We start from the raw sequence: 55,696 nt of genomic DNA on the forward strand, positions 1-55,696 counted from the left end.
GCCGCGCCCTGGCCTACGGCACGGCGGTCGGCCTCGGCGCCGCCCTCAGCCACAGCGCCTGGTGGCGCTACACCCTCGCCCGCCACTACCTGGCGCTGCGCGGCCACACCCCCCGGGACCTGACCGCCTTCCTCGTGGACGCGCACGAGCGGCGCGGTGTGCTGCGCCAGGCGGGGGCCGTCCACCAGTTCCGCCACATCGAGCTGCAGCACCGTCTCGCCGCCGGGGCGGACGGTGCCGGGGCGGACGACGCGGGGGCGGACGGCACCTCCGGGGCCCGCTCGGGCGTTCCGGGACCGCGGGGCCGCGGCGGTTACGCCGCATGGCGGGCCCGCGTCTGCCGTACCACCTAATAAACCGACAAACCGACATTTCCGGCGGCGTTTTCGGCAACACCTACGGATCGGGCCTTTCCCCCACCGAAACCGAGGTGACACCTGATGCTCCACCGACACACCACAGCCGCGTGCACCGCCGTCCTCGTCGCGGCCGGCGCGCTTGTGCTGACCGGGCTGCCCGCCGCGGTCGCGACCGAAACGCCCCCGCCACCCGCCGGACCCTCCTCCACGGTGCAGTCGGCCGCCGCGACGCTCGGCGCCGACAGACCCTCACCCGAAGTGCTGCGCGCCCTCCAGCGCGACCTCGGTCTCACCAGGGACCAGGCCGCGAAGCGCCTCGTCAACGAGGCCGAGGCCGGCGCCATCGCGGGCCGTCTGCGCGCCGCGCTCGGGACCCGCTTCGCGGGCGCCTGGGTCCGCGGCACCACCTCCGCCATCGTCACGGTCGCCACCACCGACGCCGCCGACGTCCCCACCATCAAGGCCGGCGGTGCCGAGGCCGAGGTCGTACGGTACGGGCTCGCCGAGCTCGAAGCCGCCAAGGCCAAGCTGGACCAGGCCGCCACGACCACCAAGACGATCGACGCGCCCGTCTGGTACGTCGACGTACGGACCAACACCGTGACGCTGGAGGCCGCCGAACCGGCCGCGGCGGAGGCGCTCCTCACCGCCACCGGCCTGGACCGCGCCCTGGTGCGCGTACGGACGACGGCCGAGCGGCCGCAGCCGCTGGCGCACGACCTGCGCGGCGGCGACGCGTACTACATCGGCGCCGCCCGCTGTTCCATCGGCTTCTCCGTCATGTCCGGTACGCAGCCCGGCTTCGCCACCGCCGGGCACTGCGGCAAGGAGGGGAACGAGACCCTGGGGCACAACAAGGTGGCCCAGGGAGCCTTCAAGGCCTCCAAGTTCCCCGAGAGCGACATGGCCTGGGTGGCCACCAACGCCGAGTGGGCCGCGACCGCGTACGTCAAGGGCGAGGCCGAGAAGAACGTCGAGGTGACGGGCTCCACCGAGGCCCTCGTCGGCGCGTCGATCTGCCGCTCGGGCTCCACCACCGGCTGGCACTGCGGCACCGTCGAGCAGCACAACACCAGTGTCACCTACCCCCAGGGCACCGTCACCGGCATGACCCGCACCACCGTCTGCGCCGAGCCCGGCGACTCGGGCGGCGCGTACGTCTCCGGCAGCCAGGCCCAGGGCGTGACCTCCGGCGGCTCCGGGAACTGCACCTCGGGCGGCACCACCTACCACCAGCCCCTCAACCCCATCCTCCAGACGTACGGGCTGGCGCTGAAGACGACCGCCAGCCAGCCGGGCGAGGCCGGCAAGGCGGGCGGCACCTGGGCCGCCGGCAAGGTGTACGTGCCCGGCGACCAGGTCACGTACGACGGCCTCACCTACCGCTGCATCCAGTCCCACCAGGCGCAGCCGGGCTGGCACCCCGCGGCGGCCCCGGTGGTGTGGCAGCGCGCCTGACCACGGGAGCCTTCGGCGGCCCTCTTCAGTGGCCCTCCTCGGCGGTCCTCCTCACCGGTACCGGTCCTCCTTGAGGAGGTCCGCGCACTTCTCGCCGATCGCCATCGTCGTGACGCACGGGTTGACCGTCACCAGGTCCGGCATGACCGAGCCGTCCGCGACCCGCAGCCCCGCCACGCCCTTCACCCTCAACCGGGCGTCGAGCGGGGCCAGCGGGTCGTCCGCCGCGCCCATCCGCACGGTGCAGGCGGGGTGGTAGACGGTGTTGTGGGTGGTGCGGATGTAGTCGAGCAGCTCGTCGTCGCGGCGGACGTCCGGGCCCGGCGCCAGCTCGGCGCCCGCCCACCCCGCCAGCGCCGGCTGGGCGGCGATGCGGCGCGCGAGCCGCAGCCCGTACGTCATCACCCGTACGTCGTGCTCGTGCGTGAAGTAGCGGGGGTCGACCCGCGGCTTGTCCCGGAAGTCGCGGGTCCGCAGCCGCACGGTGCCCCGGGAGCGGGCCCGGGTCACATTGGGCGTGAGGCAGAAGGCGTTCTCGGAGGTCGGGTAGCCGTGCCGGACGGTGTGGAGGTCGAAGGGCACCGAACCGTAGTGGAACATCAGGTCCGGCCGGTCCAGACCCGGTTGCGTGTCGTAGAAGATTCCCGCCTCCCACCACTGCGTGGACGTGGCGGGCATCGGCTGCTTCGCCTCCCACATGATCACGCCCTCCGGGTGGTCCTGCAGGTTCGCCCCCACCCCCGGCGCGTCGACCAGCACGTCCACGCCCACCTCCCGCAGGTGCTCCGCCGGGCCGATGCCCGACAGCATCAGCAGCTTCGGCGAGTCGATGGCGCCGCACGAGACGACGACCTCGCGCCGGGCCCGCACGGTACGGGTATGGACCAGATCGGGGTCCAGGCAGGCGACGCCGACGCAGCGGTGGCCCTCGAACACCAGCTTCCTGGCCCGCACCCCGGTGCGTACCTCCAGGTTGGGCCGCTTGCCCATCACCGGGTGCAGATACGCCACCGACGACGACTGGCGGATGTTGTTCTCGTCGGCGTTGATCTGGAACCAGCCCGCGCCCCGCACCACCGTCCGCCCCGTGTTGAACGGCGTCGTCGGGATGCCCGCCTGCGCGCACGCCGCCAGCAGCGCCGTGCCGCACGGGTCGCCGCCCTTGAGGGTGCGCAGCCGCACCGGGCCCGTACGGCCGTGGTGGTCGCCGGGCGCGTCGTTGTTCTCCAGGCGCCGGTAGAGCGGGAACAGGTCGGCCGCGCCCCAGCCCCGGCAGCCCGCCGCCGCCCAGTCGTCCAGGTCCTCCGCCGGGGCCCAGAAGGCGATGCACGAGTTGTGCGAGGAGCAGCCGCCGAGCACCCGGGCGCGGGCGTGGCGCAGGAAGCCGTTGCCGCGCTCCTGCGGTTCGACGGGGTAGTCCCAGTCGTAGCCCGACTCCAGCAGGCCCATCCAGCGCTCCAGGCGCAGGACGTCGTCGTCGCCGACGTCGCTCGGGCCCGCCTCCAGGACGCACACCGTGACGGCCGGGTCCTCGCTGAGCCGGGCGGCGACGACGTTGCCCGCCGTACCGCCGCCGACGACGACGTAGTCGAACTCCTGGACGGTCATGAGCGGGTGACCTCCTTCGTGGCCGGGACGGGCGCGGGAGCCGCGGCGTGCTCCGCCAGGACGCCCGTACGGTGCCGCTGGACGAACCAGTAGTAGGCGATGCCGCCCGCCGCGATGGCCCCGACGAACAGCACGGCGCCCCACCGCAGGTACCAGTGGTACGGGGCCGTCGCGTTGTAGACGGCGGCGCGCGGCCAGATCAGGTTGAGGGTCATCGCCGCGCCCCACAGCACCGCCAGGACGTTCACCGGCAGGCCCCAGCGGCCGAGCGAGAACCTCCCCTCGGCCGGCTGCCACCGGCCGCGCAGCCGCGCCAACAGCATGGGCCCCGTCACCAGCAGATAGGCCACGTAGATCATGACGATGCCGATGCCGGTGACCACCGTGAAGATCTGCGGCTGGCGGATGTTGACGAGCAGGATCGCCAGCGCCAGCACCCCGATGAGCACGGTCGGCAGCACCGGCGTACCGAACCGCGGGCTCACCTTCGCCAGCCGCGCCGACGCCGGGAGGTTGGTGTCGCGGGCCATCGCGAAGGCGAGCCGGACCGCCGCCGTGTGCACGGCCAGCGCGCACACCGTGACGGCGACGAGCACGCACCACAGCATCGCCTTGCCGGCCGTCGGCCCGAGCACGTCCAGCACCACGTACTGCAGCCCCTCCGTCGACAGCCTGTCGCCCCGCAGGCTCCGGACGCTCATCAGCGCCAGCAGCAGCACCAGGCCGCCCAGCACGAAGGAGGCGACGATCGCCCGGACGACGGCCCGGGGCGCGTTGCGCGACGGGTCGAGCGACTCCTCGCCCAGCGACGCGGCCGTGTCGAAGCCGTACATGACGTACGCGGAGGCGAGCGAGGCGACGAGGAACGCGCCGAGGTAGCCGAAGGGCTGCCCCGCCCCGGTCCCCGCCGTCTCGGTCACGACCTGCGGGCCGCGGACGACGTTGACCGCGAGCAGCGCGATCAGCACCACCGTGGCGATCAGTTCGAGGAAGACGCCCGCCGTGTTGATCCGTGCCATCAGCTTCACGCCGAACGCGTTGACGAGGGTGGTGAAGAGGATGAGGACGGCGGCGAGCAGGACCGCGTTGGCCGCCACATCGTACGTCCCCGTCCCGTCGCCCACGAACTGGAACGCCGACGAGATGCGCGGCAGCGTCAGCTGGTAGGCGAGCGCCACGGCCGCGATCGACACGATGGAGGCGATCAGCATCATCCACCCGGCGAGCCAGCCGATGTGCGGATTGCCCAGCCGCTTGGCCCAGTTGTAGACGGAACCGGCCACCGGATGGCGGGCCGCGAGCTCCGCGAAGCACAGCGCCACCGTGAACTGGCCCGCGAACACCATCGGCCAGGACCACCAGTAGGCGGGCCCGCCGCTCGCGTAGCCGAAGTAGAAGAGCTGGAAGGTGCCGGTGAGGATGGAGATGTACGAGATGCCGGCGGCGAACGTGTGGAAGCCGCCGAGCGTGCGCTTGAGCTCCGGACGGTAGCCGAACTCGGCGAGTGCGGCGTCGTCGTCCGCCCCGCCGGTGAGGGCGTCAGGCATCGGATCCTCCCGTCCTGTCGAGCAGCCAGGTGTGGAAGAGGGAGATGTGGTGCTCGCTCGGCACGAGGACGCCGCCGGCCCGGTAGGCGCGCGATGCCATCGCCGGCTGGGTGCGCTCGCACGCCTCGAAGTCCTGGAGGTTCACCCGGTGGAACAGCTCCACCGACGTGGACACGTCCGCGCCGGAGGCCACGACCTCGGGCGCGTACAGCCAGTCGCACTCCACCACCGTGCGGTCCTCGGCCAGCGGGAACATCCGGTGCAGGATCACATGGTCCGGGACCAGGTTGACGAAGACCGTCGGCTTCACGGTGATGGCGTAGTACCGCCGGTCCTGGTCCGGGGCGACCCCGGACAGCTTGCCGAACCCCTCGCTGCCGTCGACCGTGAAGCCCTTGACGTGCTCGCCGAAGGCGGCGCCGTGGCCGACGTAGTACTGGGCCGCGTACCCCTCCGCGAACTCCGGGAGCACGTCGACGAGTTCCGGGTGGATCGTCGCGCAGTGGTAGCACTCCATGAAGTTCTCGACGAGCAGTTTCCAGTTCGCCTTCACGTCGTACGTGATGCGGCGGCCGAGCGCGAGCTCCTCGGTGCGGTAGCGCGCGAGGGAGGCGGCGTCGCCCAGCCGCTCCACCGCCGCCCCCATCACGGTCTCCTCGAAGGACGGCGCCTCGTCGGCCAGGCACACCCAGGCGTAGCCCAGCCACTCGCGCAGGTGCACGGCCACCAGGCCGTACGCGACCCGGTCGACGTCCGGCATCCTCGCCAGGTTCGGCGCGGCCACCAGCCGGCCGTCCAGGTCGTACGTCCAGGCGTGGTACGGGCACTGGAGGTTCCGGCGCACCTCGCCGGACTCCTCCAGGCAGAGGCGCGCGCCCCGGTGGCGGCAGATGTTCAGGAAGGCGCGCAGCCCGCCCGCCCGGTCGCGGAGGACGAGCACGCTCTCGCGGCCGACCTGGACGGTGCGGAAGGCACCCGGCTTGTCGAGGTCCGCGCCGCGCACCGCGCAGAACCACATGGCTTCGAAGATCCGCTCCTGCTCCCGGCGGAAGACGTCGGGGTCGGTGTAGGCGGCGCCGGGGAGCGTGGCGATCAGGCTCGGGGGCGGGGGTGTTGCCGTCACGGCGGCCTCCTAGGGGGTGGCGGTGAGACGCCGGGGGTCGAAGAGCTCGATCGGATGCGCGGTGGTGCCGGTCAGGGCCAGATCGGCCAGGATCTCGCCGACGACCGGCACGAACTTGAAGCCGTGCCCGGAGAACCCGCAGGCGACCGTCACCGACTCCGGGTGCCGGGGATGGCGCGCGATCACGAAGTGCTCGTCGGGCGTGTTGGAGTACATGCAGGTCGCGGCCTTCAGGAACCGGCCCGGCAGGTCGGGCAGGAGACGGCCCGCCTGCCGGGCCATGGCCGCCGTCTCGTCGTCGCGCACGGTCCGCTCGATGGTCTCCGGCGTGCAGACGGTGCCCTTGCGGAAGAACGCCACCTTGGCGCCGAGCTCCGGCCCGTCGATGGCCGGGAAGCCGTAGATCTGGACCCCGTCCGCGTCCTCCCAGATGTAGACCGGATGGTGCGCGGGGCGGAACCGTTCGGCCGGACCGCGCGGCCGGAACCAGTACATGACCTGCCGCTCGATGGTGAACGACACTCCGAGGTCCGCGAGCAGCCCCGGCGCCCACGCCCCCGGGCAGATCACCAACTGCCCGGCCGTGTAGGTGTTCTCGGCGGTGTGGACGCGTACGCCGTCGCGGTACGGCTCCCAGCGCAGCAGCGGCTCCTCGTAGTGGAGCTCCGCCCCGGCCGCGGTGGCGAGCTGCAGATGGGCGGCGACGGTGTTCTCGGGCCGCAGCAGCCCGGCCCGCGCCTCGTACAGCGCCACCTCGTCGTCGGCCGGCGTCAGCGTCGGGAAGCGGCGGCGGATCTCCTTGGCGTCGAGCATCTCGTGCGGCAGGCCCCACAGCTCGGCCGACAGCCGCGATCCGGCGACGGTACGCGACGCGGGGCGGCCCAGCATCAGCCCGCCGCACAGCGTGGCGATGTGACGTCCGGTGTCCCGCTCCAGCCGCTCGTAGAGCTCGTACGCGCGCAGCAGCAGCGGTACGTAGGCGGGGTCCTCGAAGTACGACTGGCGCGTGATGCGCGAACCGCCGTGGCTGGAGCCCCGGTTGTGGACCGGACCGAACTTCTCCAGGCCCAGGACGCGGGCGCCGCGCGCGGACAGGTGGTGCGCGGCGGCGCTGCCCATGCCGCCGAGGCCGACCACGATCACGTCATAGGTGGGTGACACGTTGCTCCGGCCTCCTCAGCGGCGGATACGGCTCATCTCCGGGTCGAACAGCGGCTCGTCCGCGACCGTCGCCGGCACCTTCTGGCCGAAGTACTCCACGTGCACGGCCGTACCCGTCGCGAGCGGCGGCAGCCAGGCGTACGCGACGCAGCGGCCGAGGGTGTAGCCGTACGCGGCGCTCGTCACGTATCCGGCCGGGGTCCCGTCGACGAACACCGGCTCCTTGCCGAGGACGACGGCCGCCGGGTCGTCGAGGAGCAGCGCGGTGAGCCGGCGGTGCGGCTCGCCCGCCCGTTCCAGGGCCTCGCGGCCGACGAAGCCGCCCTTGTCCATGCGGACGGCGAAACCCAGCCCCGCCTCGTACGGGGTGTGCTCGTCGGTCATGTCGACGCCCCAGGCCCGGTACCCCTTCTCCAGGCGCAGGCTGTTGAAGGCCGACCGCCCGGCGGCGACGACGCCGTGCTCCCGCCCGGCCTCCCACAGGGTGTCCCAGAGCCGCAGGCCCAGGTCGGCGCTGGTGTACAGCTCCCAGCCCAGCTCGCCGACGTAACTCAGCCGCATCGCCGTCACCGGTACGAGCCCGACGTACGTCCGCTTGACCCGGAAGTAGCCGAAACCCCGGTGCGAGAAGTCGTCGCGGGTCAGCGGCTGCACCAGCTCCCGGGCGAGCGGGCCCCACACGCCGATGCAGCAGGTGCCGGAGGTGACGTCGCGGACGTGGACGTCGCCGGGCGCGTGCCGCAGCAGCCAGTCCTCGTCGGCGGGGTTGTTGGCGCCGATCTGGAACCGGTCCTCCGCGAGCCGCGCCACGGTGAGGTCGGAGCGGATGCCGCCGGTCTCGTCCAGGAGCAGCGTGTACGTCACCGCGCCCGGCTTCCTGGCGAGGTTGTTGGTCGTCATGCGCTGGAGGAAGGCGAGCGCGCCGGGCCCGGAGACCTCCAGGCGCCGCAGCGGCGTCATGTCGTACAGCGCGACCCGCTCGCGCGTCGCCCGCGCCTCGGCGGCCGCGATCGGCGACCAGTACCGCGCGGACCAGGCGTCCCGCTCGGGTACGCGCACGCCTTCGGCGAGCGGGGCGTTGGCCTCGTACCAGTGCGGGCGCTCCCAGCCGCCGCCCTCCAGGAAGTACGCGCCCAGCTCGCGCTGCCGCGCGTGGAAGGGGCTGACCCGCAGCGGCCGCGGCTGCTCCACCGGCTGGAGCGGGTGGACGACGTCGTACACCTCGATGAACTGCCGGGCGCCGCGCTCCTCGACGTACGCGGGGGAGCGCTGGGCCTCCTCGAAGCGGCCGAGGTCGCACTCGTGCACGTCGGCCGCGGGCCGCCCGTCGACCATCCACTCGGCGACCGCCTTGGCGGCGCCCGCCGCGTGCGTGACCCACACCGCCTCGGCGAGCCAGAAGCCGCGCAGCGCGCGGGACTCGCCGAGGAGCGGCATGCCGTCGGGCGTGAAGGAGAAGACTCCGTTGAAGCCCTCCTCGATCGCGCTGTCCGCGAGGGCGGGCAGCAGCCACCGGCAGTCCGCCCAGCTGGGGGCGAAGTCGTCGGGGGTGAAGGGGGACGAGGAGGGCATGACCGGCGCCTCGTCGTACGCCGGGACGGCGAAGGGGTCGACGGGCATCGGCCGGTGCGCGTAGCTGCCGATGCCGAGCCGGTCCGCGTGCTCGCGTACGTACAGGTCGCGGTCCTGGAAGCGCAGGATCGGCCGGGTCGCCTCGGCGCGCGCGCCGGCCAGTGCGGGCAGGGGGCGGGTCCGCGCGTACTGGTGGGCGAGGGGCAGGAGCGGCACGTCGACGCCCGCCATCCGGCCGATGACCGGGCCCCAGAAGCCGGCCGCCGAGACGACGTGGTCGGCCGGGAAGACGCCCTGGTCGGTGACGACCGCGGTGACCCGGCCGTTCTCGCGCTCGATGCCGGTCACGGTGTGCCGGCCGAGGAAGCGGGCGCCGCGCCGCTCGGCGCGCGCGATCTGGGCGCGGCAGGCGGGGACCGCCCGGGCGAGCCCGTCGTCGGGGGTGTGGAACCCGCCGAGGACCTTGCTCTCGTCGAGCAGCGGCCACAGCTCCTTGCAGCGGGACGCCGGGACCACCTCGCCGCGCACGCCCCAGGAGGCGGCGAGACCGGCCCTGCGGTGCAGGTCGGCGAGGCGCTCTTCGGTGGTGGCCAGCTCCAGGCCGCCGACCCGGTCGAAGCAGGGGAGCCCGTCGGCCTCCAGGGCGCCGAACTTCTGGACGGTGTACGCGGCGAACTCGGTGAGGGTCTTGGACGGGTTGGTCTGGAAGACCAGACCGGGCGCGTGGGAGGTGGAGCCGCCGGGGGCGGGGAGCGGCCCCTGCTCCAGGACGGTGACGTCGGTCCAGCCGCGGGCGGTCAGTTCGTCGGCGAGGGAGCAGCCGACGATGCCGGCGCCGATGACGACGACGCGGGGGGCGGCGCGGGCCCGGGCCCGGGCGTGTGCGGGTCCGGGCTCCTGTGCGGGTGCGGGTGCGGGTGTGTGTGCGTGTGCGGGTGTGTGTGCGTGTGCGGACGAGCGGGACGAGCGGGACGTGCTGGACATGCCCCTCCTCGGTGTCGGGGGTGTCAGACGGCGGCCGGGACGTGCGGCCGCTCGGCGGCGATCGTGGTGTCGCGGCCGTGCCCCGTGTGCACGACGGTGGCGCCGGACAGGGGCAGCAGCCGCCCGCGCAGGGACGCCATGATCGTCGCCTGGTCGGAGTGTGAGCGGCCGGTCGCGCCGGGCCCGCCGTGGAACAGGGTGTCCCCGGTGAACACCGCGTCCAGGAACGGGACGTGGACCACGCAACTGCCCCAGGTGTGACCGGGGGTGTGCAGCACCCGTGCCGCGACCCCGGCGACCAGCAGCCGTTGCCCGTCGCACAGTTCACCGTCAGGCCGCCGTCCCGGGTGGACCGTGTCCCACAGCGCCCGGTCGGCGGCGTGCAGCAGGACGGGCGCGCCGGTGGCCTCCGCCAGGGCGGGCGCCGCGCCGATGTGACCGTCATGACCGTGGGTGCACACGATGGCGGTGACCCGGCGGCCCGCGACGGCGGCTGCGATCGCCCGGGCGTCGTGCGCGGCGTCGACGATGAGCACCTCCTCGTCGTCGCCGACGAGCCACACGTTGGTGCCGACGTCGAAGGTCTCGCCGTCGAGGCCGTCGAGGCCGTCGAGGCCGAAGGTGCCGGCGGTGACGAGCCGTTCGGCACGCACGCCGCTCACCGTACGGCCACCGAGGGCAGCACCTCGCCGCACCGGCCCGCGTCGTGGAGCTCGCGTGGCTCACATTGAGGGGGCTCTGAGGACTCAGGGGGCTCCGAGGGCACGACAGCACTCCTCTGCTGTTGCACAGTGCGCGATGGGTTGCGCGGCGAGGAACATACTGGGAACGGCGCCGACGGACCGTCAAGAGGCCGGGACGAACGGCGCGCAAAAGCATCGGGCGCCGTGAAGCGCCCGGACGCACGACGACGCGGGGCCGGGTTCCCCCGGCCCCGCGGAGGAACGGAGCGCCGTTCCCGGGCGTGTTCCTTGGCTCAGAAGCCGTACCCCATGCGCCGGGAGAGCTCGTCGGCCGCCGACACCGTGCGCCGCGCCAGCTCCGGCAGCCGGTCCCGCTCCAGCCGGTAGGCGGGCCCGGACACGCTCAGCGCGCCGACGACCTTGCCGTCGTGCGCCCGTACCGGCGCGGCCACCGCGTTCAGCCCGAGCTCCAGCTCCTCCGTGACGAGGGCGAACCCCTGTCGGCGCACCGCCTCCAGCTCGGCGCGCAGCATCCCGGCGCTGGTCACCGTGTACTCCGTGAACCGCGGCAGCGCCCGTGCCAGCAGCCCCTCGCGCAGCGTCGCCGGCAGGTGGGCGAGGAGCACCTTGCCGCTGGAGGTGGCGTGCAACGGGGTCCGTCTGCCCAGCCAGTTCTGGGCCGTGACGGACGCGGGGCCGCGCGCCTGCATGATGTTGACCGCCGCGTCGTCGTCCAGCACCGCGATGTTGACCGTCTCGCCCAGTTCGTCGGCGAGCTCCCGGCAGACCGGTGCGCCCTCCTGCGAGATGTCCAGCCGGACGGCCGCCGCCCCCGCCAGGCGCAGGACGCCGGCCCCCAGGAAGTACTTGCCGCGGTCCTGCGCCTGCGCGACCAGGCCGCGGTTCTCGAGCACGCCGAGCAGCCGGAACGCCGTCGACTTGTGCACGTCCAGCTCGTCGGCGATGTCGGTGACACCGGCCTCGCCGAGGCGCGCGAGGATCTCCAGCACGCTCACCGCGCGGTCCACCGACTGGATCGAGCCGGCCGCGCCCTTGGAGGCCCGCTCGCGCGCGTCCTCGCGCACGTCGTCGTGCGCGTCTTCGCGGGTGTCGTCGGGGAGCTGTTCGGCCACTGACTGGTCACGGGTCACAGCTCAACTCCCACCCTCTGGCAGCCGGTTCGGGCCGCATCTTCGGGAAGCCCTTGACGCGGCGGGCGACCCGACCGGATTCTGTTGCGCATCGCGCTCTCTCGTGTGCTATGCGAAACGTCATGCTACCCAGGGGTCCTGGATTCCCGGACCACGGAGGGGGACCCGTGATTCCCGTCTGCCGCCTCGAAGAACTCCCCGTCGGCGAGTCCGTGCGCGTCGGCACCAGCCCGCCGATCGCGGTGTTCCACACCGAGGACGGCGAGCTGTACGCCATCGACGACACGTGCACCCATCAGGACGCGTCCCTCTCGGACGGCTGGCTGGAGGGCTGCCTGGTCGAGTGCCCGCTCCACGCCGCCGCGTTCGACCTCCGTACGGGCCGGCCGACCTGCCTGCCCGCGCGCCGCCCGGTCCGCACCCACCGGGTGGTCGTCGCGGACGGCGTCGTCCATGTCGTCCCGTCCGCGCAGGAGGACAGCGCCGCATGAAGCGCCCTCCGCGCTCTCGCCCGCAGGGCCGTCCGGCGCCCGCGCCCTGACGGAGCGGGAACGGCCCGCTTCACGAGGGCCGCGCCGTGCACGCGGGGACGACCGCCCTACGAGGCAACCGTGGCCCCACGCGCCCACGCGAGGCTCAGCCAGGCTGTTTGATGCTCTCGATGATGCGGGCGAAGCCCTCCTTTCCGTGGCCCGCGTCGATCTGGCGTTGGATGAGCCGCTGGACCATCGCGATCACCTCGGTGCCGATGCCCTGGGCGGAACTGGCGGCCACGAGGTCACCGAGGTCGGAGAACTCCAGGCTCTGCTGCCCCTCGACGGTGTAGTCCCCGCCGTCGATCACCGCGGCGAACCCGTCGAAAGCCCCGGTCATGGCGGTCAGCCACGGCGCGGCCATGGCGGCGAACTCACCCGCCGTCACGCCGGCCGGCGCGACCATGGCGGCGCCGTGCAGGAATCCGGCGAACATCACGTACATGCCCGCGAGGAGGGCGAGGTCGTACAGGGACGCCAAGCCGGCGTCCTCACCGAAGTAGGTGGCGGTTCCCCACAGGTCGAGCAGCGGCTTGTACTGGTGGAAGACCTCAGCCGTTCCGCTGTACAGGATCGAGGCCTCGGGCCGGCCGATCATGCGGGGTACCGCCATGATGCCGCCGTCGAGATACGCGACCGCGGCGTGTTCGGCCCAGGCGGCCAGCTCCCGTGACTGGGCCGGTGACGTCGTGGTCAGGTTGATCAGGCTTCGCCCGGCCAGCTCGTCGGAGAGCGGATCGAGCACCTCCCGGACCGACGCGTCGTCCAGCAGGCACACGATCACGAGTCGGCCGGCCCGCACCGCGTCGCGGGCCGTGGCGGCGGCCTCGGCGCCCCGCGCGACGAGCTCGTCCGCCTTCCCCGGCGAGCGGTTCCAGACGGTGGTCGGGTATCCGGCCTCCACGAGGGCGCCTGCCAGTGCGCGCCCCATCGCCCCCAGCCCGAGAACGCTGACGTGGACGCTGTTGTTGGTTGTCATGGTGTGAGCCACCCCTCCGGTTCGTCCTTCGGTTGAATCCTCGGTACTGCCCGTAGAGTTGACCAGTACGGACTTATAAGTCGGGTACTCACCTGCGGGTAAGCAGGTCTTGGGGGGCGGATGGCAACGCGCGTACGACGTGGTCCCTACTTCTGCGGCATCGACGCCGCAATGGACGTAGTCACGGGTAAATGGAAGTCGCTGATCCTCTGGGAACTGCACCATCACGGGACGCGCCGGTTCGCCGAACTCCGACGCGGTCTGCCGGGCGTCAGCGAGAAGATGCTGATTCAGCACCTGCGGGAAATGGAGGAGGACGGGCTCGTCCATCGTGAGGTGTACCGACAGGTGCCACCAAAGGTCGAGTACTCCCTGACGGAGCACGGCGTCTCACTCAATGCCGCCCTGGCTCCCTTGGGAAAATGGGGCGCTGACCGGATGGAGCGGATCGGGGCCGAAAAAGTCCCGTACGACGATGCGGTCTGACGGTCACGGACGGCCTGATCAGCGGCATGGCGGCAACCTGCCCGTCGGGTCGACGTCCACCATCGCCCGGCCCGGCCCGGCGGAGGCGCCCCAGCTGCCGCACCGCCTCCTCGACCCTCGGGTCGCCTAGCCTGGAGCTATGACAAAAGCCGCTCATCGCCCGAAACTCCGCCGGGTCTACGAGCCGCCGGAGCCCGGCGACGGGACGCGGGTCCTCGTCGACCGGCTGTGGCCGCGCGGTCTGGCCAAGGCGGACGCCCACGTCGACGAGTGGCCCAAGTCCGTCACCCCCTCGACCGAGCTGCGGCGCTGGTACCACACCGGCGAGGGCACGTACGAGGAGTTCCGCGAGCGGTACGAGGCGGAGCTGGCCGCCCCGGAGGCGGCCGAGGCCCTCGACCGGCTGCGCGAGCTCGCCCGGAAGGGGCCGCTCACGCTGCTGACCGCCTCCAAGGAGCCCGCCGAGAGCCACGCGGCTGTGCTCGCGGAGCTCCTCAGGCGGTGACCGGAGCGGCCACGCGCTGACCGGACGTCAGCAGCAGCACACCGCGCGCCGCCAGCGCCGCCGACCCCGCGGCGACCAGCCACCCCACCGGGCCCGCCCGGAAGCCCTCGCCGAGCAGCGCGACGCCGATGACGGCCGCCGCCGCCGGGTTCGCCAGGTTCACCACCGCGAGCGGCGCGGCGAGCCCGCCCCGGTACGCGGCCTGCGACAGCAGCAGCCCACCCGTGGCGAACACCGCCACCAGCACGGCGAGCAGCGCCGTCTGCCAGGCCGCCAGGGGCCCGCCGGGCAGCTCGCGCGCGAGCGAGGCGGTCACCGTCTGCGTCAGCGCGGACGCCACGCCGGACGCGACGCCCGACGCGGTGGCGAACCCGAGCCCGTACCCCTGGCCGGTCCGGCGTACGAGCGCGGCGATCGCCAGCGCCGTCACCGCGGCGACCGCCAGCCCCTCCGGCAGGGACAGCGCATCGCCCGGCGCTGCCGGGCCCACCACCGCGACCAGGCCGACCAGCCCGCCCAGGGTCCACAGCGCCCCGCGCCACTCCGCCGCGCGCACCCGCCGCCGCTCGAAGCACGCCCCGACCGGCAGCGCGGCCACCAGGGTCAGCGCGCCGAGCGGCTGGACCAAGGTCAGCGGCCCGTAGTGCAGCGCCGCGACATGGGTGAGCGCGCCCGCCGCGTTGAGCCCGATCGCCCACCACCACAGGGGGCGTGCGGCCAGCGCCCGCAGGCCGCCCGCCGGGGCGAGCCGCGCCTGGACGACCGCGGCCAGCGCGTATCCGGCGGCCGAGGCCAGCGACAGCACCACCGCGAACAGCGTCGCCCTCATCGCGCCGCCACCCCGAGGAGCACCGGCTCGCGCCGCACGGCCCCCGGCGCCCGTACGGCGGCCAGGACGCCGCCCAGCAGTACGGCGGCCACCAGGGCGTCCAGCCAGTAGTGGTTGGCGGTGCCGACCACGACCAGCAACGTCAGCAGCGGGTGGAGCAGCCACAGCGGCCGCCACCGGCCCCGCGTGGCGGCCATCATCCCGATCGCGACCATCAGCGCCCAGCCGACGTGCAGCGACGGCATCGCCGCGAACTGGTTCGCCATCGTGTCCGTCTCGGGCGTCGCCCCGTACACCGACGGGCCGTAGACGCGCGCCGTGTCCACCAGGCCCGCCTCGGCGAGCATCCGCGGGGGCGCGAGCGGCACCAGCAGGTGGAGCGCGAGCGCGGCGCCGGTCAGGAGCGCGAGCGCCCGCCGGGACCACAGGTAGTGCCCCGGCCGGCGCCAGTACAGCCAGCCGAGGAAGGCCACGGTCGCCGGGAAGTGCACAACCGCGTAGTACGTGTTCGCCGCGTGGACGACCGTCCCGTCGTGCAGCAGCAGCCGCTGCACCCACCCCTCACCCGGCAGGTGGACGGCCCGCTCCAGCTCCCAGACATGGGCGGCGTTCCCGAAGGCGCGGCTCTCGTGGCCGTTGGCCGCCAGCCGGCCCAGTTTGTAGACGAGGAACAGCGCTGTCACCAGCGCCAGCTCCCGTACCAGGGGCGGCCGCGGGGTGGCGGTCGTCTCCGGTGGTATCCCGGCAGCCATGGTCCGGCCCCTCTGATGGTTCGCTTAGGCAACAAAACGGAAAGCTTAGGCCCCGTCTCATCGATACGCAAACGTCTCGATACGCGCCCGTCTCGATGGGGTAACCTCAAAGGCGCACCGAGGCATCCGTCAGCGGGGGAGAACCCGATGTCCACGCAGGCCGCCACCACCGCCGCGCGCCGCAGCAAGATCACTCCCGAGCGTGAGCAGGAGCTGTACGCGGCCGTCCTGGACCTGCTGCGGGAGGGCGGCTACGACGCCGTCACGATGGAGGGCGTCGCCGCCCGTACCAAGTGCGGCAAGGCCACCCTCTACCGGCAGTGGAAGACCAAGCGGCAGCTCGTCACCGCCGCGCTCGCCAAGAGCCGCCGCTCGCTCTTCACCGACATCGACACCGGCTCCCTCGCGGGCGACCTGCGCGCCGCCGCCGAGGCCGCCGCGACCCGCCGCGGCCGCGACACCGAACTGATCGAGGCCGTCGGCCAGGCCTACCTGCTCCACTCCGACCTGCGCCGCTCACTGCGCGAGACGGTCATCGACCCCGAGGTCGCCGCGCTCGACGCGATGCTCCAGCGCGGCATCGCCCGCGGCGAACTCGACCCCGCCAACCCGGCCATCGCGTTCGTCGCCCCCTGCTTCCTCGGCGTCCTGCGCGTGGAACGCCTCTTCGACGACCGCTTCACCGGCGAGGACGCCCTCCCGGCGCTCCTGGAGGCGGTCCTGCTCCCGGCGCTGGGCCTCGCGCCGCCGCGGGCGTAGACGGCCCCGGGGCCGTCGGCGCGCAAGCCCGCCTACCGGCGCAGCCGCGGCGCCTCCGCCGCCGGATCGATCGCCGGATCGATCGCCGGGTCGATCGCCGGGTCGGCCGCCAGTTCGGCCGCGCCCTCCAGCCGGCCCGCCAGCCCCCGGGCCCACCCCACCAGCCCCCCGACATCGATCCCGTACACGGGCGGGAAGGCGCGGATCCGCTCCGCGCCGCGCCGCAGCAACCGCGCCCCGCCCGCTCTGTTCCCGCGCGCCGCGTGCGTGAGGCCCACCGCCAGCTGCGCCAGGCCCCGCCACAGCTCGCGTTCCTCCTCCCGCTCCCCGGCGCACGCCTTCCACGCGTCCTCCAGGACCTCGTGCGCGTGGAACGGCAGCCCAGCGTCCAGCAACCGCTGGGCCTCGCGGAGGGTTTCCCCGGGCGTACGCACCACCCCCTCCGGCTGGCGCTCCACACCCGGCGCGCCGTACGGCAGCGGGCGCCCCAGCCCATCGCGGGGGCGTGCGTTGCGTGCGCGGCCCTCGGGGTCGCGGTCCCTTCGCGTCGTGTTCACGCCTCGATTGTCACCCTTCCGGCGGGAGCGTTCCCAACCATGTCCTCCGCCGCCGGGGCGCGGCTACCCTCGGGTCCGGAGACGCACACATGCCCGGGCACTTCGTGGGGGAGGGAAGGCGATGCTGCCGTCCCGGTCGGAACACCGGCTGTCCGTACCGCTCTTGGAGCGCGAACCGGAGCTCGCCGCGGCGGCCCGCGCCGTGGACACGCTGTGCGGCGCCGGCGCCTCCGGCGGGCTGCTGGTCTACCGGGGTGAATCCGGCATCGGCAAGACGGCGTTACTCGACGCCGTACGCCGGATGGCCGCCGACCGCTGCACCGTCCACGCCGCGCGCGGCGGCGAGACCGTCACGTCCGTCCCCTTCCACGTGGTGCGGCAACTGCTGCAACCCGCCCTCGCCGCGTACGACGGCGACGAGCTGCGGCGGCTGTTCGCCGACCGGTACGACATCACCGCCCCCGCCCTCGGCGTCACCGTCCCGAGCGCCCCGCTCGCCGACCCGCAGGGCGTACGGGACGGGCTGGACCGGCTCGTCGCGCGGCTCGCCGAACGCCACCGCCACCAGCACCACCGCCCGCTCGTCCTGATCATCGACGACGCGCACTGGGCGGACGCCGAATCGCTGGGCTGGCTCGCGTCCTTCGCCGTCGGCCTGCCCGCCCTGCCGGTGCTCGTCGTCCTCGCCCACCGCCCCAGAGCCGGGGCGGACCCGGCCACCGCCCTGCTCGATCGGCTCGGCGAGGCGGCCAGGCTCCGCGTCACCCTGCGTGCCCTCACGGCGGACGCCACCGCCGGGATGGTCCGGGCCGTCCTCGGCGACGAGACGGACGAGGCGTTCTGCCGGGAGGTGTGGACGCTGACCGGGGGCAACCCGTACGAGACGGTGGAGCTCCTCGCCAAGGCCCAGGACCGCATGCTGACCCCGGTCGAGGCGTCGGCGGCCCTCCTGCGCGACCTGGCCGCTTCCGCGCGCGGCAGCGGGCTCGTGGCCCGGCTGGAACGGCTCGGCACCGGCCCGACGCGCTTCGCCTGGGCGGCCGCCGTGCTCGGCACCGACATCTCGCAGTCCCTCGCCGCCAGCCTCGCCGGGATGACCGCGGCCGAGGCGGAGAACTGCACGCGGCGGCTGCGCGAGGCCCGCATCGTCACCGGCTCCGACCACCTGGAGTTCGTCCACCCGCTCATCGCCACCGCCATATACCGCTCCATCCCGCCCGCCCTCCGCACCGCCATGCACGGCCGGGCGGCCTGGGCCCTCACACGCGCGGGCCTCGGCGCCGCGGCCGCCTCCCGCCACCTGCTCGAGATCCACCCGGACGACGACGAGGAGGTCGTCGCCCAGCTGCGCGAGGCCGCCCGCGAGTACCTCGCCCTCGGCGCCCCCGCGGCGGCCCGCCGCTGCCTGGAACGCGCCCTCCAGGAGCCGCCGCCCCCGGAGGCGTACGCGCAGGTCCTGTACGAACTGGGCTGCGCCGCCCTGTTCACCTCGCCGTCCGCCGCCGTGCGCTACCTGCGCTCCGCCCTCGCCCTGCCGGGCCTCACCGGGCCCCGGCGCACCGACGCCACCTGCCGCCTCGCGCAAGCCCTCGCCCACACCGACGAGCCGCGCGAGGCGGCCCGCGCCGTCGCCGCGGAGGCCGCGCGGACGCCGCCGGGCCCGGCCCGGACGCGGCTGGAGGCGGCCCGGTTCATGTACGAGGGGTTCCAGGCCGCCGAGGAGGACGGGCCCGGCCGCTCCCGCCGCCTCGCGGACCTCGCCGGCCGCCTCCCCGGAGCCGACAACACCGAACGCGCCCTGCTGTCGCTGCGCGCCTTCGACGCGATGCTCCGCGGCGAGAACGCCGACCACGTCCTCGACCTGTGCGCGCGCGCCCTCCCCGACGGCCGCCCGGCGCGCGGCCTGGGCTGGACCGACACCGAGTGGGGCTGCGAGACACCGGCCATGGTCGGCGTCGCGTACGCCTTCACCGACCGGCCCGACCACGCCCGCGCCCTGTTCGAGGAGGCGGTGCGCGCCTTCGAGATCTCCGGCTGGAGCGGCGCCCACCTCGCCTTCGCCCACACCCTCCTCGGCCTGGCCCACCGCCGCCGCGGCGCGCTCGCGGAGGCCGAGAGCTTCCTGCGCGAGGCGCTGCGCCTCGCCGACCGCCTCGGCACCGGGCTGCCGGTCCAGTGGGACGCCGTCTGCCTGCTCATCGACACGCTGCTGGCGCGGGGCCGGACCGCGGAGGCCCGCGCCGTCGCGGACCACTACCGCTTCGGACCGCCCTGGCCGCACGCGATGGTCGTGCCCGACGGCCCCTGCGTCCACGGCCGGCTCCTGCTCGCCGAAGGCCGCACGCAGGAGGCCGTCACGGAACTGGAGTCGGCCGGCCGCGCCTTGGAGCGGCGCGGCCGCCTCAACCCCGTCTGGGCCCCCTGGGCCTGCGATCTGGCCCGCGCCCTCGCCCCGGCCGACCGGCCCCGCGCGGCCCGCTACGCCGAACAGGCCCGCGCCCACGCCGAACGCTTCGGCACGGCCACCGCCCTCGGGGAAGCCCTGCGCTGCGCGGCCCTGTTCGCCCGCCCCGACGAGGCCGTCCACCTCCTGAACCGGGCGGTCCGGCACCTGGAGACCTCCCCCTCCACGTACGAACACGCCCTGGCCCGGTACGACCTCGGGCTCGCCGCCGGCTCCCCGGCGGAACTGACCCGCGCCGCCACCCTGGCCACCACCTGCGGCGCCGACACCCTCGCGACCCGCGCACGCGAGGCCCGGGAGACGAACCCACGCCGAGAGTGAGGTAATCTTTTCCTGCGCGCTCACCACGGCGACCAGCCGGGGGACACGCGCATCGGGACGTGGCGCAGCTTGGTAGCGCACTTGACTGGGGGTCAAGGGGTCGCAGGTTCAAATCCTGTCGTCCCGACTCGAAAGAGTCGCAGGTCAGGGGCCGTTTCAGAGAAATCTGAAACGGCCCCTTGATCGTTTTGGGTCGTGGACTCCCGCAAGGACTGGCGCGTCATCCACGGCGTCCGCCCGGCATCCGTCGAGTCCACTGGAGCATCGCCGGACGCTGCCGCTGAACCCGATCCCGGGCAGCGATCTCACCATTTCCGTGCGAAGTGCTGCCGGGTCGCATGAGGACCGCCTGTTCCCCGCAGGGTATTCCGGCACCGGAACAGGTGGTATCCGGTCGCGGCAGCCGGGTCAGGCCAGGGCCAGCCCCACCAGGAGCAGCGTTCCGCCCGTCGAGAGGCCGAGACCCAGCCACCACACGGGACGCATGGCGGCCTTGGCGGTGGCGGCGGCGAGCGCCTCGGCGATCACAGCGACGGCAGTGGCGGCCGCGAGCAACTGTGCCCGGCGACCAGCGTGTTTAGCCAGATCTACCTGTCGCGCCTGCTCGGCCGCGGCGTCCGACAGCCGCTCCGGAGGCTTGTTCAGCGCCGCCACCGCTGCCGGGTCGACGCCGTCGCCCGTGGTGGGCGGTCGTCCCATGTGGTCGACGATCTTCCGGACCTGCCGGGCGATCCGTTCCTCGGCTGCGGCCACCACCCCCTCGTGCCGAGCTTCCTCGGGTGAGACGCCGGTCTCCAGGGAGGCGAATGCACGCGCAGTCGCCTGGAGCGAGGCGATCTCGGCGACTTGCAGGCCCTCCGCGATGAACGCGGAGCGCTCGGCATGGGCAGTGATGGACGTGTTCAACCGGACGGCCTTGCGCGCCGCCTCGGCCTGGGCCCGCTGTCCACCGGCCGTCGCGAGCATCTGGCCCAGGGGTAGCAGGAGCAGGAGCGCGAAGACGAACAGGTGGAGCCGTGAGGCACGCCGGTCCCGGTCGGTCACCGCCGGCTGCGGGATGACCTCGACCCCCCTGAGCACTCGCGGAGCCCCCAGTGCCGGTGTGGGGCGCAGTCGCCGTGGGCGTACCACTTGAGCTGTGACCACCGCCACCAGGACGGCGGCGGCCGCTGCACCGAGGCACGCCAGCCCCCAGGCCGCCTTACGGTCGCCCGCCCGGAGCGTGGCCTCGGGGTCGATGCCGTATGCGCCGGGGGAGCGCCGCTGCACATCGGCGAGGCGGCGGGGCAGGTTGTAGCCGAGACGCTCGTGGCGGTAGCCGGCGACGTCGAGGATGCTGCCCGGTTCCGCCGCCTGGCGCAGGCCGAACGCGGTCTGTGCGGCCAGGGCGTGTTCGGACGCCGCGACGCGCCCTTCGTCCTTCGCTCCCTCCAGACCGTCCGCGCGTGCCTGTGCCACCGCCTCCCGGAAGGCGAGCTGCGCCTCGTCCCCGTACACGTACCGGATGTCCTCCAGTACGGCGGCCTGCCGCTTGACGTCCTGCCGCACCGCGCTCTGGTAGGCGCCCGAAGCCTGGGCGTACAGCCACGTGGCCGCGACCGCCGCCAGGGCCACGATGCCGATCAGCGTGAGCTGCACCTTGAGACGGACGCCGAACCGCTTGACGTCCCGGCTCATGGCGCCTGCCGTTCGAAGGTCACCTGTTGCCCGGTGTCGTCGGTCAGCGTGAGGGTGTCTCCGTTCACCGTCCAGACGCGGGTCTCGGGGGTGAGCTCGCCGGGTTGATCGGTGTAGTTGCCCGCCGGGTTCGACGGATCCTGCCGTGTCCGCAGCACACGCGACGGTTGCAGAAGCAGCACATCCCCGTCGACGCTCACGGTGCCGTCCGCGAGGTGGCTGAACTCGACGAAGCCCGAGGGGCCGGGATACGAAAGCAGCCCCATGAACCGGTAGGTGCCGTCCGACAGGAATCGGTACGCCAAGGTGGCGTCGTCCCCCTCGGCGTCGCTCTCCCAGGCGCCCACGAGCGCTTCGGGAATGACAGCGGCCTCCTCCGCCGAACGTCCAGGCGTAGGCGGAGTGGGCGCCGGACTCGAGGTGGGCGTCAGGCTCGGAGTGGGTGTAGGGGGCTGTGTCGGAGTGGGCGTCGGAGTCGGAGTAGGGGTCCATGTCGGAGTCGGCTCGGTGGATGGGCTCGTCGGGCTGGGCCCCGGGGTCTCCTCGGCGCCGGAACAGGCTGTCGGAGCGGTAGCCAGCACCACGACGATGAGCGCGGCGCGTATGCCGGTGCGAGTCCGGCCCGGCCGTGTGCGCGGCGGGCGCGCCTTCGTACGGCGGACGTGGGTGATCACTGCTTGCCTCCCGTCGGGTTCGCCGGGTGGTCCCGGGCGACGCCCTGTCCGAAACCGTAGGGACGTTGGGCGGGTCGGCGCCTCGACAGGTGGCCTAGGGTCACCCCAGGGTCGGCTCGAAGCAACCCACGCAGCCCGCTCTCAACTCTCCGGCGTGAGCCTGCCCGCCAGCTCCGCCCGGGAGGTGATGCCGAGCTTCGCGTAGACGTTGCGCAGGTGGTACTCGATGGTCTTGACGCTCAGGACCAGTTCCGTGGCGATCTGACGGTTCGTCCTGCCCCGGATCGCCAGGGACGCCACGGCCAGCTCTTGCGGCGTCAGCACGGGATGCCGGACTTCCGCGGGACGGCCGGAGGCGAGACCGCAGGCGGCCAGCTCCGTGTCGCAACGCCGCAGATAGGGCGCCGCCCGCAGCCGGTGGAACACGCGCCGGGCGGCCTCCAGGTGAGCGGCCGCGTCGGTGCGCCGGCCCGCGCGGCGCAGGAACGACCCGTGGGCGAGGCGCAACAGCGCTGCCTCCCAGCACGGTTCCCCCTCGGCGCTGAGGGACAGGCCGGTACCGAAGGCGTGCTCGGCAGCCCGGGTGTCGCCACGGGCACTCTCCACGATGCCCCGGCACCGTGCCGCCGCCACCCCGTCCAGCCACCGGTCGCGCTCGACGGCGCGGAGCTCGTACGGCGCGAGGACGTCCTCCGCCTCGTCGGGCCGGCCGCAGCGGGCCAGCGCCTCCACCAGCAGCGGGCGCCACTGCACGACGCCGTCCTCGTCGAGGCCGCAACGGTGGAGGATCTCCTTGGACAGCAGCGGGCTGAGCGCCGTGACCACGCCGTCGTACTCGCCTCGGGCGGCGTGCACCAGGGCCAGCGCGGTGGACGCGAACGCCGTGTCGTTGACGTCGCCGAGCACGCGCGCGTGTCCGGCGGCGGCCACGGCGTGCGCCATGGCGGCCTCGAAGTCGCCCCGGCCGGCCAGCGGAAAGGCCGCACAGGCGTGCACCACGGCGAGGATCGACACCTGATCGGTGTCCTCCGCCAGCGACACGGCCTGCGTACCGTGCACGATCGCCTCGTCCCACAGCCCCGCGCGGTACTCCGCGTCCGTGAGGAAACCCAGCGACACGAGAGCCGCGTAAGGCAGCCCTCCCCGCCTGTGGGACGCGAAGGCGTCCTCGAGGTCACGCCGGGCCTGCCCCAGCTTGCCCTGCCACAGACGCAGCATGCCGCGCGCGAGCAGCCCGTCCAGATGCTCGGGGCTCCGGCGGGGTCCCGCGTCCGGCAGGTGCGCCAGGGATGCCATGCCCCCCTCGTGGTCGCCCGAGAGCGCCAGTCCGATCGCCAGGGAGTCGCGCAGGAAGGACGACCGTTCGGCGGGCGGCAGGTCCAGTCCGCGCCGAGCCCAGCCGACGATGCCGGCGGCGTCGCCCTGGATGAGGCTCAGCCACGCCATCTGCTCCGCCGCACAGCGCACCGTCTCGGTGTCGGTCGCCGGGCCGACGCTGTCCCAGCAGGCGCTGAGCTCGCGGCGGGCCTCGTCCAGCCGGCCGGCGGTCAGCGCGAAATGCCCCAGTACGTAGTGCTGTTCGGCCGACGGAGTCATCTCCAGCAGCGCCGGGACGAGTTCGCCGGCCTGACTGACGTCACCCGCGAGCAGCAGCCACTCCACCGCCCGCAGCATGCGCCGGCCGTGCTCCTCGCGATCGGTGGACAGGCGGGCGGCCGCCATCGACGCGGAGGCCGCGGCCGACCAGGCTCCCTCGCGGGACTGCCGCAGGGCGAAGGCGTCGAGCTCGCTCGCCAGTTCCGCGTCCGGCCCCACGGCGGCATGAACCCGGTGGTGCAGGGCGGTGCCCGGGTCGTCCGTGAGCGCAGCCGTCCGCGCGTGCAGCCGGGAACGCTCGGCCGGCTCCAGCCCGTGGTAGACGCCGGCCCGCAGCAGCGGATGAGGGAAGACGGCCTTCGGCGTGGCTCCGAGGGGGCCCTCGTCCAGCAGCTCCCGGTCCATCGCCTCCGTCAGCGCCTCCAGCGGCTCGGCCACACCGGCCACCCGCGCTGCCAGGTGCAGGGCGGCGGAGACCCCGATGACGCTGACCGCGCCGATGAGCCGGCGCGTGGCGGGAGCACAGGCGTCGAGTCGTTCGGCGATCAGCCGCTCGTAACCACGGGGTGCGGGCAGCGACATGGTGCCCGCGCCCAGTACGTCGGCGGGGAACTGCTGAAGCAACGCCCTGGTGTGCAGGGGATTGCCGTGCGTGTGACGCATCAGCCGCGCGAGTGCCGCGCGCGGCAGTGGCGCCGGGCCCAGAGCCGCGTTCAGCGCGGCCAGCTCCGGCATGCCCAGCCCCTCCAGCGTCAGCCGCAGGGTGGTGTCGTCGTCGAGCATGCGGCGCAGCCCGGGCGGCAGCCGCGGGTGAGCGGCGTCCCGGGTCACCAACACGGTCAGCACCGGGTCGACGCTCAGTCGGCGCAGCACGAAGGTGAGCGCGTGCAGGGAGGGGGTGTCCGCCCAGTGCGCGTCGTCGATCACCAGCAGGACCGGGGCCTCCTCCTGGAGCCCGCCGAGGGCGTCGATCAACGCGGCGCCCACCAGGACCGGGTCGGGCACGGCGGCGCCGGGAGTCGCGCAGCGGCCGAGGTCCCGTAACGGTGAGTCGGGGGCGGCCTCCCGCCCGTGCGCCGACAGCTGAGCCATCACGCCGTACGGTAGATCCGCCTCGCTCTCCTCGCCACCGGCCCGCAGCACCCGGCAGGCGGGCTCCAACCCTGCGAGGAAGCGTCGTACGAGCGCACTCTTGCCGATGCCGGCGGGGCCCGTGACAAGCGCCAGCTGCGGCTCGCTGCGCAGCGCGGCGACCCACCGCCCGCGCAACTGGTCCAACTCCTCCGCCCGCCCGAAGAACAAGGACTCCGTACCCCGCTGCCGCCGCGACATGCGGTTCCCTTCTCTCTGGGACGCCCTCACCGGCCCCTGGCGCCGCACCGTCGTCTCTGTGACCGACGTGGTCGCCATTCCGGCTGGTTCCGCATGACCCGCGCATCACCCGCACGAGCGAACGCCGCCGGGCCGCTGCACGGCGGGCGCCCCCGGCGGGATCGGCGCACAGCCCTGGCCGACGAGCAGCTGCTCGTCTCTCCCGCCGCTGCCGTACGAGGTGCACACCAAGGCCGTCGCCATCCGGTCCAAGGCCACCACAAAGTCCACCGCAGTCGGGGTGCTCTACCGCAGCCACAAGTTCACCGTGTACAAGAAGAGCGGTAACTGGCTCTACATCACGGATAGAACGACCGGCGTGAAGGGCTGGGTCTCCGGCACGTACGTCTACCGAGACGTCCGCATGGGCCTCAGCTGACACGCGCGCAGCAGTAACCGGCGTACCTCACAGCAGGGCTGTTCGAACAACCCGCCGCTTCCCCGCCCCTGACGCTCCAGGTGTCGTCTTCCGAAAAGGACGTCCCGTTGTCCGAGCCCCGATTCCCTCCGGTGGGCCCAGTGAAGCCTGGCGGATGAGCCGTTCCACCTGGGGGGATCTGCCGATCGCCCGGCAGATCTCCGCCCGCGCGGACACGAGCAGCCCACCCGCCCAGTGGTCGGCGTACTTCACCCCCGGCGTCCCCGGCGAGTCCGTGGCCGACTTCCTCGCCGCGCTCGATGCCCGCGTCAGCGCTGTCCGTGAGATGACGGAGTTCTTGTCTCGGCGAGATTGGAGTCGATCATTCGGCTGCGACCGGAGTACCCGGAGCAGACGCTGCAGGGGATCGGCGAGTTCTCTCACCTCCAGGTCACGTGGTTCTTCAACTTCGGCTATCCCGACGATGTCGCCCTCCACGCGCGCAGCCCGCGCGACAACCCGGCGTGGCCGGCCACGGGCACCTTCGTGCACCACAACCACCGGCGCCCGGCCCGGCCCGGCTCGCGACTTCGTTTCCCCGGCTGCTCCGTGTCGATGGGCGGGACCTGCACGTCACCGACCTCGACGCCGACGACGGCACCCTGGTGGTGGACCTGGTGGCGGTCTTCGAGGAGTTCCTGCCGCGCGGCACCCTCAGCCAGCCCGCATGGCCCAGCGAGATGCTGAGGGACTACTGGAGGGACACCGCCGAGCGCTGATTCGGGGCATCCTCCGGAACTGAGAGTGCGGCCGCCTCGGTGCGCGGGCGGCGCCACCGTTGCCGTTCTCGGGGGGTGCCCCTATGCCTTGGTCAAGGGAAACGGGGGTGCGTTGGGCCAGGGAGCCGGGCAGCATGGCGCCGTGGCCGATCTGCTGTGGGATGACGTGAGCTGTTTCTTCGACCCAGACTTGATGGGGTCGCTGCCGGACGTGCGTGTCCCGAACGCCTCGGTGGAGGACTGGCAGGCCGTCCTCGATCTTGTCTCGGAGAGGGGCTGGAGGTACCGGTACTCCGAAGGCGAGGCGGTGCTTCCGGTGCCCCGGGCGGAGGACGTGCTGTCCCGCCCGGCGGATGCCGAGTGCCCTGATTTGCGGGTCTGGCCGACTGCCGATGTGTTGGCCATCTTCCGGTTTCATGCAGACGACGAAATCGACTTCGACATCGACCTGCGGGAGTTGCAGGGCCAGGACCGGCTTGATGTGTTCTGCGGCTTCCTTCGGAAGATCGGGCGGCGGCTGGGCAAGCCGGTGCTGATGGACGCGGAGGGCGACTACGGCCATCCGGTGCTCGGCTTCGACGTTGAGGCCGATCGAGTCGTTCTCCTCGCAGACCCGCAGGTCAGGTGACCGCGGCCATTGGCTGCGGTTCGTGGAACGTCTCGTCGCGGAGCATCGCGAAAAGGACGTCGGCCCGGCGTCGGGCGAGGCAGAGCAGGGCCTGGGTGTGGTGCTTGCCCTGGGCGATTTTCTTGTCGTAGTAGGCCCGGGACGTCGGGTCACCCAGAGCGGCGAACGCGGAGAGGGAGAAGGCGCGTGCGAGCTGTCTGTTCCCTCTCCGGGAAGGCTGTTCGCCGCGGATCGATGAGCTCGAGCTCCGGGTCGCCGGAGCGAGACCCGCATAGGCGGCGAGATGGCCGGCGATCGGGAAAGTGCTGCCGTCACCGACCTCGATCAGGATCCTGGCTCCGGTCCTGACTCCGACTCCCGGCATCGAGGTCAAGACCTCGCGAAGGCTCCGTGGACCAGTACGAACGTCGGTATCTGTGCGCCATGAGCGAGCGCAACTCGGTGGCGTCTGGAGTGGAAATCAGGGAGGCTCGCGCGCATGGTCTCGGTAGTGCAGAACGTGGCGATTGACTGTGTGGATGCCTACGAGCTGGCCCGGTTCTGGAGCAGGGTGACCGGCCGTCCGCTGCATCCGGAGGACAAACCGGGTGATCCGGAGGTTCAGGTGCTGCTGGCGGAGGGCCCAGTGCTGTACTTCAACCAGGTGCCCGAGGCTAAGACGACCAAGAACCGGATCCATCTGTGTTTGCGCCCGGAGGCATCGCGTGAGCAGGAGGTTGACAGGCTGCTGGGCCTCGGCGCCACCCTTGTGGCTGATCTCCGGAATCCCGATGGCTCTGGCTGGGCGGTGCTTGCCGATCCCGAAGGCAACGAGTTCTGTGTTCTGCGCAGCGAGTCCGACCGGGCCGCCATGACTTCCTGATACACCTGCGGCCATCCTGGCCGGTTTCGGATGAATGCTGGTCACAGCCACTCGTTGATGGCTGTGACCAGCATGGTCGCCTCAAAGCGGACCGCGAGCTGGTCGTACCGCGTGGCGACGGCGCGGCTCCTCTTGAGGCGGTTGGTCCCGCACTCGACCGCGTGCCGCTCGCGACAGTCGATCGCGTCGAAACCCGGCGGACGGCCGCCACGGGAGCCGGGTTTCCGGCGGTTGCGCGCCTCGTCGGTCTTATCCGGGAGCGCGGCGCTACTCACGTACGCGGGCGCCGCCGAGTACGGCGATGTCGTCACCTGCGGCGGCTACGCGGTCCGACAGCGAGGAGTTCCTGCCGCGGGGCGCCGTCGGCCGGCCCGCATGGCCCCGCGAGATGCTGGAGGACTACCGGAGGGACGGTCGGCGAGCGGGAGCCACGTTCATCGGTGGTGGCTCGGCGCCGTCGCGCACGTCGTCTGGTCCAGAAAAGCGCAGTTCAGTGCCCGGTAAGCGGCGCTGGCGCTACGTGGCGGTGCGGGAGGCGATGCTCAAGCCGATGCCGAGGAGTTTGCGCAACGCGATCACCGCGGCCGCGAGGACGATGCCGTCCCAGGAGAGGTCGCCGGAGAGGCGGATGAGACCGGCGGCGGTCAGGAAGTCGAGCAGTACGGATAGGGCCGGACGGAGCGTGTGCGTTAGGCGGTAGGCGGAGACGGCCGAGACGAGCCCGGCCGCGGTGATCAGTACGGCCGCGGCCTCCAGCCAGGGCTTCACGTCGGCAGGCCCTTGGCGCTGTGCCGCTGGTGCGGTGCGTCATGCTGTTCGAGCTCTGCCCGCTCCTGGGCGATCTCCCGGCCGAGGAAGTAGTTCAGCGCGGTCCGGATCGCCGCGATGGCCGCCAGCTGCCCGATTTCGGTGAAACTGGGCGCGACCGCGGTGCGCAGAACGTCTCCCGCGAGCTGGAACTCCAGGCCGAGTACGAGGAAGCGGCCCAGACTCAGGCGGATGCGGTTGAAGCCGGCCACCCGGCCCCGTGCCCGGACTCCGGCCCGCACGAACTGGACGAAGGCCCAGACCGCACCGATGAAGATGATCAGAGCGCCGGCGGACTCGATCAGCCGCACGAGCAGGCCGATCACGTCGCGCAGTGTCGACTCGGGCAGCGGTTCCACCGACAAGACCATGGCTCAGCCGGTACCCCGCCACCCTTCCGGTGATGCCCGGCATACCCCGAGCGGCCCAGTCGGCGACGCGGTGCCCCGACGCGGCGCGGCGGGTACGCGGGTGAGCGGTCACCCTCGGCAGGCCTGGCGTGCGAGGTCCTCGAACGCCTCTCGGGTCATGGCGCCTTGGCCGGTCAGCACCTCTCCGGCCGGCAGCCCCGCGAGCTCCCGGGCGTCGAACGTCACCGAGGCGGTGTAGACGTAGGAGTCGTCGGGATCGGCGAACGCGAGCTCATACGAGTAACCCGGTTGCAGGCTCTGCGGACCACGGGTCTCGGCCGCCCATGACGAGGGCGGGGCGAACAGGGGGAAGTCGGCAGCCTTGTGCGGCCCAGGGGTGTCCCAACCGATCCAGGAGTCCTCCGCCAGGGGTTCCGCCGGTGCGCTGCCCCGCGCCTCGTCCGGTGCGGCCCCTTCCGTACCCCGCGCGAGGGTGCCGCGCAGCCCGGGCCCGCGCACCCGGCCGTCGTCGTCGCACGACCTCAGCAGCGCGTACGGGGCACCCCGCTGGTCCGCGTACACCGCCACCAGCGGACGCTGCTCCGGCGAGCACCCCGTCAGAGAAAGAAGGAGCGCCCCCGTGAGCACCGGAACCAGCCCCACCCGCATGCTCACGCTCTTCAACACACCCACCAGTCGCCCCCCCCCACGAGCACCCGCGTGGCGCGCAGTCTCGCACAGCGCGATTCCCCAGGGCCACGAGCGTGGCTCCCGACAGGCACATCACCTCTCGCCGACCGGTCGCCGACATGCCGTTGCGCTCCCTGCGTTCCGGCGCTTCGGACTCCAGCCGTTCTCCGTGGGCGTCGCCGATGCATCTGGGTATCCCGTGGGGAGAGATGGGGTCCTGATGCCGATGAACCCGCCTCGGCGCCACCGCAGACTGCTTGCATGCCCCACGAACGTGACAGAACCAGCCTACGGGTCCACTCGGGGGCCGCCCCGACCACAGGTGCCGATGTCCTGCCACGTATCGAAGGCGGCCTTCTTGCGGCGAGCAGCCGTCAACTGCTTGAAAAGCGTGTTCTTGACATTGCTCTGGCCCTGTCGGCGCTGATCCTGCTGTGGCCGGTCTTTCTGGCGGCGGCGTGCGCCATCAAGCTGTCTTCCGCGGGGCCGGTCTTTTACCTGCAAGAGCGTGTCGGCCGCGACGGGCGGCCTTTCATCATGTTCAAGTTCCGGTCGATGTGTGTGGATGCGGAGTCTCAGCGGTCGGAGTATCTGAACCTGAACGAATGCGCTGGGCCCCTCTTCAAGATTCGTCGCGATCCGAGGGTCACCCCGGTGGGACGCGTTCTTCGCAAGTGGAGCATCGACGAGCTGCCACAGCTGCTGAACGTCCTCCACGGCGAGATGAGTCTGGTCGGGCCGCGACCCCCTCTTCCGGAGGAGTGCGAGCGTTACGGTCCGCTGGAGCGGCAGCGATTGCTCGTGAAGCCCGGTATCACCTGCGTCTGGCAAGTCAGCGGCCGTTCCGACGTCGAGTTCGACGAGCAAGTGCGGATGGATCTGCACTACATCGCCCACTGGAGCTTCGCGATGGACATCCGGCTCCTGGTCAGGACGGTACCGGCCGTGCTCGAGCACCGAGGCGCCTACTAGTGGCCACCTCCTCGTAGCCATGCGCTTGCGCCGGTTGGCCTTTGCCGGTCCGTCAGTCGGCCGCTCACACCAGTCTGCCGCTCACACCAACAGCTGCGAGGCCATGGCGAACAAATGAGCCTGGTCGGCGCTGCGCGAGTAACCGCGAGCGCGGGAGTGCAGGAGCAGCGCTTGGTGGGCGAACATCGCACACCAGACGTTGGCGATGTCCTGGTCACCCGAGAAGAGCACGCCTCCGTCCGGCCGTACGAAGCCGAGCAGCGCCCGCGTCAGCGCCTCCAGACGTCCGGCCCAGTGGTCCTCCCGCAGGTATCCGCGGCCGCGCAGCAGGAGGCCGATGCGCAGGGCCTGGGCAAGCACGTCGGAGCGTACGATCCCGCCTCCCGTGGTCTCCGCAAGGGCTCCGTCGGCCTTTTGGAGCTCCATCAGGCGGGTGTAGATCCTTTCGGCGGCTCCCAGGGCCCCGGCTTCCGGGGACGCCCCGATGAGCAGGCCCTCGATCGCGTAGAGGAGCGGGTGCAGTTCACGGCACGGCCAGGTTTCCTGGAGCACCGCCTTCCAGTGCTCACAGGTCCGGTGGCCGATGCGCCGGAGAGGTGTCCCGAGGACGTCCTCGGGGATCCCGAGCAGCGCGGCTGCCGCCTTCAGGTGGTGCGGACCCGGCTGTGTCGACCAGCGGGAGGGAAGGGTCGCGCCGGCGACCGCGTCATGGGATCGCAGGACGTCGGCTCCCGCGCAGATGCCGTCGATGATGCCGCAGAGGCCGGCGGCCGGCTTCCGCCACGCGCCGTGCCGGGCGACGTCGCCGAAGCCGGCGGCTCCCCGCGCCGCCATCGCCAGGTCGAACGTGAACACCGCGTCGTTCCGCCAGTCGGAGCGACCGGTCGACAGGTACAGCCGCGTCGGCGGCACTCCCTGTTCCGTCCAGGAGCGGCTGATCCAGTCCAACGCCCGCCGGCCGTTCCGGAGTGCCTCGGCTGCCCGCTCCGGAGAGCTCGCGGCGCCCGAGGCCAACCAGGCCATCGCGGTCAGGTAATAGCCGGTGATCTCGAGGTAGACGAACTCCGCTCGTCCCTCCCGGTCCAGCCATCCGGCGACCGCTCCGCGCTCGTCGCCGTCCTCGATCTGCACGCCGCTGCGCAGCAGCCAGCGTTCGATGTCCCGGGCGGCCCCCGCCGTCTCGGCGGACAACCGCGTACCGGCGATCGCGTACGCCGCCGTCATCGCGGGAACTCCGTTCCCACCGAGGGCGCGATCACGTCAGCGAGGGTCTTTACGATCCGCTCGCCGGCGAGGCCGTCCCCATAGGGGTCGTGGCGCGTGGCCATGCGCGCGTAGTGGGCGGGGTCGTCGAGCAGGGTGGCCACCGCCGTGACGATGTCCTTCGGGTCGGTTCCGACGAGGTTGGACGTCCCGGCCCTGAGGGGCTCCTCGCGTGCCGTGCGGCGGTTGACCACGAGGAGCGGTTTGCCCAGGGCGGGCGCTTCCTCCTGGATGCCGCCCGAATCCGTCACGATCGCGTACGAGTCGGCGAGCATGTGCATGAACGGTACGTAACTGCAGGGCGCCAGCACCTCGACGTTCTCCGGACGGTTCCCGTCCATGCTCTGCTGGAGCATCCGTTTGACCGGCGGAGACGGATGGCTCACCCACTGGAAGCGCACGTCCGGGTAGAGGCCCGCCAGCTCGCGGACAGCGCTGAACACGGATCTGATCCCGTCGGGAATGCTCTCGCGCCGGTGCGCCGTGATGACGATGCGGCGCTGCCCTCCGGGGGGCGCAGCCGTCTTGCGCGGACGTGAGAGGGCCCAGTGGAGCGCGTCGATCCCGGTGTTCCCCGTGAGGAACACCCGGTCCGGATCCACGCCTTCGCGTACGAGGTTCGCCGCGGCCATCTCGCTGGGAGCGAAGTGCAGATCGGCGATCGCGCCGAGGATCCGCCGGTGGCCCTCCTCGGGCCACGGGGCGCTGTTGTCATAGGTTCGCAGTCCGGCTTCGATGTGGGCCACGCGTGTGGAGGAGTGAAAGGCCGCGACACCGGCGGCCATGGTGGTCGTGGTGTCCCCCTGCACCATGACGACGTCCGGATGGACGCGGTCACAGATGTCGGCGGCCCACTGCCCCACTCTCCACGCCACCTCGGCGGGTCGCTGGTTCTTCCGCATCACCGCCAACTCGTGGTCGACGCTCATCCCGAAGGTCGTGAGGGCGTCGGACAACAGCTCCGCGTGCTGCCCGCTGGAGCACACGGTCGTCTCGAAGACCGAATCCAGATCGCGTAGTACCCGTACGGGCGAATACATCTTGATGACCTCGGGCCGTGTGCCCAGGAACGTGACCACGCGGATGCGCCTCGCCATGTGACACTCTCCTACGTCCGGCGCCGCCAAGGGATGCCGCGGACTTGTTCCGCCTTCCCCGCGCGCCCGAGGCGGTCCGGGCCTCCGGGCTCACGGTGGGACCAGTCTGCGGTGGCCCGGGAGCGGGTTCATCGGTCGCCGGAGCCGATTTCTTCACGGCGGGATACCCAGATTCGGCGGGTGGCCGCGACGGCACGGCGGGTGTTCGCCGCTCACCTCGACGCGTCGTCGTCGAGTGCGATGGCGGCCTGCTCGCGAGTGTGGACGCCGAGTTTCGCGAGCACGGCGGCCACGTGGTGTCCGGCGGTCTTGGGGGAGATGTAGAGCCGGGCGGCGATCTCCCGGTTGGTGAGTCCCTCGCACAGCAGGCGCTGGACCTCCCGCTCCCGCTCGGTCAGGCCGTACGGGTTGGCGGACGTGGAGGCGCGCTTGCCGTACGGGGAGCGCCGCACCCCGGCCGCCCGCAGGCGTTCCCGGGCGCGGTCCGCTGCGGGGCGGGCCCCCAGGGAGCGGAACGTCTCCAGCGCCTGCCGCATGGCGGGCACATCACCGTCGAGGCCGGCCAGCGCCGCGTCGTACGGGCAGCCGAGCCCGTCCCACACGCGCACCGCGTCGCGCCACCGCCCGGCCAGCTCCAGGGCGTACGGCTCCGCCACGCGCGTCTGCGGGGGGTCGCCGCCCGCCAGCCGGGACCAGCGCAGCATTCCGCCGACGAGCCAGGGGTCACTGTCCATGGTGACCGCCTTCAGGCCGTGCTCGGCCTCCGCCACGGCGAGGCCGTCGTCCCCTTCGAGCCAGGCCGCCTCGGCGCGGGCCGCCCACACCGGGCCCGCCAGGAAGAGGTCCCCCTCCTCGCCGTACGAAAGTGCCTCGTCCAGCAGCGGCCACACCCCCGGTTCACCCCGGCGCGCCCTGACCAGGGCCGACGTCACCAAGGGCAGCAGCCGGTGCAGCGGTTGCGGGTTCCGGCCCAGCACGTCGCCCGCCTTCTGGGCGGCCCGCGTCCAGTGGCCCCGGTGCAGCATGCCCAGACCGGCCGCTCCGAGGGCCAGCACGAGGAACGTCGGGAGTTCCCGTTCGCGGCAGTACGCGCAGGTGCGGACGGTGAGCCGGTCGAGGCGCGGCAGGTCGTGGTGGAGCGCCGCGGTCCAGCAGGCCACCGCCCCCATCTCGCAGGCGTCCTCCGCCATGCCGTCCTCGGCCATGGCCGCCTGCCAGGCGTCCTCGAACATCTCCCAGCCCTCCCCGCGGCAGGCCACGCGCACCAGGGCCTCGCAGAGGCGCGCGTGCGTCGTCAGAGCGGGCTCGTCCAGGCCCAGCCCCACTTCGGCGGCGCTGCCCGCGTAGTCGGCCGTCGTCGCGGGGTCGTAGCCGAGGCAGGCCAGCTGGGCGAGGTTGGCGTAGGCCCAGGCGAGTTCCCGGGTCGGGCCCTCCCCCTCCAGCACGCGAACGGCGTCCAGGCCCACCCGCCGGGCGTCCGTCGCGTGGACCGCGAGCCAGTGCAGGTGGGAGAGCCTGCGCAGGTCCTCCGCCTCGCGGCGCCGGTCGCCCTGCTCGTGGCGCAGCCGGACCGCTTCCCGCCAGGCGTCGATCGCCTCCGGCAGGCTCCCGGTCACGTAGTTCTCGTACGCCTGGGCTTCGAGCAGACCGACGCGCCGCGCGGGGGGCCCGGCGGCCGGGTTGCGCACGGCCCGCCCGTACAGTTCGGCGGCCTCCCGGTGGGCGCCGAGCGCCGCGGCGTACGCGGCCGCCCTCGGGGCGTACTCGGCCACGGCCGCCTCGTCACCGGCCTGCTCGGCGTGGAAGGCGAGTTGGGCGAGGTCGCCCGGGTCGACCGGCCGCGAGCGCAGGGCCGCCAGGGCGCGGCCGTGCAGCCTGGCGCGCCGGTAGACCGGGAGCGACTCCCAGACGGCCCGGCGTGCCAGCTCGTTGCGGAAGTACAGCACCGGACCGTCCGGGCGCAGCACTCCGGACGCCAGGCAGTCCTCGAGGGCCGGGGCCGCGTCCGGTGACACGGCGGCGATCAGCGGCTCGGTGGCACGGGGCCCGATGACGGCCACCGTCTCCACCACCTCCCGCGCCCGCCCGGGGAGCCGCGCCATGCGGCCCAGCACCGCTTCGCGGACCGTGGTGGGGACGCCGGAGGTGCGGGCCGCCAGGACCTCCGTGACGTAGAACGGGTTTCCGTGCGTGTTGCTGTACAGCTCGTGGGCGTCGACCGGGTCCCCGGCCGCGGCCGTCAGATCGGCGACCGCCCGGCGGCTCAGCGGCTCCAGCGTGCGGCGCCGCACCGCGGTGAACGCGGCGAGGTCGCCCAGGACCACCGCCAGGGGGTGGGCGGGTCCGATCTCGTCGTCGCGATAGGTGGCCAGCAGCAGGAGGGGGATCCGGTCGATCCGCCGGGCCAGGTAGCGCACCAGGTCCAGGGTGGCCTGATCGGCCCAGTTGAGGTCCTCGATCACCAGCAGGCTCGGCTGCCCCCCGGTCCGGCCGCCGAGCGCGGCGAGCACGCCGCCGAAGATCCCGCCCGGGTCGCTGCGCCGCCGCAACCCCGCCTCCAGGGCCTGGGACGCCGGCGGACCGAGCATTCCGGCGACGTCCATCAGGGGGCCGAGGGGGCGCGGCGCGGAGAGCGGGTCGCAGGCCCCGACCAGAACCCGGGCACGGCCCGCACCGCCCGTCTCCTCCGCGAAGCGCCGCACGACCGCGGTCTTGCCGATGCCGGCCTCACCGCGCACCAGCACCAGCTGTCCATGGCCGTGTGCGGCCCGCTCCAGGCAGTCCGCGAGGTCCCGCAGTACGGCGCCGCGTTCCAGCAGATCGGTCACGGCCGTCCCCAGCGTGGTGAGTCTCGGCAGCGTGTGCACCTCCAGTCTAGGAATCCTCGGGCGCGACCGCCGCACGCCGGAGCCACGGCCGGGCCCGGGTGCCACGGCCACCCCGGTCCGGCAGGGGCTCCGCGTGACGGCCCCGTCGCTCGCCGTATCTGGGTATCCCACGGCGAAAACCTCGGGTTCGGCGGCCGATGAACGCGCCACGGCGCCACCGCAGACTTCTTGCATGCGTCCCGAACGCCACACCTCGTCCGCGCATCCCGAGATCCACCTGTTCGAACCATCGGGATACGCCGGGGTCTTCCAGCACGCCTGCCGCCTCGGCCAGCTCCTCGGCCGGTCCGGTCGGCGCGTGGTGCTCCACACCGGGCACGAGCACGAGGAGGTGCGCCTCGAGGGCGTCGAGCTGTGCCCGTGCTCCTGGTGGCCACGCCACGGTCAGGCCGGCGCTCGCCGCTCCGGTGCCATCGCCGGCAGGTTCGTCAGCCGTACGCTGCCGCACCTGCACGCCGCGGTGCCACCCGGCGCGGTCCTGCACGTGCAGGGGATCGCCGCCGCCGGGGCACTGACCTTTCTCGCACTGGGCGTCGCGCGGTTCAGGGATCGCCTGGTGATCTACTCACCACACGACACGTTCTCGCGACGAGGCCGTGTGGACGGCGCGTTGCTGCGGCTCGCCCTTCGGGTCCCGCACGCGATCATCGTCTACTCCGACGCGGACGTCGACGTTCTGCGCCGCCGCGGTCTCACCGCGCACCGTTCTCCGCTCGTCCAGCTCGTGCCCGAGGCACCGGACGAGGAGCGGCGCAGGTGGCGCGAGACGTGGCGGGCCGGTACGGACGTGTCCGTGGTCCTCTTCGCGGGCTGCATCCGGCCCGAGAAGCGGCTCGACGTGCTCATCGAGGGCGCCCGCCACTGGCCCGCGAACCGGCGGTTGGCCGTCGTGGGCGAGGACCGTGGCGACTGGCCCCGGTGCGCGGAACTCGCGAGGGCCTACGGCGTCGACGTCGCCGCACGCGTGGAGTTCCTGGAGCTGGAGGAGTTCGCGGCGGCGATCGCGGCGGCCGATCTCGTCGTCCTGCCGTACGACAAGGCGAGCCAGAGCGGGGTGCTCGCGGTCGCCCGTCAACTGGGCACGCCGACCGCCGCGGCGAACGTGGGCGGCCTCGGAGAACTCGCCTCACAGACCTTCCGGGCAGGGGATCCGCACGATCTCAACCGTGCCATCGACGCGCAACTGGGCCGTCCGGTGGCACCCGATCCGTCCCTCGACGAGAACCTGGCGGTCGACGTGCACCTTCTCGCGTATGGGCAGCAGACATGACAAGGGACCCGAACCGACACGTCCCCGGGGCCGCCACGGCGACGGACGGCACGCGGCCCGCGCCGCACCGCAGGAACGGCGGTGCGGGTGCCGACGCGGCCCGCGGCGTCGTGCGGTGGTGGCCACTGGTGGTGCTCACCACGATCGCCGCCCTGGTGGCGAGCATGGTGGCCGTGGGCCCACGGGCCCCTTCCTACACCGCGACCACGAGGATGCCGGTGACGCCGCTCGCGCAATCGGACGAGACGTTCGTCGGAACCAGCCTCGTCCGGGACGCGGGCGATGCCACCCGTACCTCCGCCATGGTCGCGCAACTGGTGGACACCCACCGCGTCGCGGTCGAGACCGCCCGGTCCGTCGGAGGCCGTTGGACGCCCGGCTCGGTCCGCGCCGCCGTCGACGTCAAACCGGTCGGGGAAACGAACCTGATCGGGGTCACCGCCCGAGCGGCCGACCCGGGCGAGGCGGTCCGCCTGGCGCAGACGTTCGCCGAAACCGCTCTCGAGGACCGCTGGCAGACGATCTCCGCCGAACTGGAGCGCCGCATCGACTTCTCGGCCAGGAACACCGCCGACGACCCGAACACCGGGGAAGAGTCCCGGAGGCTGCAACTTCTCAGGTTCGTCCGCGATTCCGGTGTGGACCCCACCCTGGGGATCGAGTCGACCAGCCCCCCGGCGCGCGTCAAGGAGATGCCCGCGGCCGTGACGCACGGCATGGCGGCGGTCGGTGGGCTCTTCGTCGGCGTTCTCGCGGCCGTCGCGATCGAGCGGCTCAGGCGCCGCGCGCCGCGGAGCGACGACGTCGCGGCCGACGGACGCGAGCTCCCGGTGGCCCCACCGGAAATCCTGCGGAGGTGAGCCCCATGCTGCCGCCTGCTCCCGGATCGTCCCCGCCGCGGAGAATCCGCCGCCTCATGGGCATGCCCCTCCACGCGGTGACGCTGGACGAGGCCGTCGGTCAGGTCTTCGACAGCCTGGCGGACGGTCGGGGCGGACAGGTGCTGACGCCGAACATCGACATCCTGCGGCAGTACCGGCGCTCACCGAAGCTGCGGCGGACGCTCGAGCACACCGAGCTCGTCGTCACCGACGGAATGCCGCTGGTGGTCGCGCTGCGGATCCAGAAAACTCCGGTGCCCCAGCAGATCACGGGCACGGACATGCTCCGGGCACTGGCCGCCGGAGCGGCCGTGCGGGGGCGCTCCGTCCTGCTCGCGGGGGGCCGTCCCGGCGAGGCACAGCGGGCCGCCGACCGCCTCACCCGGGCGAACCCGGGGCTGCGCGCCGAAACCCGCCCCTGCTACGTCCGGCCCGAGACCATGGCCACGGAGCTGGCGGCCCTCTCGCGCACCCTGATCGCCGCGTCCCCGGACATCGTGTTCCTCGGCCTGCCCTTCGCGACCCAGACATCGGTCATGACCGCACTGCGCTCCGCCCTGCCGGGCACCTGGTTCGTGGGCGTGGGATCGAGCTTCGATTTCATCAACGGCGATCGCACCCGCCCCCCGGACCTCGTACAGCGGCTCTGCCTCGAATGGGCCTGGCGGCTCACCAGGCAGCCCTGGCTCTGGCGCCGCTACCTGGTGCAGGGGCTTCCCACCGCCGCCCACCTGGCCGTCGGCGCCCTGCGCGTACGGTGGCGGCGCGGCGGGTCATCGGCGACGTCGGCGCGCAGCCCGGCAGTCCCGTGAGCGTCCGCACCAAGACGGCCACGAGGCCGCGCGAGCTGACCGGGCGCGGCCTGATCGCCTCCGCTTCGTGGATGACCGGCAGCCACCTGGTCGCCCAGGCCTTCGCCTACGGATCGCTCATCTTCCTCGCACGACGCCTGCCGCCCGCGAGCTTCGGGACCGTGGCGGTCGGAACAGCCGTCGTCTACATCGCCACCCTGCTGGTGGAACGCGGCACCTACGGCGCCATCATGGTGCACCCGTCGCTCACCCGCGGCTATCTCGTACGCGCCTTCTGGTGCTGCTTCCTCATCGGCGCGGTGCTCGCCGCGGCGATGGCGGCGGTCGCGGGCCCCCTGGTCGGCACCTTCGCGGGCGGTGGCGACGCGGCCGCCGTCGCGCTGCTCGCGGTCTGCCTGCCCCTGCACGCGATCTCCGTCATCCCCACGGCGCTGCTGCACAAGTCGATGCGGTTCCGGCGGCTCGCCGGGGCGACGGCCGCCGCCAACATCGCGTCGGCGGCGGTCGCCGTGGCCGCGGTCCTGGCCGGCGCGGGCGTCTGGTCGCTGGTGATGCGCCAAGTGGTGCTCTTCGGTCTGCTGGCGGTGCTCACCTCCGCGCTGTGTCTGCCCGGTCTTCGCCATCACCCGGCGGCGCTGTACGCCTCCGGTGCCCGGGAACACGGGCGCACCGGCGATCGGTGGTTCTTCCTGTTCGGCGTCACCATGATGCTGGCCGCCAACATCGACTACCTGATCGTCGGCCTCTCCAGCGACGCGCATCTCGTCGGCCTCTACGCCCTGGCCTTCACCATCGCCATGGCGCCATCGACGCAGTTCTCCGAGCAGGTCGGAAAGGTGCTCTTCGCCGCCGCCGCCTCCAGCCCGGAAACCAGCGGGGAGCGGACGGTGCAGTCCGTCCGCCTGATGTCGGCGCTCCTGCTGCCGCTGCTGCCGGCCGGCATCCTGCTGGCCCCCGTGGTGCTGCCGGCAGTGCTGGGGCCCGAATGGGCGGGCATGGTGACGGCCTTCCAGGTGCTGTGGGTGGCAGGCATCGGTTACGCCATCGACAACTGCATCGGCGAGGCGCTCTCCGGGATCGGGCACATCGCCTTCCGCGCCAAAGTCATGGCCGTCCGCTGCGTCGCCACGGCCTTCGCCCTGTGGATCCTCGTGTCGGTCGACGGCATCCGCGGGGCCGCACTCGCGCACCTCGTGGTCTTCATCCCGTACGTGGCGGTGTACGCCACCGTCGGCGCGCGGCTCGCCGGGACCACACCCCGGGACCTCTGGCACGCCGTGCGCCCCATCGTGGCCGCGGTGGCGGGGCAGGTCGCGGTCACCTTCGCCGTGCTCGCGTCCCTCAGGGCATCGGGGGCGTCCGAGGGCGTCGCCGTCTGCGCCGCGGGCGCCGCCGGGCTGGCGGCCTCCGGGGCCGTGCTGCTGCGGCCCCTCGTCCGGAGGCGATCGCCGTGACCTGGGCGGCCGCCGGACGGAACCGGGCGTCATCACCGCCGCCGCTCGTGGCCCGACCGGACCGTCGCGCCCTGGGCACGGCGTGTGTCGCCGTGCTGTCGGCCTTCGCGTTCGGGATCCTCCTGCCCGGTGACCCGCTCGCGGCCGTCGCCGCGCTCGTGGTGATCCCGCTCGCGTTCGCGGCTCCGGCCGCCGCCCTCGCCACGCTCGTCGCCCTCACGGTGCTCGTGCCCTTCCAGGTACAGGACCGGTTCTCCGTCGTCGGCGGATCCGGCCGGCCCGGGCTGCTGCTCGTCGACGTCCTCCTCGTCCTCGGGCTGTGCCGGGTCGGCTGGCTGGTCCTGACCCGCCGGCAGCGGATCGACGCGCCGCTCCTCGCCGCGGTCGCCGTCGCCGTGGTACTCGCCGGGGCCCTGGCCTGGGGAATCGCCCACGGAGCCGCCGTGAGCGAGGCGGGCCATGAAGCCCGGCGTGTGCTGCTCGGCGTGGGTGCGTTCGTGCTGGCGTGGCCGGTGATCCGCGACAAGGCGGCCCGCCGACGTCTCCAGGACGCGCTGATCGCCATCGGGTTGGCTCTGGGCGCCTGGGGCCTGATCCAGTGGGGCTTCTCCATCAGCTACACGACCTCGGCCGATATCGGGGTACGCCGCGGTGTGGACCTCACGTCATCGGGCCGCGGCTCACTGCAGGGCGGGCTGTACACCTACCCGGTCGCCGTGACCCTGGCCTGGGCCGCGCTGGTGTCCGGCCGCGTACGGTCGGCCCCGACGCGGTGGCTGCTGGCGGCGATCGTGTGCCTGAACGCGCTCTGCGCCTGGCTGACGTACGAGCGGACCTTCTGGGTCGCCACGGCGGTGGCCTGCGCCGTCGTGCTGATGATGTCGGGTGCCCAGGCACGCCGGATCGCGGCGAGGTGGGCACCGCTCGGCGGCGTGTCGCTGCTGGTGTGCCTCTTCGTGCTCGCACCCGGCGAGGTCCGTACGGCCGTGGAACGCCTTGTCTCTGTCACCCGGCTCGAGGTCGACAGGTCCTACGAGTACCGGGTGATCGAATCGAAGATCGTCCTGGGGGAGATCAGCGGCCGGCCCCTGACCGGCTCGGGCTTCGGCGCCACCATCACCTGGGGCAAGGACGACACGTTCGACACCCTCACCACCCCCTTCGCCCACAACGGGTACCTCTGGCTGGCATGGAAGATCGGGATACCGGCGGCCGCCTTCCTCGTGCTGGTGATCGTGGCGGCGGTCGTACGGCGGGGCCCGCCCGCGGAGGAGTGGCGGCCGCACACCCTGCGGATCGGCAGCCGGGCGGCGCTGCTCGCCCTTCTCCTCATCAGCGTGACCTTCCCGGCCTTCGACGCCCTCGGCGTCACCGCGGTGATGGGGTTGCTCGTCGCCGTCTGCTTCTACCGCGGCGACAGGGCCACTCCGGGGGGATCGCCGTCGCCGCCCGGCACCGGCGCGTCCGCGCGGGCCCGGCCGCGCGCGCGGCGAGGGTGAGGAGGCGATGCCTTCATGCCGGCCATCAGGCGTTCTCCCGGCAAGGGCGTTGGCCCGCATGGTGCGTTGAGGCGCCACGCCCGGTGCCTCGCCGCCGCCGTGCTGAGCATCCTGCTCGTCGCCATGGCGACGTCCGCGTCCGCCGGTCCCCCAGGGCCCGGTCCGGCGCGGGAACGGCAGCACGGTTTCGCCCTGCCCGCGTACTCCCGCGACGGCTACGACGATGCGCGGGGACTCGATAACGATCTCCGCCACATCGCCGACGTCGGCGCGGGATGGGTCCAGATCGTACCCGTGTGGTACCAGGCCGGTCCGGACGCCGACGAGATCACCCGGGCGCCCGCAGGCGCGGCATGGCAGACACCCGACGACGCCGGAGTGCGCAAGGTGATCGCCCTGGCCCATCAGCGCGGACTGAAGGTCCTGCTCAAACCGCACGTCGATCTGCCGGGCGCCGAGAACCGGGGCCACATCCGGCCACCCATCCCCGAGGTGTGGTTCGCCTCCTACACCGCCTTCATCACCCACTACGCGGACCTCGCCGCGCGGGCCGGGGTGGAGCAGTTCGCCGTGGGGACCGAACTCAAGGGGGTCTCGGGGGACAGGGACAACTGGCTGGCGGTCATCCGGGCGGTGCGCGACCGCTATCCGGGGCAGTTGGTGTACGCGGCCAACTACGACGAATACGACCGGGTCGCGTTCTGGGACGCCGTGGACCTGATCGGCGTCGACGCCTACTGGCCCCTGAGCACGCGGCCCACCCGCGATGTCCGGGCGCTGACGCGCACCTGGAAACCCATCCGGGAGAAGCTGGCGGCGTTCGCGGCCGAACGCGGTCGCCGGATCCTGTTCACCGAAGCCGGCTATGCCAGCCAGAGCGGGTCCACCACCGCCCCGTACTCCTGGACGACCAGCAAGACGCCGGACGAGGCGGAGCAGGCGGCCGCCTACGAGGCGCTGCTCGCGAGCTTCCGCGGCCGGCCCTGGTGGGCCGGTGTCTTCTGGTGGGTCTGGGACGTGACGCCGCACGGCAGCCTGGACGACGCACTCGACTTCACGCCGCGCGGCAAGGACGCGGAGGAGGTGGTACGCCGCTGGTGGACGTGACCGCGCCGCGAGCGGCCGCGGCGGCCGCGCGACCGGCCTCCTGCGTCCCCCAACGGCCCTCGCGGAGCTTTCGACCCGGGTTTCGACATGAACGACAGGGCAGGCCGACGCCGCCCGCGCGCATCCGCCCCCGCAGCGGACCCGCCGCCGGCGCGCTGCCCGGGAGGTGCGTGATGGGACAGGACGCGACGAGCGCCGAGACCGGCGTGGTCGAGGCGGTGCGGAGAGCCCTGGGACCACGGGGCCGCCGAGCGGCGCGGTACGCCGTCGACGCGGTCGCCGGCCCTTGGCTCGGCTCGGTCCGGTGTGTGCGGACGAACCTCCCCTACGTCGCCGTGACGTTCGACGACGGACCCGACCGCACGTGGACCCCCCGGGTGCTCGACGTCCTCACCGGCACCGCGAGCCACGCCACGTTCTTCATGCTGCTGAACAACGCCCGCCCGCACCCCGAACTCGTCCGCCGGGTGGTCGCCGAGGGCCATGAGGTCGCCCTGCACGGACCCGATCACCAGAGCCTCGTCCACTTCTCACGCCGGGCGGTACGGGCGCGCCTCGCGTCGGCGGCAGCGGAACTCGCGGCGATCGCCGGAGCCCCGGTCGAGCTGTTCCGGCCCCCGTACGGAGCCCAGACGCTGCGGAGCCGTCTCGGCGTACGGGACGCCGGCCTCGACTGCGTCGTCTGGGACCTGGACAGCCTCGACTGGCGCGGCGGCGACGAGCACGAAGTCGCGGACGGCGTCACCGCCCAGGTCACCGAGGGCGCCATCGTCCTCGCGCACGACGGCCGCGCGGGCCTCGACGAGCCGGGCAGCGGCTCCACCCCTCCGCAACCTCCGTTCGACCGCGCCAGGATGACCGGACTCCTCATCGGCGGACTGGCGCAGCGCGGGCTGCGCGCCATCACCGTGTCGGACCTGCTCGCCCTCGGGGACGCGCACCGCACGGTCTGGATCTCCCATTACGCACCCCCCGGGGACACACCGGGGAGGCGGACATGAAGGCGGACATGAAGGCGGACAGGATGGCGGACACACAGGGACGAGGACGAGACACCGAGCTGGACGTCGTCATCGCGACCCGCGACCGCCCGGCCCACAAGCTGGCGGCCTGTCTCGACGCCCTCTGGCACCAGGGTTTCGCGCTTTTCGGCGTGATCCTGGTCGATGACGGCGGCCGGGACCCGGTGGCGCGCCACGTCGAGGCGTCCCACCCCACCCGCCCGGTCCGGGTCATCCGCAACGAGCGGTCCATGGGGCCCGCCGCGAGCCGCAACCGGGGCGTGGCCCTGTCGGACGCGCCCTACGTGCTGTTCATCGACGACGACTGCATCTCCCACCCGGAGCTGGTCGCCCGCCACCACGCCGCACTGAGCCGCGCCGCCGGACCCGTGGTGTCCCTCGGCCCGATCCTCTCCCCGCCCGGGCGGCGCCTGCCGCCCTGGACGCACTGGGACGCCGACCGTCTCGGACGGGAATACGCCCGGCTGAGCCGCGGCGAGACCACCCCGGCGTGGACCCACTGCTACACCGGCAACCTCGCGGTCCGCCGCGCGGACTTCCGCGCCATCGGCGGGTTCGACGAACGCCTGGCCCGACAGGAGGACGTCGAACTCGGCTTCCGGCTCTCCCGCCTGGGCTGCCGGTTCGCGTTCGACCCCGGCGCCCTCGTCTGGCACGACAGCGACCGCACCCTTCGGACCTGGACCCGCATCCCGGCCCGCAGCGCCCACTTCGACGTCCTCATCGACCAACTCGTCCCCGACTCCCAGCGCCTGTCGTCGGTGCGCGAGAGCCTGCACCACCGGCACTGGCTCCTGCGCCTCGCCCGCCGCCTCTGCCGGCCACCGGCGGCCCGCCGCTGCGCCGTCGCCGGTGCGATCGGAGCGGGATGCCTGCTGCACGCCCTCCACGCCGACCGCCTCTCGCTGGCGGCCTTCAGCCTGGTCTGGGACCTCGAATACACCCGCGCCCTGGCGGAGGCGACATCCGCCGAGGCGGAGCGCCGTCGGCGGCAGCCGGCGTAGTGGAGCCGGGGGCCCGCCCAGGTCAGACCGGAGCGCCCCACGCGGTCGTGAGGCCGTCCAGCCACGCCGGCGGCAGTTCGGCGGCGTCCCACTCCTCCCGCAGTTCCGACGGCGCCGTGGCGAGCCGTTCCAGCACGGCGATGCTGGTGGGGGAGTGGACGAGGGAGTAGCGGCCGTGGATGGCGATGGTGCTGCCGGGGCCGTACTGGGCGTACAGCTGTTCCAGGCGTACGCGGTGGACGGAGGCGAACTCGGCCAGCCGCCCCGCGTACCCGGCCCGCTCGCGGGAGTTCATGGTGCCGAGGACGGCCGTGAGCACCTGTTCGGAGACCTCGGGGTCGAGGTCGGAGACGTCGGTGAAGGAGAGGTAGAGAGGCATGACCGCCACCTTCGCCCGCTCCACCTGCATCTTCCTGACGGGAGGCCGGTCGTCCGGAGGGGAGGCGGACGGCCCCGGGGCGACGGCCTGCCGCAGCGCCCGGTCGGCGAGGTCGCCGAGTCCGTCGGTGACCGCCTGGGCGCCGTCGAGCCAGCCCGTCTCGTACAGCTCTCCCTTCCCGCCCGGAGCGCTCCGCCCGATCTCGCCGATGTTCCGGTACGCGACGGCGAGGGCTCCAGCCTCGACGAGCCCGATCAACTCCTCGGCATCGCCCGAGAAGACCCCCGCCCGGGCGAGCAGCTGGAGCAGCGTCTGCTTCGCGTTCAGTACGCTCGCGGCGTCCAACTGCTGCCGTCCTTCGTCGGCGGTGTCCATGAAGTCCTCCTCATCCTCCTCATCGCGTGAGTGGTGCGGCACTCCGCACCATCTTCTCAGCACCACCCCGGTCAGCCCCGACACCTGCTCAGGTGTTCCCGGAACGCCCGCCGTCCGCTGTTACCGATGCTTATGGTGTGATCATGAAAGCGATGGCACTGCAGCAGTACGGCGGCCCGGAGCGGCTCGCCCTCGTCGAGCTGCCCGAGCCCAAGGTGGCGCCCGGCGAAGTCCTGGTCCGGGTGAAGGCGGCGGGGGTCAATCCGGTCGACTGGAAGATCGCCGAGGGACTCCTCGACGGACTCATGGAGGCCCACTTCCCCATGATCCCCGGCTGGGACGTGGCGGGCGTCGTGGAGCGCGTGGGCCTGGACGCCGGGGAGTTCTCCGTCGGTGACGAGGTGTACGGGTACGTCCGCAAGGACGAGGTCCAGCACGGCGCGTACGCGCAACTGGTGTCCGCGAACGTCCGCATGCTCGCGCGCAAGCCGGCCGCGCTGAGCTGGGAGGAGGCCGCCGGGGTGCCACTCGCGGGCCTGACGGCGTACCAGTCGCTCAAGCGCGTCGGCGTACGCGAGGGCGACACGGTCCTCGTCCACGCTGCGGCCGGCGGGGTGGGGTCCCTCTGCACCCAGATCGCGGTGGCCCTGGGCGCCCGCGTCATCGGTACCGCCAGCCCCCGCAACCACGACTTCCTGCGCTCCCTCGGGGCCGAGCCGGTCGCCTACGGCGAAGGGCTCGCCGACCGGGTCAGGGAGCTCGCGCCCGAGGGCGTGGACGCGGCGCTCGATTTCGTCGGGGAGGGCGCGGTGGACGTCTCCCGGGAGCTGCTGAAGAGCCCCGAGCGCCTGGCGTCCATCGTGGACGCGGACGCCTTGGCGAAGGGCGGCCACTACGTGTGGGTACGCCCCGACAGCGACGGCCTCGCGGCCCTCGCCGCCTTCGCCGACGAAGGGCGCCTCACGGTCCACGTGGAGCGCGTCCTGCCGCTCGACCAGGCCGCGGAGGCGTGGAACCTCAGCCGCTCGGGCCGTACCCGCGGAAAGCTGGTGCTCAGCGTCGATGGAATGGAGGACTCGAACTGACCTATACGGTTCCTACGGTCAGTCCATGACCACTTCATCGCAGAGCCCCGCCTCCCCTCTCCCGGGCGAGCGCGGCAAGTTGCTGCGCGCCCTCGCCGAGCAGCGGGAGCTGCTGCTCATCACCGTCCGCGGCATCACCGACGCGCAGGCCGCGCGGCGCACGACCGTCAGTGAGCTCACGCTGGGCGGGATCGTCAAGCACATGGCCAGTGGCGAGCGGGTGTGGGCGCGGATCATGGCCAAGGGGGACGGGGAGGTCCCGGACGGCATGCTCGACACCGGGCAGTACCGCATGAGCGAGGAGGACACGCTCCCCGCGCTGCTGGAGACCTACGAGACCGCGTCGCGCACGCTCGAAGAAGCTGTGATCGCCCTGCCGGACCTGGACCGGAGCGTCCCCCTTCCCAGGACTCCCTGGTCCCCGCCGGAGACCGTCTACTGGTCGGCGCGGCGGATCCTGCTCCACCTGATCCGGGAGACGGCCCATCACTCCGGCCACGCCGACATCATCCGGGAAGCGTTGGACGGGGCCAGCACCACCGCTCAGCGGTAAGCGTTGTCACCGGCCCCGTGCGGCGGGGCCGGCCGCCGCCTCACGGCCGCACGGGGTGCAGCGACCGCACCTCGAAGCCGCCGTGGCCGTCGAACCGCACTTCCCGTACGTCGTCGAACCCGTCCGACCGCGACGGCCTGCGCAGCCGCTTGAGCGTGGCCAGGACGCCGACGTCCGGGACGCGGTCGCCGGCCTCGCGGGCGGCGTTGCGGCGGAGCGAGCCCGCCACGTCCGGTGGGAACCAGTACGCCGTCACCGTCGCCCCCTCGGCGTGGGCCAGCTCCACCAGCGGCTCCCACTCCTGCGGCGACGGATTGGTGTTGTCCACCGCCACCGGCCGCCCGGCGGCCAGGTGCTCCCGCACCAGCCGCATCTGCCGCGCCTGCTTGTGGCGGGCCTTCCGCGGCATCAGGTCCTTGCTCACGAGCGCGTACCGGTCCGACAGGCAGCGTGCGTAGAAGGTGGACTTCCCGGACGCCTGCAACCCGACCAGTACGGCGACGTCCTTGCCCGTCGGCGATCCCATACGACCACGATGGCACGCCCGGGCCCGCCGTGAACATGACGCCCGCGCACTGCGTACTACCGGCTACCTGCGCCCTGCCAGGTGCGGCGACACGTCTCTGCCTCGACGACAGGCTCGACGACAGGAGCGATATGACCGATCGCAGTGAACCGATGATGCAAGGGCTCCCGGGCGGCGGCGCCGAGCTCTCCGTGGTGCTCAGCCTCGGCTGGGACGACGTGGCGGCCCTCGGCCGCGAGGCCAGCCGGCTGGCCGAGCAGCGCGGCGGGCCCGTCACCCTCGACGAGGCCGCCAGCCACCGCCTGCGCACCTGGTCCTCGGTGGCGAACGGACCCGACGAGCGGCACAGGGCCGCACCGCCCCCGCCCCTCCCCGACACCGCGGCAGCCGACCGGGCCCGGCCGCAGGTGACCCGGCTGAGCGAGACGGCGCAGGTCGCCACGCTCCCGCCGCACACCCCCACCCCCCAGCACGCCCAGGTCCGCCGCACCGGCTGACGGACGACACCCGAAAGGTAACGAACGCATCGTGATAGCCCAGCGCACCGGCCGTCGTACGACCCGCCGTACCGCACGTCTCACCACGCTCATCGCCCTGCCCGCCGCCCTCGCGCTCGCGGCGGCCGCCTCGCCCTCCGCCACGGCCGACGACCACGGCGGCGGACGGACCGGCGGTCAGGCCGGCGGTCAGACCGCCGAAGGGTCGGCGTTCCAGATCGACCTGGACCCGCTGAACGACTCCGGCGCGAACGGCACGGTGATGCTCAGCCTCGACGGCACCCGGCTGACCGTGAAGATCGAGTCCGAGGGGCTCACACCGGGACAGCCCCACGCGCAGCACATCCACGGCTCCACCGACGGCCACGACTTCCGCTGCCCGGACGCGAGCGCCGACAAGGACGGCGACGGGATCGTCACCACCAGCGAGGGCGTGCCCATCTACGGCGACATCAACATCTCCCTCACCACGGAGGGCGACACCACACCCGACAGCGGGCTCGCCGTCGACCGCATGCCGGTCGCCGACAAGGACGGCAAGCTGTCCTACGAACGGACCATCGACGTCTCCCAGGACGTCGCCGACCACATCAAGGACCTGCACGTCGTCCAGCACGGCATCGACCCGAACGGCAACGAGGAGTACGACTTCGGCGTCGGCAAGAGCGACCTCGACCCCAAGCTCCCGCAGGAGGCCACCGCTCCCGCCACCTGCGGCCTGGTGGAAGGCGCGGCCGTCGGCTCCATCCCGGTCGGCGGCGTCGAGACCGGCGGCGGCACCGCCGCGACGGCGCAGACCAGCGCCGCACTGCTCGGCGCCGGAGCCGCGGGCGTGGCGGCGGTGGCCGGCGCGTTCGTACGGGTCCGGGGGCGCGCACGCGCCGGGTACGGCAGGAGCGCCGCGTGAGGGGCCGCGCCGCGGCGGCGGGCGTCATGACGGCGGGCCTCCTGCTCGCCGGGTGCGGGGGCGGGGAGCAGGCACCGCAGTCGGCCTCCGTACAGCAGCCCCCGCAGCAGCAGCCGGGACAGCAACCGCCGGGACAGCAGCAGCCGGGACAGCAGGCACAGCAGCAGCCCGCGGCGAACGGGAAGCCCACCCCCCGGAGCCTGTCCATCCCCTCCATCGGCGTCACCTCCACCCTGGAGCGGCTCGGGCAGAACAAGGACGGGGCCATGGAGACCCCCAAGGACCCCGCCAAGGCGGGGTGGTACGTCCCCGGCCCCACCCCCGGTGACAAGGGCCCGGCCGTGATCGCGGGCCACGTCACCTGGAACGGCGCGCCCTCCGTCTTCCACCGGCTCACCTCGCTCAAGGCCGGTGACCCCATCGAGGTCGAGCGCGAGGACGGCAAGAAGGCCACGTTCGAGGTCGAGCGCGTCGCGCAGTACCCGAAGAACCGCTTCCCCACGGTCGAGGTCTACAAGAACATCGACCACGCGGGCCTGCGCCTGATCACCTGCGGCGGCCAGTACGACGAGTCGCAGCGCTACTACTCCGACAACGTGGTGGTCTTCGCCCGGCTCAGCGGAACCGGCAGCTGACCCGCACCGCGTACGCGAAGAGGCCGGCGCCCGGGAGCGGACGCCGGCCTCTTCGCCGTACCCTCGCCGCCTACTGGATCGTGGTCGTGTACGACGACCACACCTCCAGGGGCAGTTCCTCACCACCCGTCAGCGGCAGCAGACCGTCCTTGCCGGGCTCCGCGCGGAACACGGTCACGGCGGTCGACATCTCCTCCGTCGCGCCCACGAACCAGGCGGCGGGCAGCCGGTCCCCGGCGTCGGTGCGGCCCGCGGCGACCGGGCCGACCGTGCGCAGGGTACCGGGGTCCAGCGCGTTCACGGCCACGTCCCGCATCTCCTCCACGACCTCCTCCGCCACGCCCCCGTCCAGCACCTGCCGCCCGCCCGGCCGCCCCAGGCCGTCCAGGGGATCGCCCTGGTAGGTGATCGCGGTGACGGCGTACAGGTCGGCGTGCCGGCCGCCGTTGGCGAAGGTGGCGTACGCGTCCGCCATCCGCACGGCACTGGGGGTCGACGTGCCGGAGGTGAAGGACCGGTCCAAGGGGGCCATGCTCTGCGGCAGCAGCCCCGCGCCGACCGCCACGTCCCGCGCGGTACCCGGTTCCACGTCCCGCGGGTCCACGTCCTCCACGCCGTCCGGGCCGCCGCCGTCGCGCACCGCGGCCGCCAGGACGAACGGCCGGAACGCGGACCCCACCGGCACGCCCGAGGTGTCGGCGTTGTTGGCGAAGTGCTCGGTCGCGTCGGGCCCGCCGTACACGGCCAGTACGGCCCCGTCGTCCGGGCGTACGGACGCGGCGCCGACCTGGAGGCCCCGGACGCCCCCGCCGGCTCCGGCCGACCGGGCGGTGACGTCCTCCACGGTCCGTTCGAGCTGCTCCACCAGGGCCCGGTCGAAGGTCGTACGGATGCGGTAGCCGCCGCGGCCCAGGTCCTCGGCGGTCAGTCCGGTCCGCCGCTCGATGTACTTGTTCGCCACGTCCACCAGGTAACCGGTCTGGCCGGACAGGCTGGTGGGCAGGGACGCCGACCGCGGGCGCGGCTCGGGGAAGACGGTGTACCTCGCCCGTTCCTCCTTCGACATGAACCCCAGCTCCACCTGCCGGTCCAGCACGTACCGCCAGCGTGCCTCCGCACGCCGGTGGTGGGCCTCGCTCAGGGAGGGGTCGTACAGATCCCCGCCCTTGAGCAGCGCGGCCAGCAGGGCCCCGCGGGCCGGATCGAGCTCCTTGGCGTCGACGCCGTAGTACGCCACCGACGCCGCCTGCACCCCGTAGGCGTTGCGCCCGAACCAGCTGGTGTTGAAGTAGCCCTGGAGGATGTCCTGCTTCGACAGGTTCCTGGACAGCTTCACCGCCAGGCACAGCTCCCGCAGCTTGCGGTCCAGGGTCTGCTCCTGCGTCAGGTACGTGTTCTTCACGTACTGCTGCGTGATGGTGGAGCCGCCCTGGATCTCCTCCCCCTGCGCCATGTTGGACACCGCCCGGGCGAGGCCGCGGACCGAGAAGCCGGGGTCGGTGTAGAAGCCGGCGTTCTCGGTCGCGATCACGGCGTTCTGGAGGGAGACCGGGATGTCGGACAGGGGCACGTTCTGCCGGTTGACCGCCCCGACGCTGACCATCTGGGTGCCGTCCGCCCAGTAGTAGACGGTGGCCTCCGTGCGGGCCGAGGCGTTCACGTCCACGATCCGCACCGTGGAGTAGACGTAACCGACCAGCGCGGCCAGCGCGCCGCAGCAGAGCAGCGCCAGGCCCAGCACCTGGCGCCAGGACGGCAGGAACCGCCGCAGCCCGCTGCGGCCCCGGCGCGGGTAGTCGACGCGGAGCCGCACCCTCGCCCTCACCCCCGCCCGATGGATGCGAGGAATCACGGATGATCGCCCCCTTTTCGTACGGTCGCTTCGTCCCGTACTACGCGGGGTGCCGGTGGGGCGTTCAGGCGGCGGTGTGCCGCGCGTGCACCACCTCCCCGCCGACCACGACCGTCTCCGCCACGGTCCCGGGGATGTCCGCGGGGTCGCAGCGCAGGATGTCACGCGAGAGCACGACGAAGTCGGCGAGCTTGCCCACGGTCAGCGAACCGAGGTCGTCCTCCAGGAAGTTGGCGTACGCGGAGCCCATCGTGTAGCCGTGCACGGCGGTCTCGACGTCCACCGTCTCCTGCGGCATCCACGGCTCGCCGCCACCGCCGAGCGGGCGGCGGGTGACCGCCGTGTACAGGCCCACCATGGGGTCCATCTCGGCGACGTTCCAGTCGCTGGAGAAGGCCAGGACCGCGCCGGCGTCCCGCAGGCTGCGCATCGGCCACGCCTTGTGCCAGCGGCCGGCCCCGACGTTCTCCGCCCAGTCCTGCCCCGGGCCGGCGATCTCCGGCGCGCAGTGGCGCGGCTGCATGCACGCCACCACGCCGAGCTCCGCGAAGCGCGGCACGTCCGCCGGGTCCAGGCACTCCACGTGCACCACCTGGTGGCGGGCGTCGCGCGGGCCGTTGACGGCGCGGGCGTGCGCGACCGCGTCGAGGACCGTGCGGATGCCCCGGTCGCCGGTGGCGTGCACGAAGCACTGGAAGCCGCGCGCGTCGAGCCGGGCCAGCAGCTCCGCGAACTCCTCCGGCGGGTAGAACGTGTCGCCGCGGTGCTGCCCGCAGCCCGCGTACGGTTCCAGGAGGGCGGCGGTGCGCGGCTCGACGACGTCGTCGATGTACAGCTTCAGCGGTCCCACGCGCAGCCGGTCGTCGTCGTAGCGGCGGGCCGCCGCGGCGAACGCGTCCAGGTCGGCGTCGCCCGTGCCGCGCGGGTGGAACAGGGCGGCGACGAGACGGCTGCGCAACCGCCCCTCGGCGCGGGCGCGCTCGAAGAGGGCGAGGTCGTCGAGGGAGTTCTGCGGCTCGACGACGGTGGTGATGCCGAACCGGACCGCGTCGTCGAGGCTCTTCGCGAGGCGCCCGTACTGCCGGTCGGGCGAGGCCCACGGCACGCCCAGCTCGCGCAGCGCCCGGTGGCCGTCCCGGGACAGGCCCTTGATGGCGAAGTTCCTGATGAAGCCGGTCGGTTCGCCGGTGAGGGGATCGGTCTCGGCGTCACCGAAGGGCAGGTCCGTACGCCGGCTGTCGATGCCCAGCCGGCGCAGGGCCGCCGTGTTGAGCCAGGCGGTGTGGACGTCGTAACTGAGGACGAAGGCGGGGCGGTCGCCGGTGACCGGATCGAGGTCGCGGGCATGTGGCATGCGGCCGCCCGGGATGGCCGAGTAGTCGAACGCCTCCGCCTCGATCCACTCGGCGTCCGGGTGGGCCTCGGCCCAGGCGCGTATGCGCGCGTGGATCCCGTCGAGCGTGGAGACGCCCGCCAGCTGGACGCAGGCGTCGTCGGAGCCCAGGCGTACGTGGTTGTGCGCGTCGATGAAGCCGGGCAGGACCAGCCGTCCGGCGGCGTCGATCACGCGGGTGCCGGGGCCGGTCCACGCGGCGGCGTCCGCGTCGGCGCCGAGCCAGACGATCCGCCCGTCGCGTACGGCGAGGGCCTCGGCGTGCGGCAGGCGCGGGTCGACGGTGTGGACGCGGGCGCCGCGCAGGACCAGGTCGGCGGGGGTGGGTGACATGCGGTGGTGCTCCTGAAAGGTCTTAGACGGCAGAAGTGGGGGTGGGAGTGGGGGTGCGGCGGCTCAGCGCCCAGTAGGTGAGGCCCGCGACGACCGAGCCCAGCAGGGTCAGGTCGGCGCCGCCGAGGGGCGCGACCAGCGGGCCGGTCCACAGCTCCGAGTCGCAGGTGAGCAGCGCGAAGACGAGCCCGGTGAGCAGCGCCGCCATGCCGGCCGGGCTGAAGCCCGCGCGGTACCAGTAGGCGCCGGCGCGGCCGGCGTGCAGGGCGTGGGCGTCGTACCGGCAGCGGCGCAGCAGCATGTCGGCGAGGAACACGCCGCTCCACGGCGCGAACACGATGATCAGCAGCGACAGGAAGGAGAGGAGGGAGGAGGTGAAGTCGGTGAGGAAGAGCGCGGCGAGCGAGCCGGCGGCCGTGACGGCCGCGCTGATGACGATGGTCCTGGCACGGCTCCACGGGATGCCCAGGACCTGGAGGTTGAGGCTGGAGGAGTAGAGCGTGATGATCGAGTTGGTGACCGAGCCGCCGAGCACCAGGACGAGGAAGAGCGGCTGGAACCAGCCGGGCAGCAGGGACTCCGCACCCGCCACCGCGTCCGTCATGTCCGTCTGCGTCGCGGCGGCCACCCCGCCGACGCCGAGCGCCACGGAGGACAGGAACCCGCCGAGCGCCCCGCTCCAGGTGATGGCGCGCAGCGAGGTCTCCTTGGGGAGGTAGCGCGTGTAGTCGGCGGGCATGGGGAGGTACGAGAACGGGCTGGAGAGCGCGACGACCAGCGCCCAGCTCCACGCGGACGCGGCGGCGACGCCCGCGGCGGCGGGGGCGCCGAAGTCGGCCTGCGGGACGGTGAAGACGAGGAACGCGCCGAAGCCCGCGGCGAGGACGTAGGCGAGCCACTGCTCGGCCACCTGCACCGTGGCGTGGCCCCACATGGCCACCACGAAGGTGAGCGCGAGGGTGACCAGGAGCGCGAGGGCGCGTCCGCCGTCGCCGGGCGAGGCCCAGCCGAGGTCGGTGAGGAAGGCTTCGAGGGCGAGGGTGCCGACCACCGTGTTGACGACGGTGTAGCCGATGCTGACCACCCAGTTGAGGACTCCGGCGGGCAGGTTGCCGCGGTGGCCGAAGGCGGCGCGCGAGATGACCAGCGTCGCGGTGCCGGTGCGGATGCCGCTCAGGCCCGCGGCGCTGACGACGAAGAAGGCGAGGCCGCCGATGACGACGACGGCCGCCGCCTGCCAGAAGGAGAGCCCGAACGCGACGGCGAGGGCGCCGTTGATGACGTACGTGAAGGTGAGGTTGGAGCCGAACCAGAGCCAGAAGAGGTCCTTGGGACTGCCGTGGCGGTCCTCGTCGGGGATGGTGTCGATGCCGTGGGTCTCGACCCGGAAGACCTCGTCGCTCTCCACACCGGTGCCGTGCACAACCATCCGGACCCCTCTCCTGTACTTTGAATGCCGTTCTAGAAGTTAGAACGGCATTCAAGATGTGGCACATGTTCGCGCCCGTCAAGACCCCGAACCGAATCCGCGGGATAAGGTCACGACGGACAGCACGACGAGGTCGGCCGACTGGAGGAATGGGCGCGTGGCGGCAACGGCGCGGCGGCGGGACGGGCGCATCGCGCAGGAGCGGATGCTCGAAGAGGCCATGACGGTCATCGCCGAGGACGGCCTGGCCTCGCTCACCATGGCGTCCCTCGCCGAACGCCTCGGCACCAGCGGCGGCCACATCCTGTACTACTTCGGCAGCAAGGACCGGCTGCTGCTGGAGGCCCTGCGCTGGAGCGAGACCGCGCTCGGCGAGGAGCGGCGGGCCCTGCTCACGCGCCGCACCACGGCCGAGCGCAAACTGGACCTGTTCCTCGGGATGTACCTGCCCCGCGGACCCCGCGACCCGCGCTGGACGCTGTGGATCGAGCTCTGGGCCCGTACGACGGGGGAGGGCCCGCTGCGGGACGCGCAGGAGGAGATGGACCGCGGCTGGCAGACCGACCTGGAGGCGCTCCTCGCCAAGGGCGTCGCCCAGGGGCGTTTCGGGATCACGCGCGACCAGGTCGCCGAGCGGGCCGACCTGCTGCTCGCGCTCCTCGACGGGCTCAGCACCCGTGTCGTCCTCAGCCAGCGCGGCACCGACCGCGCGGCGGCCCTGACGGCGGCGCGGGCCGCCGCCGAGCGGCTGGTCGTACGGGGCGACCACTGACCGTCAGGTCCGGCTCCGTGCCCGGCTCGGTACCGTCCCGCTCCGTACCGCCACCGCCGCCGTGAAGT

52 protein-coding genes, 1 tRNA gene and 3 pseudogenes (2 of these 56 cut by a window edge) are annotated in these 55,696 nt (G+C 72.9%); 28 read left to right on the forward strand and 28 right to left on the reverse strand.

Going from position 1 to position 55,696, the window contains the following annotated elements; all coding sequences use genetic code 11:
* Together AC07FJ_RS06725 and AC07FJ_RS06730 are read left to right on the forward strand one after the other, a co-directional pair.
* On the forward strand, positions 1 to 353 hold the 3' end of the coding sequence (locus AC07FJ_RS06725; RefSeq protein ID WP_479046020.1) for an NACHT domain-containing protein. It extends 2,302 nt beyond the left edge of the window; 353 of the gene's 2,655 nt are visible here — the last part of the coding sequence; its start codon lies beyond the left edge, outside the window; it ends in the stop codon at positions 351 to 353.
* 87 nt (positions 354 to 440) lie between these two features.
* Positions 441 to 1,817, forward strand: a complete 1,377-nt coding sequence (locus tag AC07FJ_RS06730) for an alpha-lytic protease prodomain-containing protein (protein ID WP_479046023.1) — start codon at positions 441 to 443, stop codon at positions 1,815 to 1,817.
* A 51-nt stretch (positions 1,818 to 1,868) separates the two neighbouring features.
* Here the strand turns inward: AC07FJ_RS06730 and AC07FJ_RS06735 are convergent, their stop codons facing one another.
* The 7 genes from AC07FJ_RS06735 to AC07FJ_RS06765 form a co-directional block, all read right to left on the reverse strand.
* Positions 1,869 to 3,425, reverse strand: coding sequence for a GMC family oxidoreductase (locus AC07FJ_RS06735; protein WP_479046025.1), 1,557 nt, complete (start codon positions 3,423 to 3,425; stop codon positions 1,869 to 1,871).
* Positions 3,422 to 4,972 carry an APC family permease gene (locus AC07FJ_RS06740; protein ID WP_479046026.1) on the reverse strand — a complete coding sequence of 517 codons (1,551 nt, stop codon included), beginning with the start codon at positions 4,970 to 4,972 and terminating at the stop codon, positions 3,422 to 3,424. Before AC07FJ_RS06740 ends, AC07FJ_RS06735 begins: the two co-directional genes overlap by 4 nt.
* On the reverse strand, positions 4,965 to 6,095 hold the full coding sequence (locus AC07FJ_RS06745; protein WP_479046029.1) for an aromatic ring-hydroxylating oxygenase subunit alpha: 1,131 nt from the start codon (positions 6,093 to 6,095) through the stop codon (positions 4,965 to 4,967). Before AC07FJ_RS06745 ends, AC07FJ_RS06740 begins: the two co-directional genes overlap by 8 nt.
* Positions 6,096 to 6,104: 9 nt before the next feature.
* Complete coding sequence (solA, locus tag AC07FJ_RS06750) at positions 6,105 to 7,256, reverse strand: N-methyl-L-tryptophan oxidase (protein WP_479046031.1); 1,152 nt, start codon at positions 7,254 to 7,256, stop codon at positions 6,105 to 6,107.
* 15 nt (positions 7,257 to 7,271) lie between these two features.
* On the reverse strand, positions 7,272 to 9,812 hold the full coding sequence (locus tag AC07FJ_RS06755; RefSeq protein ID WP_479046032.1) for a GcvT family protein: 2,541 nt from the start codon (positions 9,810 to 9,812) through the stop codon (positions 7,272 to 7,274).
* 23 nt (positions 9,813 to 9,835) lie between these two features.
* Entirely contained in the window at positions 9,836 to 10,474 is a 639-nt protein-coding gene (locus AC07FJ_RS06760; protein ID WP_479046035.1) for an MBL fold metallo-hydrolase, read from the reverse strand.
* Between the two features lie 314 nt (positions 10,475 to 10,788).
* Positions 10,789 to 11,580 (reverse strand): IclR family transcriptional regulator, encoded by a 792-nt coding sequence (locus tag AC07FJ_RS06765; RefSeq protein ID WP_479046925.1) that lies wholly within the window; start codon positions 11,578 to 11,580, stop codon positions 10,789 to 10,791.
* 233 nt (positions 11,581 to 11,813) lie between these two features.
* On the opposite strand from AC07FJ_RS06765, the gene AC07FJ_RS06770 reads away from it, so the two are divergent.
* Positions 11,814 to 12,137 (forward strand): bifunctional 3-phenylpropionate/cinnamic acid dioxygenase ferredoxin subunit, encoded by a 324-nt coding sequence (locus AC07FJ_RS06770; RefSeq protein WP_361428435.1) that lies wholly within the window; start codon positions 11,814 to 11,816, stop codon positions 12,135 to 12,137.
* 145 nt (positions 12,138 to 12,282) lie between these two features.
* Here the strand turns inward: AC07FJ_RS06770 and AC07FJ_RS06775 are convergent, their stop codons facing one another.
* Positions 12,283 to 13,158, reverse strand: a complete 876-nt coding sequence (locus tag AC07FJ_RS06775; RefSeq protein ID WP_479046037.1) for an NAD(P)-dependent oxidoreductase — start codon at positions 13,156 to 13,158, stop codon at positions 12,283 to 12,285.
* A 120-nt stretch (positions 13,159 to 13,278) separates the two neighbouring features.
* Between AC07FJ_RS06775 and AC07FJ_RS06780 the strand changes: the two genes are divergently transcribed.
* Positions 13,279 to 13,644, forward strand: a complete 366-nt coding sequence (locus AC07FJ_RS06780) for a winged helix-turn-helix transcriptional regulator (RefSeq protein ID WP_479046038.1) — start codon at positions 13,279 to 13,281, stop codon at positions 13,642 to 13,644.
* A gap of 139 nt (positions 13,645 to 13,783) precedes the next feature.
* Positions 13,784 to 14,149, forward strand: coding sequence for a DUF488 domain-containing protein (locus AC07FJ_RS06785; protein WP_479046041.1), 366 nt, complete (start codon positions 13,784 to 13,786; stop codon positions 14,147 to 14,149).
* Here AC07FJ_RS06785 and AC07FJ_RS06790 read toward each other — a convergent pair.
* Positions 14,139 to 14,978 (reverse strand): DMT family protein, encoded by an 840-nt coding sequence (locus tag AC07FJ_RS06790; protein WP_479046043.1) that lies wholly within the window; start codon positions 14,976 to 14,978, stop codon positions 14,139 to 14,141. The two genes, AC07FJ_RS06785 and AC07FJ_RS06790, sit on opposite strands and share 11 nt — an antisense overlap.
* Positions 14,975 to 15,730, reverse strand: a complete 756-nt coding sequence (locus tag AC07FJ_RS06795; RefSeq protein ID WP_479046044.1) for a phosphatase PAP2 family protein — start codon at positions 15,728 to 15,730, stop codon at positions 14,975 to 14,977. The genes AC07FJ_RS06790 and AC07FJ_RS06795 overlap by 4 nt, the downstream gene beginning before the upstream one ends.
* 147 nt (positions 15,731 to 15,877) lie before the next feature.
* Here AC07FJ_RS06795 and AC07FJ_RS06800 point away from each other — a divergent pair, with 147 nt between their 5' ends.
* Complete coding sequence (locus AC07FJ_RS06800; protein ID WP_479046046.1) at positions 15,878 to 16,489, forward strand: TetR/AcrR family transcriptional regulator; 612 nt, start codon at positions 15,878 to 15,880, stop codon at positions 16,487 to 16,489.
* Between the two features lie 32 nt (positions 16,490 to 16,521).
* Here the strand turns inward: AC07FJ_RS06800 and AC07FJ_RS06805 are convergent, their stop codons facing one another.
* Positions 16,522 to 17,046, reverse strand: a complete 525-nt coding sequence (locus tag AC07FJ_RS06805) for a DUF309 domain-containing protein (protein WP_479046048.1) — start codon at positions 17,044 to 17,046, stop codon at positions 16,522 to 16,524.
* A gap of 121 nt (positions 17,047 to 17,167) precedes the next feature.
* Between AC07FJ_RS06805 and AC07FJ_RS06810 the strand changes: the two genes are divergently transcribed.
* A complete protein-coding gene (locus tag AC07FJ_RS06810) occupies positions 17,168 to 19,831 on the forward strand; it encodes an ATP-binding protein (protein WP_479046050.1) in 2,664 nt (887 codons plus the stop codon).
* Between the two features lie 53 nt (positions 19,832 to 19,884).
* Positions 19,885 to 19,958, forward strand: a tRNA-Pro gene (locus AC07FJ_RS06815).
* Positions 19,959 to 20,239: 281 nt separating this feature from the next.
* Here AC07FJ_RS06815 and AC07FJ_RS06820 read toward each other — a convergent pair.
* The 3 genes from AC07FJ_RS06820 to AC07FJ_RS06830 form a co-directional block, all read right to left on the reverse strand.
* Positions 20,240 to 21,508, reverse strand: coding sequence for a hypothetical protein (locus AC07FJ_RS06820; RefSeq protein WP_479046052.1), 1,269 nt, complete (start codon positions 21,506 to 21,508; stop codon positions 20,240 to 20,242).
* Positions 21,505 to 21,855: a hypothetical protein gene (locus AC07FJ_RS06825; RefSeq protein WP_479046054.1), complete on the reverse strand. Its 351-nt coding sequence runs from the start codon at positions 21,853 to 21,855 to the stop codon at positions 21,505 to 21,507. Before AC07FJ_RS06825 ends, AC07FJ_RS06820 begins: the two co-directional genes overlap by 4 nt.
* A 468-nt stretch (positions 21,856 to 22,323) precedes the next feature.
* Positions 22,324 to 25,110, reverse strand: a complete 2,787-nt coding sequence (locus tag AC07FJ_RS06830) for an ATP-binding protein (RefSeq protein WP_479046057.1) — start codon at positions 25,108 to 25,110, stop codon at positions 22,324 to 22,326.
* Positions 25,111 to 25,270: 160 nt separating this feature from the next.
* On the opposite strand from AC07FJ_RS06830, the gene AC07FJ_RS06835 reads away from it, so the two are divergent.
* The 4 genes and pseudogenes from AC07FJ_RS06835 (at position 25,271) to AC07FJ_RS06850 (ending at position 26,914) form a co-directional block, all read left to right on the forward strand.
* Positions 25,271 to 25,528 (forward strand): SH3 domain-containing protein, encoded by a 258-nt coding sequence (locus tag AC07FJ_RS06835; protein ID WP_479046928.1) that lies wholly within the window; start codon positions 25,271 to 25,273, stop codon positions 25,526 to 25,528.
* Between the two features lie 147 nt (positions 25,529 to 25,675).
* Positions 25,676 to 25,835: pseudogene (locus AC07FJ_RS06840) on the forward strand (SPDY domain-containing protein); the annotation flags it as partial.
* Positions 25,836 to 25,879: 44 nt separating this feature from the next.
* Positions 25,880 to 26,286, forward strand: a pseudogene (locus AC07FJ_RS06845) (TrmO family methyltransferase domain-containing protein); the annotation flags it as partial.
* Between the two features lie 142 nt (positions 26,287 to 26,428).
* A complete protein-coding gene (locus tag AC07FJ_RS06850) occupies positions 26,429 to 26,914 on the forward strand; it encodes a hypothetical protein (RefSeq protein WP_479046059.1) in 486 nt (161 codons plus the stop codon).
* Here the strand turns inward: AC07FJ_RS06850 and AC07FJ_RS06855 are convergent.
* Positions 26,907 to 27,299, reverse strand: a pseudogene (locus AC07FJ_RS06855) (transposase); the annotation flags it as partial. The gene AC07FJ_RS06850 and the pseudogene AC07FJ_RS06855 overlap by 8 nt on opposite strands.
* Positions 27,300 to 27,392: 93 nt before the next feature.
* On the opposite strand from AC07FJ_RS06855, the gene AC07FJ_RS06860 reads away from it, so the two are divergent.
* Positions 27,393 to 27,776 carry a VOC family protein gene (locus AC07FJ_RS06860; protein ID WP_479046061.1) on the forward strand — a complete coding sequence of 128 codons (384 nt, stop codon included), beginning with the start codon at positions 27,393 to 27,395 and terminating at the stop codon, positions 27,774 to 27,776.
* 41 nt (positions 27,777 to 27,817) lie between these two features.
* Here the strand turns inward: AC07FJ_RS06860 and AC07FJ_RS06865 are convergent, their stop codons facing one another.
* The 4 genes from AC07FJ_RS06865 to AC07FJ_RS06880 form a co-directional block, all read right to left on the reverse strand.
* Positions 27,818 to 28,087 carry a hypothetical protein gene (locus AC07FJ_RS06865; protein ID WP_479046063.1) on the reverse strand — a complete coding sequence of 90 codons (270 nt, stop codon included), beginning with the start codon at positions 28,085 to 28,087 and terminating at the stop codon, positions 27,818 to 27,820.
* A 205-nt stretch (positions 28,088 to 28,292) separates the two neighbouring features.
* Complete coding sequence (locus tag AC07FJ_RS06870) at positions 28,293 to 28,544, reverse strand: hypothetical protein (RefSeq protein ID WP_479046065.1); 252 nt, start codon at positions 28,542 to 28,544, stop codon at positions 28,293 to 28,295.
* Positions 28,541 to 28,954, reverse strand: a complete 414-nt coding sequence (locus AC07FJ_RS06875) for a DUF1622 domain-containing protein (RefSeq protein ID WP_479046067.1) — start codon at positions 28,952 to 28,954, stop codon at positions 28,541 to 28,543. The genes AC07FJ_RS06870 and AC07FJ_RS06875 overlap by 4 nt, the downstream gene beginning before the upstream one ends.
* 108 nt (positions 28,955 to 29,062) lie before the next feature.
* The gene (locus AC07FJ_RS06880) at positions 29,063 to 29,602 is read right to left on the reverse strand and encodes a hypothetical protein (RefSeq protein WP_479046929.1); all 540 of its coding nucleotides are present in this window, start codon (positions 29,600 to 29,602) and stop codon (positions 29,063 to 29,065) included.
* Between the two features lie 282 nt (positions 29,603 to 29,884).
* Between AC07FJ_RS06880 and AC07FJ_RS06885 the strand changes: the two genes are divergently transcribed.
* Complete coding sequence (locus AC07FJ_RS06885) at positions 29,885 to 30,595, forward strand: sugar transferase (RefSeq protein WP_479046069.1); 711 nt, start codon at positions 29,885 to 29,887, stop codon at positions 30,593 to 30,595.
* 81 nt (positions 30,596 to 30,676) lie between these two features.
* Here the strand turns inward: AC07FJ_RS06885 and AC07FJ_RS06890 are convergent, their stop codons facing one another.
* The 3 genes from AC07FJ_RS06890 to AC07FJ_RS06900 all read right to left on the reverse strand — a co-directional run bounded on the left by AC07FJ_RS06890 (position 30,677) and on the right by AC07FJ_RS06900 (position 35,822).
* The gene (locus AC07FJ_RS06890; protein ID WP_479046071.1) at positions 30,677 to 31,819 is read right to left on the reverse strand and encodes a hypothetical protein; all 1,143 of its coding nucleotides are present in this window, start codon (positions 31,817 to 31,819) and stop codon (positions 30,677 to 30,679) included.
* A complete protein-coding gene (gene wecB, locus AC07FJ_RS06895; protein ID WP_479046073.1) occupies positions 31,816 to 32,955 on the reverse strand; it encodes a non-hydrolyzing UDP-N-acetylglucosamine 2-epimerase in 1,140 nt (379 codons plus the stop codon). The genes AC07FJ_RS06890 and wecB overlap by 4 nt, the downstream gene beginning before the upstream one ends.
* Before the next feature lie 212 nt (positions 32,956 to 33,167).
* Positions 33,168 to 35,822: an ATP-binding protein gene (locus tag AC07FJ_RS06900; protein WP_479046075.1), complete on the reverse strand. Its 2,655-nt coding sequence runs from the start codon at positions 35,820 to 35,822 to the stop codon at positions 33,168 to 33,170.
* A gap of 193 nt (positions 35,823 to 36,015) precedes the next feature.
* Between AC07FJ_RS06900 and AC07FJ_RS06905 the strand changes: the two genes are divergently transcribed.
* The 8 genes from AC07FJ_RS06905 (at position 36,016) to AC07FJ_RS06940 (ending at position 44,892) form a co-directional block, all read left to right on the forward strand.
* Entirely contained in the window at positions 36,016 to 37,113 is a 1,098-nt protein-coding gene (locus tag AC07FJ_RS06905; RefSeq protein ID WP_479046076.1) for a glycosyltransferase, read from the forward strand.
* Positions 37,110 to 37,973 (forward strand): YveK family protein, encoded by an 864-nt coding sequence (locus AC07FJ_RS06910; protein ID WP_479046079.1) that lies wholly within the window; start codon positions 37,110 to 37,112, stop codon positions 37,971 to 37,973. Before AC07FJ_RS06905 ends, AC07FJ_RS06910 begins: the two co-directional genes overlap by 4 nt.
* A 56-nt stretch (positions 37,974 to 38,029) precedes the next feature.
* A complete protein-coding gene (locus AC07FJ_RS06915) occupies positions 38,030 to 38,806 on the forward strand; it encodes a WecB/TagA/CpsF family glycosyltransferase (RefSeq protein WP_479046081.1) in 777 nt (258 codons plus the stop codon).
* On the forward strand, positions 38,803 to 40,260 hold the full coding sequence (locus AC07FJ_RS06920) for an oligosaccharide flippase family protein (protein WP_479046083.1): 1,458 nt from the start codon (positions 38,803 to 38,805) through the stop codon (positions 40,258 to 40,260). The genes AC07FJ_RS06915 and AC07FJ_RS06920 overlap by 4 nt, the downstream gene beginning before the upstream one ends.
* Before the next feature lie 47 nt (positions 40,261 to 40,307).
* The gene (locus AC07FJ_RS06925) at positions 40,308 to 41,759 is read left to right on the forward strand and encodes an O-antigen ligase family protein (protein WP_479046084.1); all 1,452 of its coding nucleotides are present in this window, start codon (positions 40,308 to 40,310) and stop codon (positions 41,757 to 41,759) included.
* Between the two features lie 66 nt (positions 41,760 to 41,825).
* Positions 41,826 to 42,866 carry a glycoside hydrolase family 113 gene (locus AC07FJ_RS06930; protein WP_479046086.1) on the forward strand — a complete coding sequence of 347 codons (1,041 nt, stop codon included), beginning with the start codon at positions 41,826 to 41,828 and terminating at the stop codon, positions 42,864 to 42,866.
* Between the two features lie 173 nt (positions 42,867 to 43,039).
* A complete protein-coding gene (locus AC07FJ_RS06935; protein WP_479046087.1) occupies positions 43,040 to 43,867 on the forward strand; it encodes a polysaccharide deacetylase family protein in 828 nt (275 codons plus the stop codon).
* A gap of 23 nt (positions 43,868 to 43,890) precedes the next feature.
* Entirely contained in the window at positions 43,891 to 44,892 is a 1,002-nt protein-coding gene (locus AC07FJ_RS06940) for a glycosyltransferase family 2 protein (protein ID WP_479046090.1), read from the forward strand.
* Positions 44,893 to 44,914: 22 nt separating this feature from the next.
* Here the strand turns inward: AC07FJ_RS06940 and AC07FJ_RS06945 are convergent, their stop codons facing one another.
* Entirely contained in the window at positions 44,915 to 45,646 is a 732-nt protein-coding gene (locus AC07FJ_RS06945; RefSeq protein ID WP_479046092.1) for a hypothetical protein, read from the reverse strand.
* A gap of 143 nt (positions 45,647 to 45,789) precedes the next feature.
* Here AC07FJ_RS06945 and AC07FJ_RS06950 point away from each other — a divergent pair, with 143 nt between their 5' ends.
* Both AC07FJ_RS06950 and AC07FJ_RS06955 read left to right on the forward strand, forming a co-directional pair.
* Entirely contained in the window at positions 45,790 to 46,731 is a 942-nt protein-coding gene (locus AC07FJ_RS06950; RefSeq protein ID WP_479046095.1) for an NADP-dependent oxidoreductase, read from the forward strand.
* Positions 46,732 to 46,756: 25 nt separating this feature from the next.
* Positions 46,757 to 47,284, forward strand: coding sequence for a DinB family protein (locus AC07FJ_RS06955; RefSeq protein ID WP_479046097.1), 528 nt, complete (start codon positions 46,757 to 46,759; stop codon positions 47,282 to 47,284).
* A 40-nt stretch (positions 47,285 to 47,324) separates the two neighbouring features.
* Here AC07FJ_RS06955 and AC07FJ_RS06960 read toward each other — a convergent pair whose 3' ends face one another.
* The gene (locus AC07FJ_RS06960; protein ID WP_479046099.1) at positions 47,325 to 47,810 is read right to left on the reverse strand and encodes an AAA family ATPase; all 486 of its coding nucleotides are present in this window, start codon (positions 47,808 to 47,810) and stop codon (positions 47,325 to 47,327) included.
* Between the two features lie 131 nt (positions 47,811 to 47,941).
* On the opposite strand from AC07FJ_RS06960, the gene AC07FJ_RS06965 reads away from it, so the two are divergent.
* From AC07FJ_RS06965 to AC07FJ_RS06975, 3 genes are read left to right on the forward strand one after another with little or no spacing between them, the layout of a single operon-like run.
* A complete protein-coding gene (locus tag AC07FJ_RS06965) occupies positions 47,942 to 48,307 on the forward strand; it encodes a hypothetical protein (protein ID WP_468283272.1) in 366 nt (121 codons plus the stop codon).
* Positions 48,308 to 48,338: 31 nt separating this feature from the next.
* The gene (locus AC07FJ_RS06970; protein ID WP_479046101.1) at positions 48,339 to 49,214 is read left to right on the forward strand and encodes a hypothetical protein; all 876 of its coding nucleotides are present in this window, start codon (positions 48,339 to 48,341) and stop codon (positions 49,212 to 49,214) included.
* Entirely contained in the window at positions 49,211 to 49,849 is a 639-nt protein-coding gene (locus AC07FJ_RS06975; protein ID WP_479046103.1) for a class F sortase, read from the forward strand. The genes AC07FJ_RS06970 and AC07FJ_RS06975 overlap by 4 nt, the downstream gene beginning before the upstream one ends.
* A gap of 70 nt (positions 49,850 to 49,919) precedes the next feature.
* Here AC07FJ_RS06975 and AC07FJ_RS06980 read toward each other — a convergent pair whose 3' ends face one another.
* The 3 genes from AC07FJ_RS06980 to AC07FJ_RS06990 all read right to left on the reverse strand — a co-directional run bounded on the left by AC07FJ_RS06980 (position 49,920) and on the right by AC07FJ_RS06990 (position 54,856).
* A complete protein-coding gene (locus AC07FJ_RS06980; RefSeq protein ID WP_479046106.1) occupies positions 49,920 to 51,662 on the reverse strand; it encodes a transglycosylase domain-containing protein in 1,743 nt (580 codons plus the stop codon).
* 103 nt (positions 51,663 to 51,765) lie between these two features.
* Positions 51,766 to 53,427: an amidohydrolase gene (locus tag AC07FJ_RS06985; RefSeq protein ID WP_479046108.1), complete on the reverse strand. Its 1,662-nt coding sequence runs from the start codon at positions 53,425 to 53,427 to the stop codon at positions 51,766 to 51,768.
* 22 nt (positions 53,428 to 53,449) lie between these two features.
* Positions 53,450 to 54,856: a purine-cytosine permease family protein gene (locus tag AC07FJ_RS06990; protein WP_479046110.1), complete on the reverse strand. Its 1,407-nt coding sequence runs from the start codon at positions 54,854 to 54,856 to the stop codon at positions 53,450 to 53,452.
* 157 nt (positions 54,857 to 55,013) lie between these two features.
* On the opposite strand from AC07FJ_RS06990, the gene AC07FJ_RS06995 reads away from it, so the two are divergent.
* Positions 55,014 to 55,628, forward strand: coding sequence for a TetR/AcrR family transcriptional regulator (locus AC07FJ_RS06995; RefSeq protein WP_479046113.1), 615 nt, complete (start codon positions 55,014 to 55,016; stop codon positions 55,626 to 55,628).
* A 3-nt stretch (positions 55,629 to 55,631) separates the two neighbouring features.
* On the opposite strand, the gene AC07FJ_RS07000 is transcribed toward AC07FJ_RS06995, so the two are convergent.
* On the reverse strand, positions 55,632 to 55,696 hold the 3' portion of the coding sequence (locus tag AC07FJ_RS07000) for a 4'-phosphopantetheinyl transferase family protein (protein ID WP_479046116.1). Its footprint extends 742 nt past the window's final position; 65 of the gene's 807 nt are visible here — the last part of the coding sequence; its start codon lies beyond the right edge, outside the window — the gene reads right to left on this strand; its stop codon occupies positions 55,632 to 55,634.

Source organism: Streptomyces sp. NPDC045998, assembly GCF_056430285.1.

Coding starts and splice junctions, on each gene's coding strand:
- AC07FJ_RS06730 (WP_479046023.1), top strand. CDS start 441: ATGCTCCACCGACACACCACAGCCGCGTGCACCGCCGTCCTCGTCGCG.
- AC07FJ_RS06735 (WP_479046025.1), bottom strand. CDS start 3,425: ATGACCGTCCAGGAGTTCGACTACGTCGTCGTCGGCGGCGGTACGGCG.
- AC07FJ_RS06740 (WP_479046026.1), bottom strand. CDS start 4,972: ATGCCTGACGCCCTCACCGGCGGGGCGGACGACGACGCCGCACTCGCC.
- AC07FJ_RS06755 (WP_479046032.1), bottom strand. CDS start 9,812: ATGTCCAGCACGTCCCGCTCGTCCCGCTCGTCCGCACACGCACACACA.
- AC07FJ_RS06775 (WP_479046037.1), bottom strand. CDS start 13,158: ATGACAACCAACAACAGCGTCCACGTCAGCGTTCTCGGGCTGGGGGCG.
- AC07FJ_RS06780 (WP_479046038.1), top strand. CDS start 13,279: ATGGCAACGCGCGTACGACGTGGTCCCTACTTCTGCGGCATCGACGCC.
- AC07FJ_RS06785 (WP_479046041.1), top strand. CDS start 13,784: ATGACAAAAGCCGCTCATCGCCCGAAACTCCGCCGGGTCTACGAGCCG.
- AC07FJ_RS06790 (WP_479046043.1), bottom strand. CDS start 14,978: ATGAGGGCGACGCTGTTCGCGGTGGTGCTGTCGCTGGCCTCGGCCGCC.
- AC07FJ_RS06795 (WP_479046044.1), bottom strand. CDS start 15,730: ATGGCTGCCGGGATACCACCGGAGACGACCGCCACCCCGCGGCCGCCC.
- AC07FJ_RS06800 (WP_479046046.1), top strand. CDS start 15,878: ATGTCCACGCAGGCCGCCACCACCGCCGCGCGCCGCAGCAAGATCACT.
- AC07FJ_RS06810 (WP_479046050.1), top strand. CDS start 17,168: ATGCTGCCGTCCCGGTCGGAACACCGGCTGTCCGTACCGCTCTTGGAG.
- AC07FJ_RS06820 (WP_479046052.1), bottom strand. CDS start 21,508: ATGAGCCGGGACGTCAAGCGGTTCGGCGTCCGTCTCAAGGTGCAGCTC.
- AC07FJ_RS06830 (WP_479046057.1), bottom strand. CDS start 25,110: ATGTCGCGGCGGCAGCGGGGTACGGAGTCCTTGTTCTTCGGGCGGGCG.
- AC07FJ_RS06860 (WP_479046061.1), top strand. CDS start 27,393: ATGGTCTCGGTAGTGCAGAACGTGGCGATTGACTGTGTGGATGCCTAC.
- AC07FJ_RS06875 (WP_479046067.1), bottom strand. CDS start 28,954: ATGGTCTTGTCGGTGGAACCGCTGCCCGAGTCGACACTGCGCGACGTG.
- AC07FJ_RS06880 (WP_479046929.1), bottom strand. CDS start 29,602: ATGCGGGTGGGGCTGGTTCCGGTGCTCACGGGGGCGCTCCTTCTTTCT.
- AC07FJ_RS06885 (WP_479046069.1), top strand. CDS start 29,885: ATGCCCCACGAACGTGACAGAACCAGCCTACGGGTCCACTCGGGGGCC.
- AC07FJ_RS06890 (WP_479046071.1), bottom strand. CDS start 31,819: ATGACGGCGGCGTACGCGATCGCCGGTACGCGGTTGTCCGCCGAGACG.
- wecB (WP_479046073.1), bottom strand. CDS start 32,955: ATGGCGAGGCGCATCCGCGTGGTCACGTTCCTGGGCACACGGCCCGAG.
- AC07FJ_RS06905 (WP_479046076.1), top strand. CDS start 36,016: ATGCGTCCCGAACGCCACACCTCGTCCGCGCATCCCGAGATCCACCTG.
- AC07FJ_RS06910 (WP_479046079.1), top strand. CDS start 37,110: ATGACAAGGGACCCGAACCGACACGTCCCCGGGGCCGCCACGGCGACG.
- AC07FJ_RS06915 (WP_479046081.1), top strand. CDS start 38,030: ATGGGCATGCCCCTCCACGCGGTGACGCTGGACGAGGCCGTCGGTCAG.
- AC07FJ_RS06935 (WP_479046087.1), top strand. CDS start 43,040: ATGGGACAGGACGCGACGAGCGCCGAGACCGGCGTGGTCGAGGCGGTG.
- AC07FJ_RS06940 (WP_479046090.1), top strand. CDS start 43,891: ATGGCGGACACACAGGGACGAGGACGAGACACCGAGCTGGACGTCGTC.
- AC07FJ_RS06945 (WP_479046092.1), bottom strand. CDS start 45,646: ATGGACACCGCCGACGAAGGACGGCAGCAGTTGGACGCCGCGAGCGTA.
- AC07FJ_RS06950 (WP_479046095.1), top strand. CDS start 45,790: ATGAAAGCGATGGCACTGCAGCAGTACGGCGGCCCGGAGCGGCTCGCC.
- AC07FJ_RS06955 (WP_479046097.1), top strand. CDS start 46,757: ATGACCACTTCATCGCAGAGCCCCGCCTCCCCTCTCCCGGGCGAGCGC.
- AC07FJ_RS06960 (WP_479046099.1), bottom strand. CDS start 47,810: ATGGGATCGCCGACGGGCAAGGACGTCGCCGTACTGGTCGGGTTGCAG.
- AC07FJ_RS06965 (WP_468283272.1), top strand. CDS start 47,942: ATGACCGATCGCAGTGAACCGATGATGCAAGGGCTCCCGGGCGGCGGC.
- AC07FJ_RS06985 (WP_479046108.1), bottom strand. CDS start 53,427: ATGTCACCCACCCCCGCCGACCTGGTCCTGCGCGGCGCCCGCGTCCAC.
- AC07FJ_RS06990 (WP_479046110.1), bottom strand. CDS start 54,856: ATGGTTGTGCACGGCACCGGTGTGGAGAGCGACGAGGTCTTCCGGGTC.